The following is a 57,029-nucleotide window of genomic DNA, read 5'->3' on the forward strand; positions in this document are numbered from 1 at the left end:
CGGCGCCCGCGCCATGGACCACAGGATGTTCAGCGTGCTGGCGAACCTCGGCGGCACCACGGAGTTCGGCCCCTCGGCCGGCGGCAGCGGTTTCTGGGGGCCGGACGGGCTCGTCATCCGGCAGGCCGCCGGGACGGGGTCCGAGGTGGTGACCGCGACCCTGCAGTACGGGACCCTGGACCACTACGCCTACGAACGCGGGGCCGGAAGGCGCCGGGAGCCGGCCCCCCGGCCGGACCGCGGGTGAGGCTCCCGGCCCGGATTTGATCTTCATCACGTCGCCGTCATTGTCCGATCACACCGGGGACAGGGTAACGTTTTTCATATGGCTGACTCTCTCACTCGCTCTTCCACGTTCGGATCCCTCGTAACCGCCATGGTCACGCCTTTCACTTCCGACGGTGAAGTCGATTACCAGCAGAACGCGGAGCTGGCCATCAAGCTCGTCGACGACGGCCACGATGCCCTCGTCATTTCCGGCACCACGGGCGAAACCTCCACTCTGGAGGACGATGAGAAAGAAAAGCTCTTCCGCGTGGTCGTGGAAGCCGTGGGGGACCGTGCCAAGGTGATCGCCGGAACCGGCACCAACCACACGTCCCACTCGATCGAGATGGCCAAGCGCGCCGCCAAAGCCGGAGCCCACGGCCAGCTGATTGTCACGCCGTACTACAACAAGCCGAGCCAGGCCGGAATCCAGGCCCACATTGAAGCCGTCGCCGACGCCGCCGACCTTCCCGTGATGGTCTACGACATCCCCGGCCGTGCCTGCGTGCCGATCCTGCCCGAAACCATGATCCGGCTCGCTGATCACCGGAACATTGTTGCGCTCAAGGACGCCAAAGCCGACTTCGCGGCCGTTACCCGGGTCCTCGCAAACACCGACCTTGACGTCTACTCCGGCGATGACGGGCTGACCCTGCCGTGGATGGCAGCCGGGGCCGCCGGACTCGTGAGCGTCTCCGCGCACGTCGCGACGCGGCAGTTCCGCGCCATGATCGATGCCGCACTTGCGGGCGATTTCGCCACCGCCCGCACCATACATTTCGAACTGGACCCCGTGGTCCGTGCAGTGATGACCCATATCCAGGGTGCTGTTGCTGCGAAGCAAGTTCTTAAGTGGCAGGGAGTCCTGCCCAACTCGGTTGTCCGTTTGCCCCTCGTGGAGCCGGACAAAGCTGAGATCGAATCCATCCGCGAGGACTTGGCGGAAGCCGGAATGGTCTTTTCCTGATCAGGTGCTTGATCCTGTTCAGGAATGACCGGGCCGGTACCCGCCTGGAAAGTAGTGCATTATGACCCAAACCGCCCTTCCCGGCCTTGTCACGCCGCCGAAACTGCTCAAGGACACCCTGCGGATCGTCCCGCTCGGCGGCCTGGGGGAGATCGGCCGCAACATGACCGTCTTCGAGATCGACGGCAAGCTGCTCATCGTCGACTGCGGCGTCCTCTTCCCGGAGGAAACCCAGCCCGGCGTCGACCTGATCCTGCCCGATTTCTCCTACATCGAGAACCGCCTCGATGACATCGTCGCCGTCGTCCTGACCCACGGCCACGAGGACCACATCGGCGCCGTCCCGTACCTGCTGCGCCTGCGCGCCGACATTCCCCTGGTGGGTTCCCGGCTGACCCTGGCCCTCATCGAGGCGAAGCTGCAGGAACACCGGATCAAGCCGATCATCCAGACCGTCACCGAGGGCCAGGTCCAGAAGTTCGGCCCGTTCGAATGCGAATTCGTGGCCGTCAACCACTCCATCCCGGACGCCCTTGCCGTGTTCCTCCGCACCGCCGGCGGCACCGTGCTGCACACCGGTGACTTCAAGATGGACCAGCTGCCGCTCGACGGCCGCATTACCGACCTCCGCCACTTCGCCAAGCTCGGCGAAGAAGGCGTGGACCTGTTCATGTCCGACTCCACGAACGCCGACGTGCCGGGCTTCACCACCGCCGAAAAGGAAATCGGACCCGTCCTGGACCGGCTCTTCGGCCAGGCCTCCAAGCGCCTGATCGTCGCGTCCTTCTCCTCGCACATGCACCGCGTCCAGCAGGTGCTCGACGCCGCCGCCAACCACAACCGCAAGGTGGCCTTCGTCGGCCGCTCGATGGTCCGCAACATGACCATCGCGGAGAAGCTCGGCTACCTCGACGTGCCCCCGGGCATCCTGGTCGACATCAAGAACATCGACAACCTGCCGGACAACCGCGTGGTGCTGATGTCCACCGGTTCCCAGGGCGAACCGATGGCAGCACTGTCCCGCATGGCCAACGGTGACCACCGCGTCGTCGTCGGCAAGGGCGACACTGTCATCCTCGCCTCCAGCCTGATCCCGGGCAACGAGAACGCCGTCTTCCGCATCATCAACGGCCTGCTCAAGCTCGGCGCCGACGTCATCCACAAGGGCAACGCCAAGGTGCACGTCTCCGGCCACGCCGCCGCCGGCGAGCTGCTCTACTGCTACAACATCCTCGAGCCGCTGAACGCAATGCCGGTTCACGGCGAAACCCGCCACCTGATCGCTAACGGCAAGATCGCCCTCGACTCCGGTGTCCCCGAAGAGAGCATCCTTCTCGCGGACAACGGCACCGTCGTCGACCTCCGCGACCACCAGGCCGACATCGTCGGCCAGGTCGAAGTCGGCTTCGTCTATGTCGACGGCTCCAGTGTCGGCGAAGTCACCGAAGCTGACCTCAAGGACCGCCAGACCCTCGGCGATGAAGGCTTCATCTCCATCATCACCGTGATTCACCGCGCCACCGGCAAGGTCGTCTCCGGGCCTGAGATCCACGCCCGCGGCGTGGCCGAAGACGATTCCGTCTTCGACGAGATCATCCCCAAGATCAACGCCGCCCTGGAAGAAGCCGTGCTCAACCGCTCGGACCACACCACGCACCAGTTGCAGCAGGTTGTCCGCCGCGTCGTCGGCACCTGGGTCAACCGCAAGCTCCGCCGCAAGCCCCTGATCATCCCGGTGGTCCTGGAGGCCTAAGCGCCGGCGGTAGCGTCAGCGCTCCGCACCACGACGGCCTTCCCGGCCTGCCGCAGGCTCCCGCTTGCGGCGGACCGGGAGGGCCGTTTTTGCGTGTTCGGACGGCAACATGATCCCCGCGGAACCCCGGAAATCCGCGGTTTTCAAGCCCGCGTCGGGTACCGTTGCGGGTATGGCGACACGTACTTCCTCCGCGCCAAGAGGAAACTCCAGCGGTAAATCAGGCAGCTCTTCGACCCGGGGCTCCGGCCCGGCTGCGTCCAAATCCAGCAGGACCGGCAGATCGACCGGCACCGCGCGCACCCGCCAGATGGCCGCCGTCGAACCCAGGCAGCCCTGGCTGGTCCGGGTTGTGGCCGGCGCCTGGCTGGGTGTTGCGCATGTGGTCGGGGCGGGCATCCGCCGGATCGGCTACGACGTCAGCGATCTCGCGCCAGAGGACCGCCGCGACGGCGCAGCCCTGTTCAACCTCGCACTCGGGGTCTTCGTCGCCACTTTCGCCTGGTGGGGTTTCCAGGGCTGGTTCCCGGACATGGTCTACGGGATCGTCAACGGCACCTTCGGCTGGATGGCGCTGCTCCTGCCGCTGATGCTCTTTGTCTGCGCCTTCCGCCTGTTCCGCCAGCCCGTCGACGGCCGCGGCAACAACCGGATCGGGATCGGCTTCCTGATCATGACCTTCGCCGGTTCCGGCCTTGCCCACGTCATTGGCGGGGAACCGACCGTCGCCGACGGTTTCGACGGTCTGCGCCACGCCGGCGGCATGCTCGGTTACCTTGCCGCGGCCCCACTGGCCGCCATCCACTCCGCCGTCCCGCTGGCCGTCTACGGCCTGCTCGCCTTCACGTCCCTGCTGATCATCACCGCCACGCCATTCGGCGCCATCCCCGCCCGGCTGCGCGGCGCCTATGAACACCTCATGGGAATAGACCTGCAGGATCACGACGCCGACGGCGGCGACGGCCACGACCGCAGCTACCTCTACGAAAACGACACCCCGGCCCCGGCGAAGAAGAAGCGCCGCCGCCTCTTCGGCAAGGACCCCGAGGACGAATCCGGGCTCGAAGGCTACGTCGGCGACGAGGCGTTCGAGCGGGCACTCATCGCCGACGAGGAAGCCGAGGCCGCCCGGGCCGCGGGCGGCGCGAAAGCGGGCGCCAAGTCCGTCGCGCCCGGGGTGCGCCGCCCCACCCAGGCCGAGATCGCCGTCGAGAAGATCAAGGCCGCCCAGGGCCTCGGAAGTGCCGCGGCGGGGGAGAACGCCACCGAGGCGATTCCGCTGGTCACCCCGGGGATGATCGCCGCCGGGTCATTGAACCCGGACGCCCCCGCACCCGGCACCGCGGCGGTCGCAGCCGCCGCGAAGGTCCCCTCCAACCCCGTGGCCCCGGCGCCGCTTCCCACGCCGATCCCGCAGCGCACCGAGCAGCTCTCGCTCGCCGGCGACGTGACGTACACGCTGCCGGCGTCGGACGTCCTGACCCCGGGCTCCATCCCCAAGGAACGCACCGAGGCCAACGACGCGATCGTCGCGTCGCTGACCGAAACCCTCAACCAGTTCAACGTGGAAGCGCAGGTCACCGGCTTCAGCCGCGGCCCCACCGTCACCCGGTACGAGATCGAACTGTCCCCGGGCACCAAGGTGGAACGCGTCACGGCACTGTCCAAGAACATCTCCTACGCCGTCGCCAGCTCCGACGTGCGCATCCTGAGCCCCATCCCGGGCAAGTCCGCCATCGGCATCGAGATCCCCAACTCGGACCGCGAGACGGTGTCCCTGGGCGACGTGCTCCGCAGCCAGAACGCCCGGCGCACCGACCACCCGATGGTCATGGGCGTCGGCAAGGACGTCGAGGGCGGCTACGTCGTCGCCAACCTCGCCAAGATGCCGCACCTGCTGGTCGCAGGCGCCACCGGCGCCGGCAAGTCCTCGTTCGTGAACTCGATGATCACCTCCATCCTGATGCGCGCCACGCCCGACGAGGTCCGCATGGTCATGGTGGACCCCAAGCGGGTGGAACTCACCGCCTACGAGGGCGTACCGCACCTCATCACCCCGATCATCACCAACCCCAAGAAGGCCGCCGAGGCCCTGCAGTGGGTGGTCCGCGAAATGGACGCCCGCTACGACGACCTCGCCAACTACGGTTTCAAGCACATCGACGACTTCAACAAGGCCGTCCGTGCCGGCAAGGTCCACCCGCCCGAGGGTTCCAAGCGGGTCATCCGGCCGTACCCCTACCTGCTGGTGATCGTGGACGAACTCGCCGACCTCATGATGGTCGCCCCGCGCGACGTCGAAGACTCGATCGTCCGCATTACCCAGCTGGCCCGCGCGGCCGGCATTCACCTCGTGCTCGCCACGCAGCGGCCCTCCGTCGACGTCGTCACCGGCCTGATCAAGGCCAATGTGCCGTCCCGGATGGCGTTCGCGACCTCCTCGGTCACTGACTCCCGCGTGGTCCTGGACCAGCCGGGCGCCGAGAAGCTGATCGGCCAGGGCGACGCGCTGTTCCTGCCGATGGGCGCCTCCAAGGCCATGCGTGTCCAGGGCGCCTGGGTCACCGAGTCCGAAATCCACAAGGTGGTCGAACACGTCAAGGGCCAGCTCAAGGCCGTGTACCGCGACGACGTCGCTCCCGAGGCGCAGAAGAAGCAGATCGACGACGACATCGGGGACGATCTCGAGGTGCTGCTGCAGGCCACCGAGCTGGTGGTGACCACCCAGTTCGGCTCCACTTCAATGCTGCAGCGCAAGCTGCGCGTCGGGTTCGCGAAGGCCGGCCGCCTGATGGACCTGCTCGAGTCCAGGGGAGTGGTGGGTCCCTCGGAAGGTTCGAAGGCCCGCGACGTCCTGGTGAAGCCGGACGACCTGGCCGCGGTCCTCGCCGCGATGAAGGGCATGGACGTGCCCGCCACCGCCGACTCGCAGACCGCGGCGCTGAGCGACAACGCCAACGCGAACATCGCCCAGGGCGGCTACGCGGAGGACCTCGTCGCGGCGGACCTGGACAACCGCACCCAGGCGATCGAGTACCACGACGGCGCCGACGGCGGCTCCGGGGATGATGAGGATGGCTCCGAGGACGCCTGGTCGCTCACCGGCCGGTAGCAGGCGAAGACGGTAGCCTAGGAAGGTGAATAGCCCAGAAGCAAACAGTGCCGGATCCGCCCCACGGATCTGGAACCTGCCCAACATCCTGACGATGCTGCGGATTGCGATGGTGCCGTTCTTCATCTGGTTCCTGCTGCTCGACGCACCCGGGCTGGTCGCCCAGAACGGCGTCTGGCGCTGGGTTGCCGCGGCGACTTTCGCCCTTGCCATCTACACGGACAAGCTCGACGGCGACATCGCCCGCAGCCGCGGCCTCATCACCGACTTCGGCAAGATCGCCGACCCGATCGCCGACAAGCTGCTGATCGGCTCGGCCCTCGTGATGCTCTCGCTGCTGGGCGAGCTGCCGTGGTGGGTCACCATCCTAATCCTGGTCCGCGAATGGGGCGTCACCGCCCTGCGCTTCTTCGTCATCCGCTACGGGGTGATCCCGGCGTCGCGCGGCGGGAAACTGAAGACCGTCATCCAGACGGTGGCCATCTTCCTGTACATCCTTCCGCTGGCCTCGATCGCGCCGTGGCTCGGGTTCGTAGCCTTCGCCGTCATGATGGTGGCCCTGGCCATTACGGTCTGGACCGGCGTCGAATATGTCATTGAGGCCCTCAAGCTGCGCGCCAGCGGCATCCGGGCACAGCAACAGAAGATCCAGGAGGGCAAGCCATGACCAACCCCCACCACACGATCAACCTGCACCACCTGGCTGAAGAGGCCGTCACCGGCGCGATCGGGCGCGGCCTGACCGTCGCGACTGCCGAATCCCTGACCGCCGGCATGGTCGCCGCCGTGCTGGCCGACACGCCCGGAGCGTCCGGGATGCTGCAGGGCGGCGTTGTGTCCTACCAGAACTCCGTCAAGGCCGATGTGCTGGGAGTGCCCCGGGAACTGCTGGACAGCGTCGGAGCCGTCGACGGGAAGGTCGCCGAAGCCATGGCCGAGGGGGCCCGCAGGATCTGCGGCGCCGACATCGGCGTCTCCACCACCGGCGTCGCCGGCCCCGAGCCGCACGGCGGCAAGGACGTGGGCTCCGTCTACATCGGTGTCGCGACGGCGGGGGGCGCGACGTCGTTCGGGTACAGCTTCGAGGGCAACCGGCCGGAAATCCGCGGCCAGGCCTGCGCCGCGGCCCTGGAACGCCTGCTGGAAACTCTGGCGCCCTAAGGCTACCGGGCGTAAAGTTGCCGGGAACAAAACTCGATTCCTAATAGTTGTTACATTGTGTCGCTTCCGAATACGGGAGGCGCCTAGGATGAAAGCATCATCAGTGTCCGCTTTGACCGGCGGGCTCGACATAAAGAGGGAGCAAGGCGATACAGATGGTAAAGCAGCCCGTATCCGTTAACGGCGTTGTCCGCTGGAAGGATGTGGGCCTCGCCGATCAGGCTAAGAGCGAACAGAAGGAGCGCAAGATGGTTGTACTTCGTCACGAAATCGGTGATGTTCTGCGCGATGTCCGCCAACGCCAAGGCCGTACCCTCCGCGAAGTCTCGCACAGCGCCCGCGTTTCGCTGGGCTACTTGAGTGAAGTGGAACGCGGCCAGAAGGAAGCCTCTTCGGAGCTGCTGTCCTCGATCTGCTCGGCCCTCGATGTTCCGCTCTCCAGCATGCTCCGCGAAGTCAGCGACCGTGTCGCCGTCGCCGAGGGTGTTGCCGTTCCGGACACCGTCCCGCAGGAGTTTGCACAGCGGTACGGCCGTGACCTGGACCGTGAGCTCAACACGGACCTCAACGAAGAGTTGGCCAAGGGCCTTCTTTCCGGGGCGCGCTAGCCCCGGCACCCACTACTCGACAAGAAACCCCGGCGGTGTGCCGGGGTTTCTTGCGTTTCCGGCCCGGACCGCGGGTTACTGCGGTTCGTCGCGGGGGAAACCGTCACGCTCATAGGTGGCGTTGAGCTTGGCGATGTAGCGGGCAAGGGTCTGCAGTTCCTCCGTCGGCCACTCACCCAGCCGTTCGCGGAACACTTCCCGCCGGGCGTCCTGCACCTCGTGCATCTTCTCCTCGCCCACCGGCGTCAATCGGATTATCTGGGCACGGCCGTCCAGCGGGTCGGCTTCCTTGGCCACCAGGCCAAGGCGTTCCAGGAAAGCGATCTGCCGGCTCACCGAGGGCTTCCCGACGCCGATGCTGGACGCCAGTTCGGTCAGCCGGATGGCACCCTGGCGCCGGATCACGGCCAGCAGGCCGTAGGCCGCGGGTTCCATGTCCGGGTGGACCTGGCGGGAGAGGTGATGGGAGATGGAGCGGGCGCGGCGCCAGAGCATGCTCAACTGGTGCTCGACGGCGGTCAGTGCCGCTTCGGTGGAATCGTCAGCGCCGCCCGGGATCCCAGGGCCTTCGGCGGGATTGCTCATGGCAACCATTCTAGAGTCCTCCCGCAGCGTGAGAGACTCGAAGAGTGCGAATCAGTGACTTTTGGCGGCTTATGGATGACGAATTCGGGGCGGGGTACTCCCGCGTCCTCAGCAGCTCGCTGGTCCTGGCGGGAGTCGGCGGCCGGACTGCCGACCAGGCCTTGGGTGCCGGCGTACCGCCACGGCAGGTGTGGCTGGCGTTGTGCGAGGTCCAGGATGTGCCGCCCGAGCGGCGGCTGGGCCGCGACGTCAAACCGCGCTGACCCGGGTGCCGCAGTGTCATCCTGACAGCCTGCGCCTGACACGCCGCACGATTGTTCGAATATCTGTTCGGATGGGACTATGCTTTTTTCAGAGTGTTTTCCACATACGCGGGGCGAACAGGCAACTCTGTCAGTGGGTGCCAGTAGCTTCAGTAATGACAGAAAACTGATCAAGCAGCACTGATCACGAACACAGATCAGGCAGCACTGATCACGAACACTACACAGGGTCCGCAACGGCCCCTCCACAGCGAGAAAGTATCAGAGGTGTGAACCATGGCCGCAGCCCCGGATCGCCAGAAAGCGCTCGACGCAGCGCTTGCCCAGATTGACAAGCAGTTCGGCAAGGGCTCGGTCATGCGCCTCGGCGACGAAGTCCGTGCGCCCATCGAGGTCATCCCGACCGGCTCCATCGCGCTGGACGTCGCCCTGGGAATTGGCGGACTGCCCCGCGGCCGTGTTGTGGAAATCTACGGTCCGGAATCCTCCGGTAAGACCACCGTGGCATTGCATGCCGTCGCCAATGCCCAGCGCCTGGGCGGCATCGCTGCCTTCATCGACGCCGAGCACGCCCTGGACCCGGAGTATGCGGCCAAGCTGGGCGTCGACACCGACGCGCTCCTGGTCTCCCAGCCGGACACCGGCGAGCAGGCCCTGGAAATCATGGACATGCTGATTGGTTCCGGCTCCCTTGACGTCATCGTCATCGACTCCGTTGCGGCCCTCGTTCCCCGTGCGGAAATCGAAGGCGACATGGGCGACAGCCACGTGGGCCTGCAGGCCCGCCTGATGAGCCAGGCCCTCCGTAAGATCACCGGCCGGCTGAGCCAGACCAAAACCACTGCCATCTTCATCAACCAGCTGCGCGAAAAGATCGGCGTCTTCTTCGGCTCCCCGGAAACCACCACCGGTGGTAAGGCGCTGAAGTTCTACGCCTCCATCCGCATCGACGTCCGCCGGATCCAGACCCTCAAGGAGGGCGCGGACTCGGTCGGCAACCGCACCAAGGCCAAAATCGTCAAGAACAAGATGGCCCCGCCCTTCAAGATCGCCGAGTTCGACATCATCTACGGTCAGGGCATTTCCCGTGAAGGCGGCATCATCGACATGGGTGTCGAGCACGGCCTGATCAAGAAGTCCGGCTCCTGGTTCACCTACGATGGCGACCAGCTGGGCCAGGGCATGGAGAACTCCCGGCGCTTCCTGCGCGACAATCCGGAGCTGGCTGCGGAGCTGGAGCGGCTCATCAAGGAGAAGCTTGGCGTCGGCGTAAAGGCCCCCGCCGAGACCGAAGATTCACCGAAGCTGAAGGCCGTTGACGGTTTCTAACGGCCGGCGGCGCAAAGGGGCAGGATTCCCAGCACGGAATTCTGCCCCAGGCTTTGCCGGCGGAGACGGGCCCCGGGAAGGGCCTTCGGGCGCGGATGCTCCTGCCGAACGGGACCGTGACGCGGATCCGGCCGCAGTCGCACGCAACATTGTCCTGCGGCAGCTGACGAACTCGCCCAAAAGCCGGTTGCAGCTCGCCCGCAAGCTGGCAGAGCGCAACATCCCGGACGACGTCGCCGAGGCGGTCCTGGACCGCTTCGAAGAGGTGAAGCTCGTGGACGACGCGGATTTTGCCGACATGTGGGTCCGGTCCCGGTCCCAGAGCCGCAAACTCGCCAAGGGCGCCCTCCGCCGCGAACTCGCCGAGAAGGGCATCGACGAGGACACCGCGACCGGCGCCCTGGAACAGCTCAGCGACGAGGACGAGGAAGCGGCGGCCCGCGAACTCGTCCAGCGCAAGCTCCGCGGCGTGACTGCGTTCGAGGACCGCGCGGAGCGGGACAAGACCACGCGGCGGCTGGCGTCCATGCTTGCCCGCAAGGGATACCAGCCCTCACAGGCGTTCCGGATCGTCGGCGAAGTCCTCGATGACGCCGTGTCCGGGGCCGGCGCGGGGTCCGGACCGGAGTTCTAGGGAAGCCCGGCAGCGCGCCGACCCGGTACCCTTAACAGGTGAGTTTGACCATTCCCTCCCCAGCAGCCGGCCCCACCCCTCCCACGGACGCCTCGTCAACACCTGGCGCCGGGTCCACGTCCGCCACACCGCAGCCCCGTACCTACCAGGTGCGGACATTCGGCTGCCAGATGAACGTGCACGACTCCGAGCGGATGTCCGGGATGCTCGAGGCCGCCGGCTACGTCCCCTCCGCCGGAGAACTGGCCGACGTCGTGGTGTTCAACACCTGCGCGGTTCGGGAAAACGCCGACAACAAGCTCTACGGCAACCTGGGCATCCTGGCGCCGGTCAAGGCCGCCAACCCCGGAATGCAGATCGCCGTCGGAGGCTGCCTCGCGCAGAAGGACCGCGACACCATCCTGAAGAAGGCCCCCTGGGTAGACGCCGTCTTCGGCACCCACAACGTCGGCGCCCTGCCGGCCCTGCTGGAACGCGCCCGGCACAACAACGAAGCGCAGCTCGAGATCCTCGAGTCCCTCGACGTCTTCCCGTCAACGCTGCCCACCAAGCGGGACTCGGTCTATTCCGGCTGGGTGTCGATCTCCGTCGGCTGCAACAACACCTGCACGTTCTGCATCGTCCCGGCCCTGCGCGGCAAGGAAAAGGACCGACGACCCGGCGACATCCTGGCCGAGATCCAGGCCCTCGTCGACGACGGCGCGATCGAAGTAACCCTGCTGGGCCAGAACGTAAACTCCTACGGCGTCGAATTCGGCGACCGGCAGGCGTTCTCGAAGCTCCTGCGCGCCTGCGGCGACATCCCCGGCCTCGAACGCGTCCGGTTCACGAGCCCGCACCCCGCCGCCTTCACCGACGACGTCATCGACGCCATGGCCGAGACCCCGAACGTGATGCCGCAGCTGCACATGCCCCTGCAGTCCGGCTCCGACAAAGTCCTCAAGGACATGAAGCGGTCCTACCGCTCCACCAAGTTCCTCGGCATCCTGGACAAGGTGCGCGAGAAGATCCCGCACGCCGCCATCTCCACGGACATCATCGTCGGCTTCCCCGGCGAGACCGAGGAGGACTTCCAGGCCACGCTCGACGTCGTCGAGAAGTCCCGCTTCGCCACCGCCTTCACCTTCCAGTACTCCAAGCGACCCGGCACACCCGCCGCGGAGCTCCCGGACCAGCTCCCCAAGGCCGTCGTGCAGGAACGCTTCGAACGCCTCACCGCCCTGCAGGACCGCATCGCCGCCGAGGAGAACGCCCGCCAGCTCGGCCGGCGCGTCGAGGTCATGGTCACGGCCCAGTCCGGACGCAAATCCGGAGAGACCCACCGGCTCTCGGGCCGGTCCCAGGACCAGCGCCTGGTCCACTTCTCCGTGCCGGCCGGTGCGCAGACGCCCCGCCCCGGCGACCTGGTCACCGTGACCATCACCGAGGCCGCGTCGTTCCACCTCGTCGCCGACCCGGCGACGTCGGCCGACTACAGCCTCCGACGCTCGCGCGCGGGCGACGCCTGGGACAGGTCCCAGGCGGACTCCTGCGGCGCACCCGCTCCGGGATCCGCGTCCGGTGCCACCGGGGTGTCGCTGGGAATGCCCACCCTTCCCGTCCGCGGCCGCTAGTCCGTGACAGCTCAGCAGGGCCCCGCTGCCGGCAGCGCACACGACGCCGCAGCAGGAACACCACCCGCAGTGAGCGCCCCCGCAGGCACAGCACCGGAAGGCGCAGCGCCGGCCGGCACAGCACCGGACGCCGCCGCACCGAAGGGTGCCGTAGCTGACGGCGCGGCTGCGGGGACAGCGGCGGACGGCGCTCTGCCGGTGATCGCCGTCGTCGGGCCCACCGGCTCCGGCAAGTCCGACCTCGCCGTCTCGCTGGCACGGGAGCTCGACGGCGAAGTCATCAACGCCGATTCCATGCAGTTCTACCGCGGCATGGACATCGGCACCGCCAAGATCACCATGGCCGAACGCAGGGGAGTGCCGCACCATCTCCTGGACATCCTGGATGTGACCGAGGAAGCCAGCGTCTCGGACTTCCAGCAGCAGGCCCGCGAACTCATCGCCGGCATCCACGCCCGCGGCAAACGCGCCATCCTGGCCGGCGGCTCCGGCCTCTACGTCCGAGCCGCCCTCGACGTGCTGGATTTCCCGGGCACCGACCCCGCCATCCGGGGCCGGCTCGAAGCGGAACTGGAAACCGCCGGACCGGCGCCGCTGCGGGCACGGCTGGAAGCCGTGGACCCGGTCTCGGCCGGCCGGCTCGGGGACGCCCGCCGGATCATCCGCGCGCTGGAAGTATTCGAACTGACAGGACGGCCGTTCAGCTCGTTCATGCCCACCCGCGAGTACTTCCAGCCCGCCGTGCAAATCGGGCTCGAGGTAGACCGGGGACAGCTCCGGGAACGGCTCGCCCGCCGGGTCCACACCATGGTGGACAGCGGGCTCCTCGATGAGGTCCGGAGGCTCGACGCCGCCGGACTCCGGCTCGGCAAGACCGCGCCGCGCGCCCTCGGGTACGCCCAATTCCTGAACGTCCTCGACGGCGGATCCGACCCGGCGCAGGCCGCCGAGGAAACGATCGTTGCGACCCGGCAGTTCGCGCGCCGCCAGCTCACCTGGTTCCGCGCCGACCCCCGCATCCACTGGCTTGACTGGCAGGATCCGGAACTGGTGGCCAAGGCGGCTGCCCTCTGCGTCCCCGGCTGACGTTCCGGGCCGGCAGTTCCCTGTCGGCGAGTGGATCGCCAGGGTGGATTCCCGGGGAGGTTGACGGGCGGCCCCGGGTCGAAACGGTAACCTTGGAGCATGGACGAACCCCTGGCCGCGGCCGCCGATCGCAACACCGCCGCTGACCCTGCTGCCCTGAGCGGACTGACGTTTTCCAAGGGCCACGGCACGGGCAACGACTTTGTGCTCCTGGCCGACCCCAACGGCACGCTGTCGGTGACGCCGGAGCAGGTCGCAGCCCTGTGCGACCGCCACCGCGGAATCGGCGGCGACGGACTGATCCGCGCCGTCCCGTCCCGGTTGCTCGCCGAGGGCCAGGAGCTGCTGACCCGGCACCCGGACGCCGAATGGTTCATGGACTACCGCAACGGCGACGGCTCACTCTCCGAGATGTGCGGCAACGGCGTCCGCGTCTTTGTGCACTTCCTGATTGCCGAAGGCCTCGTCGAACTGCCTGCCGGCGAATCACTGACCATCGGCACCCGCGGCGGCGCCAAGACCATCGTCCGCACCGCCTCCGGCTACGCCGTCGACATGGGCCCTTGGGAATTCATCTTCCCGGGCGAGGCCACCGCCCGGGCCATGGATTCACTGGTCAGCGCGGCGGGGCTGGAGGTCGCCCGGCCCGCCCTGTCCGTCAGCATGGGCAACCCGCATACCGTTGTGGCACTGGCAGAACTCGCCGAGCTGGAGGCCACGCAGCTGTTCACCGCACCCCACGTGGACCCCACCCCGCCGCACGGAACCAATGTTGAGTTCGTGGTGCCGTCCGAGCCGCTGGTCCACGAAGGCGTAGGAACCATCACCATGCGCGTTCATGAGCGCGGAGTCGGAGAAACGCAGTCCTGCGGCACTGGCGCCTGCGCGGCCGCCGTCGCGATCCGCCACTGGGCCGGCCAGGGTGCCCCGGATGCGTGGAATGTCCATGTCCCAGGCGGAGTCGTCGGCGTGAAGTTCTTCCTCGGCGCCGCGGGCCACGAGCACGTCGAGCTCAGCGGCCCCGCGGTGATCGTCGCTAGTGGGACGCTTTCCTGACCCGAAGGATCCGGAACGACTTCGAGGTGCTCTCGCGCGTCACCGCGAAGCTGCTGTCCAGCTCTGCTGCGAGCCAGCGCTGCAGCGAATCCGACCCCAGGTTCTTCTGCACCACCAGCCATGCGGAGCCGCCCGGCGCCAGCCGGGGAAGCCACAGGAGCAGCAGGGCGTGGAGCTCGTCCTTGCCGATCCGGATGGGCGGGTTGGACCAGATGGTGTCGAAGCGAAGCTCGGGGTCGACGGCGTCGGGCGTGCTGGCCGTGACGTTGCCCAAGCCCAGCAGTGTGGCGTTTTCGTTGGTTAGGGTCACGCAGCGCTCGTTGACGTCCACGGCGTAGACCCGGGAATGCGGTGCCCGCAGGGCCATGGTCAGCGCGATCGGACCCCAGCCGCAACCAATGTCCAGCAAGTTCCCCTGCGGCGCGGGGGATGGGGCCTCGGCCAGCAGCACAGCCGTGCCTTTGTCGATGCCGTCCGGGCTGAAGATACCGGAGGACGTCTGCAGTTGCCGCGTGGCACCGGCAAGCTCCACGGTCAGTGGCTTGCGGGTGAACGGCCCAGAGGGCTGGGCGCTGAAATAGTGTGCAGACTCCATAACTGGCTAGATTAGTTGGCCGTCGGCCCCTAGAGGAAACCGCGGCGGCCGGCCGGAGCCAGCCGGGCCGTCTGCTAGTGTTAAAAACATGTTCTTGATCTTCAAGTAGCCGGCACGGGCCTTCCGTTCTTCACCGGAGTCCCGTCCCCGCAGCGACGCAGGTAGTTACCTTCCGCTCAGTGCGCCACCCGTGATTGTCCTGAAATGGATTCGCCGCTGGCGCCCGAACTTGGAGTTTGGCAGCGCTCACTGGAGCCCGGCCCGGGCGGAACAACTCCCTCCTCAAGGCAGAACCCATGCCTGTTCCCTCCCCGTTTCCACCGCTCCGGCCCGGAGCCCACCCTGCCCCCGGCACCGCTGCCGCAGGCATCCCAGGAGGCCATGAATGACCAATAGTCGTCAGCCCAGCGCGAATACCGCCCCGCACAGCACCGATCGGCACTATTCTGAAACTGCCGAACCTCTAAAGGAGACCATGACCAGCCAGCCCAACACCGGACCCGATTCAGCATCCCAAGACATGAGTCCTGCGGAAATCCAGGCTGTCATCGACCGGATCCTCGCCAAGGACACTCCTGCCCGGAAGGCAGCCCCGGCCGCCGGTGATCCCGCTTCGGTGCTCGGCAAAGCGCAGGCGATCTCCCGGCTGGACGAGGAGCACAGCACCTACGACGGCGACCAGCAGGACCTCGCGGAACGGCACGCCCTGCGCCGCACCGCCGGGTTGTCCACCGAGCTCGAAGACGTCACCGAAGTCGAATACCGGCAGCTGCGGCTCGAGCGCGTCGTGCTGGCCGGCCTTTGGACGGAAGGGACCCTTGCCGACGCCGAGAACTCCCTCCGGGAACTCGCCGCGCTGGCCGAGACCGCCGGTTCGGAGGTCCTGGACGGTATCGTCCAGCGCCGCCAGAAGCCCGATCCGGGCACCTTCCTCGGCTCCGGCAAGGCGCAGGAACTCAAGGACATCGTGATGTCCACGGGCGCGGACACCGTCGTCGTCGACGCCGAACTGGCGCCGTCCCAGCGCCGCAGCCTGGAAGACATCGTCAAGGTCAAGGTCATCGACCGCACGGCCCTGATCCTGGACATCTTTGCCCAGCACGCCAAGAGCCGCGAGGGCAAGGCCCAGGTGGAACTGGCCCAGCTCGAATACCTGCTCCCGCGCCTGCGCGGCTGGGGTGACTCGATGTCCCGCCAGGCCGGTGGCCAGGTGGGCGGTGCCGGTGCGGGTATGGGTTCGCGCGGTCCGGGTGAAACCAAGATCGAACTGGACCGCCGCCGGATCCGCACCCGGATGGCCAAGCTTCGGCGTGAAATCGCCGCAATGAAGCCGGCCCGGGAGACCAAGCGCGCCAACCGCCGTCGTAATTCCGTGCCGTCCGTGGCGATCGCCGGGTACACCAACGCCGGTAAGTCCTCGCTCCTGAACCGGCTGACCGACGCCGGTGTCCTGGTGGAGAACGCCCTGTTCGCCACCCTGGACCCGACGGTCCGCAAGGCCGAAACCTCAGACGGGCTGGGCTACACCCTTGCCGACACCGTGGGGTTCGTCCGGTCGCTGCCGACCCAGCTTGTGGAGGCGTTCCGCTCCACCCTGGAGGAGGTTGCCGATTCGGACCTGATCCTGCACGTCGTGGACGTCTCGCACCCGGATCCGGAAGGCCAGATCGCTGCCGTCCGCAAGGTGTTCAGCGAAGTCGACGCCCGCAAGGTGCCCGAAATCATCGTCCTGAACAAGGCCGACGCCGCGGATCCCTTCGTGATCGAGCGGCTGAAGCAGCGCGAACCGCGCCACGTGGTGGTGTCGGCGCGCACCGGCGAAGGCATCCCGGAGCTACTCAAGGCCATCAGTGAAGGCATTCCGCGGCCCAGCGTGAAGCTGGAGCTGCTCATCCCCTACAACCGCGGGGACCTGATCAGCAAGCTGCACGAAGCCGACGCCGAGATCCTCAGCCTCGACCACGAGGAAGCGGGAACCCGCGCCGTCGTAATGGTGCGCGAGGGACTGGCCGCTGAACTGGATTCGTTCATCAGCAATGACTGAGGCAGCGGTGACCGGGGCGGACACAGGCACGGGCGACCCGGCGGGGGAGGACGACGCAGGAACCGGGGCTGCAGGAACCGGGGCTGCAGGAACGGACGCCGGAGAACGTCCGGCACGTTCGGGCGGCAGGACCGGCGGGGAGTTCGTTATCGAACTCCTCGACCGGGCCGTGTCCGGGATGGGCGGCCAGAGCCGCGACGGCCAGCACGAAATGGCCCGGCAGGTGGCGCAGGCGATTGACAGCGGCGACCACCTGCTGGTCCAGGCCGGCACCGGCACCGGCAAGTCACTCGCCTACCTGATCCCCCTGATCGCCCATTCGCTCGTCAGCGACAAGCCCACGCTGGTCTCCACGGCCACGCTGGCACTGCAGACCCAGATCGTGGGCCGTGACCTGCCCCGGCTGCTGAAGACCATCACCCCGGCGCTCGACCGGCCCGTCAAAGTCGCCCTCGTCAAGGGCCGGTCCAACTACGTGTGCCGCCACAAGCTCGAAGGCGGCTTCCCCTCCGAAGAACCGTCGGAGGGCCAGCTCTTCTCGCTCGGCGAGGACACCTCCGTGCCGCACTTCGCCGCGGCCATGGGCGGTCCGTCCTCCCAGCTCGGCAAGGAGGTCGTCCGGCTGCGCGAGTGGGCCGAGGACACCGTGACAGGGGACCGCGACGAACTCCTGCCCGGCGTCACGGACCGCGCCTGGCGGCAGGTCTCCGTCACCTCCATGGAGTGCCTCGGCGCGCAGAAATGCCCCCTGGCAGCCGAATGCTTCAGCGAACTGGCCCGGCAAAACGCCGCGGACGCCGACGTCGTGGTCACCAACCACGCGATGCTGGCCGTCAGCGCCTTCGAAGGCCTCGCCGTGCTGCCGGAATACGACGTCGTGGTGGTCGATGAAGCCCACGAGCTCCAGGACCGCGTGACCGGCGCCGTGTCCGGCCAGCTTTCTGTGGCCATGGTGCACGCCGCCGCGTCCGGGGCACGGAAGCACGCCGGCATCACCGTGGACGCGCTGAACAACGCCGCATCCAACCTCGAACTTGCCATTGAGGGCGTCCCCAGCGGGCTTATGCCCAACGGCCTCAACAGCGAACAGCTGGACTGCGTGGACCAGTTGCGGGACGCCTGCCGCGCCGCGCTCTCGGATTCCAAGGGGGACAGCGCGAACACGGCCGACGGCGGCCGCCAGCTCGCGCGCTCCCGGCTCATGGTGATCCTGGAACTCTGTGAACGGCTGCTGGCAGCACGCGAGAACCGCGAAGTGGTCTGGTTTTCCCGCAACAGCACCTTCGACCCGCAGCAGGGCTACTCCCAGCCCGACGAGTCCGCCCCGGCGCTGGTCAATATCGCCCCGCTCAGCGTTGCCGGGCGGCTCCGCGAGGGCCTGTTCGCGGACCACACGGTCATCCTCACCTCGGCCACCCTGGCGATCGGGTCCGCTTTCGAACCTGCTGCCGGCGGCCTGGGCCTGGTGGGTCCAGGCGCCCCGAGCTGGACCGGCGTCGACGTCGGCTCTCCGTTCGAATACCCCAAGCAGGGCATCCTGTACGTTGCCAAGCATCTGCCCAAGCCCGGCCGCGGCACGTCCCCGGAAGCGCTCGACGAACTCGAGAAGCTGATCCGGGCCTCCGGCGGCGGGGCGCTGTGCCTTTTCTCGTCGCGGCGCGCCGCCGAGGACGCTGCCGAGGCCTTGCGGCCACGGCTGGACATGAGCATCCTCTGCCAGGGGGATTCCACCATGACGGCGCTGGTGAAGCAGTTCGCCGACGAGCCGGACACCTGCCTCTTCGGCACCATGTCCCTGTGGCAGGGCGTCGACGTGCCGGGGACCTCCTGCCGCCTCGTAGTGATCGACCGGATCCCGTTCCCGCGGCCCGACGATCCCCTGATGACGGCGCGGTCCCGGGCCGTGGCCCAGGCCGGCGGCAACGGCTTCATGAGTGTTTCCGCGACCCACGCTGCCATCCGTCTGGCCCAGGGCGCGGGCCGACTGATCCGCACGACGACGGACAAGGGTGTGGTGGCTGTGCTGGACTCGCGGCTGTCCACCGAACGCTACGGGGGATTCCTCCGCGCCGCCCTGCCGCCGTTCTGGCCCACCACGGACCCCGCCATCGCCGTCGCGGCTCTGGAGCGGCTCGCGAAGGAATCAGGGCAGCCCGCCACGTAGCCCCGCCGGGTTGGGACCCTGCCGGGACATGTGACCGGGCCGGGATGCGGGTCCCCGCGGCGTCCGCGGATTTTCCGGGACCCTGCCGCCGCCGGGGTGCCAGTAACCGGGAGGAACGCGAAAGGCCCCGTCCGGCGTGAACTGGTCAACGCCGGCGGGGCCGTGTTCGCAGGGACTGGGCAGCTCTGAGCTGCCGGGAGGTTCAGTCCTAGAGGGAGCGCAGCACCGAGACGACTTTGCCCATAATGACGGCATGATCGCCGAGGATGGGCTCGTACTGGGTATTCTGCGGCAGCAGCCAGGTGTGGCCGTCACGCTGGCGGAAGGTCTTCACTGTTGCCTCGTCATCCAGCAGGGCGGCCACAATGTCACCATTGACAGCATCGCCCTGCCTGCGCACCACCACCCAGTCACCGTCGCAGATGGCCGCATCGATCATCGAGTCACCGGCGACCTTGAGCATAAAGAGCTCGCCGTGGCCCACCAGCTGGCGGGGCAGGGGCATAACGTCCTCAACCACCTGGTCGGCCAGGATCGGTCCGCCCGCGGCGATCCGGCCCACCAACGGCACCATGGCGGTATCCGTGGCACTGGCCAGCTCCGAAACAGACAAGCCGCCGACACTGCGCAGGCCGCTGGACTTCTCGACGCCTGAAATTTTCGCGGTTCCCTCATCGAGGGTCAACGGCATCAGCACTTCCATGGCCCGAGGGCGCTTGGGATCACGCCGCAAGTAGCCGAGCTTCTCGAGCTGCGAAAGCTGGTGGGTCACGCTGGAAAGGCTCGCGAGGCCCACCGTGTCGCCGATTTCGCGCATGGACGGCGGGTACCCGTTGTCCGTCACGGAGCGCTGGATGGTCTCCAGAATCTTCTTTTGCCGGACGGTAAGGCTCTTGGGTGGCCGGGCTGCCTGCGGGCTCCGCTGGGTGGCCCTGCCGCCAGTGGCTTGTGCTGCCATGTTCGCCAACGCCTTTCCGTTCCGCCCGGCCGCTGTGGCTGCAGCTGCCGGGAACTTCCGGCCTGAAATGTCAGACCCTGCTGATCAACTGCAGAAGTGGTTGTTCTTTGACTCAAACGTAGGCCAGCCACACAGCTTTTTCAAACATTTGTTCTAGCGAGTCTCGACAATGTTCGTCAATAAGTGCTAAAACAGAACTAGCAAGATTCGAATATGTGTTCTAGTTTGGCGCAGTTCGGTTGGAACAGGTTATTCGTCTCTTTGTTCGAAGGTCAGGCCGGTTGGCGGCGGGTACGTGGAGTACGCCGGGCGGCACAGTATGGTCCAGGAGGGCTCAGTTCATGTCAGCATCAAGCGCGTTTCACGACACTTTCGGCCGCGACTCATTCGGCGACTATGGCCGGCCCGGCACCGGCAGCGGCACAGGTCAGCCCGGCCAGTCCGGCCCCAGCGGTCGTGCCGAACAGGCAAAGCAGGCGCCGCTTAAGCTCACCCGGCGGGGGCGCTTCGTCTTCATTGGGGTGCCGCTCATCCTGCTGGCCGCACTGGTTCTCTCCTTCAGCGGATTCCTCAACGCCCCGGCAAAGGCGGCGGACTCTGCCGCCGAGCTGTCGTTGACACCCACAGTCTCGGTAACGGTGCAGCCCGGCGAATCCTTGTGGGCCATCGCCGAGGCAGTGGCGCCCGAGCGCGATCCCCGCGACGTCGTCGCCGACATCATCCAGCTGAACAACCTCGAGGCCGCCCGCGTCGTGCCGGGCCAGGCGCTCTTCATTCCGTCCAACTAGTTCGTTCCGGCCAGGCAGCTCCATCCAGATAGCTCAGGGGTCCCGTCGCTTGAGGGTCTCGAGGCGTTCCGCAGGGCGCCGACAGCCCCGCAAAGCGTCACAGTTTCCGGGCCCGCCGCGAACTCACTTAAACTGGACAAGTGACTGACCAGTTAGAGCGCCTGAACCGACTTCCCCTCCGGACCAACCTGCGGGGCCTGACCCCCTACGGGGCACCGCAGCTGGACGTCCCCATCCTGCTCAACGTCAACGAGAACACCCACGGCGTCCCGGCCGACGTCCTCGCGGCCATCTCCGACGCCGTCACCATTGCCGCCGCCGGACTGAACCGCTATCCGGACCGCGAATTCACGGAACTGCGGGAGGCGCTGGCCGAATACCTCGGGCACGGACTGGCCGCGGACAACATCTGGGCCGCGAACGGCTCCAACGAGGTTCTCCAGCAGATCCTCCAGGCCTTCGGCGGTCCCGGCCGCACCGCCCTTGGTTTCCCTCCCACATACTCCATGTACCCGCTGCTGGCTTCCGGCACGGACACCGGGTACATCGCCGGGATCCGCGCCGATGACTACGGGCTCAGTGCCGAGTCGGCCGCCCGGCAGGTCCGCGAACTCCAGCCGAACATCGTGTTCCTCTGCTCCCCGAACAACCCCACCGGCACCGGGCTTGGCCTGGACGTCGTCGAGGCTGTCTACGAGGCCGGCGAGGCCAGCCAGACCATCGTTATCGTCGATGAGGCCTACCACGAGTTCGCCCACAACGGCACGCCCAGCGCGCTGACGCTGCTGCCCGGCCGGGAACGGCTGATCGTTTCGCGCACCATGAGCAAGGCCTTCGCCCTGGCCGGAGCCCGTGTCGGCTACATGGCGGCAGCCCCGGAGGTCACCGACGCCCTGCGCCTGGTCCGGCTCCCGTACCACCTCTCGGCCATCACCCAGGCGACAGCCCTGGCCGCCCTGCACCACCGGGTCGCGCTGATGGCCGACGTCGAGGACATCAAGCGGCAGCGCGACAGGATCGTGGCCGAACTGCAGCGGATGGGCCTCAAGCCTGCCGCCTCCGACTCGAACTATGTCTTCTTCGGCGGTCTGGACAACCCGCACGAGGTCTGGCAGGAACTGCTGGATGCCGGGGTGCTCATCCGCGACGTCGGCATTCCCGGGCACCTTCGTGTCACCGCCGGGACTGAGACGGAAACCACAGCCTTCCTCGAAGCCCTCGAGCGGATCCTGGCCGGCCGCGCAGTGCAGCGCGCCTAGACTTAACCCAGGACATCCACCCTGCCCTGTTCGCCGGGCACCGTCGTCATCCAAAGGACACCCACATGAGCACCACCGGAACAACCGCTGCCGAGGGCCGGACCGCACGCATGGAACGGACCACCAGCGAGTCATCGGTGCTGGTCGAGATCAACCTGGACGGCACCGGCGTCTCGGACATCAGCACCTCGGTCCCGTTCTACGACCACATGCTGACGGCGCTGAGCAAGCACTCCCTGATCGACATGACGGTCAAGGCCACCGGCGACACACACATCGACGTCCACCACACGGTCGAGGACGTTGCGATCACCTTCGGCGAGGTCCTGCGCACCGCCCTCGGAAACAAGGCCGGGATCCGCCGCTTCGGCGAAGCCACAGTGCCCCTCGACGAAGCCCTCGCGCACGCCGTCGTCGATGTCTCCGGCCGCCCGTACCTCGTGCACGGCGGAGAACCGGCAGGCCAGGAGTACCACCTGATCGGCGGACACTTCACCGGTTCCCTCACCCGCCACGTCTTCGAGGCGATCACCCTGCACGCCGGCATCTGCCTGCACATGAACGTCACCGCCGGCCGGGACCCGCACCACATCGTCGAGGCCCAGTTCAAGGCCTTCGCCCGCGCCCTGCGCGCCGCCGTCGAACCGGACCCGCGCGTCGAGGGCATTCCCTCCACCAAGGGTGCGCTGTGACCGGCAAAGTGCTGAAGGACGGCGCCATCATCGACCCCGACGCCGGCGCGAAGCCGGCGTCGCCCGAGGGCAAGCCGACCGTCACGGTCCTCGACTACGGCTCCGGCAACGTCCGCTCCGCCGTCCGCGCCCTCGAGCGTGCCGGTGCCGAAGTGATCCTCAGTTCCAAGCCGCAGGACGTGCTCAACGCCGACGGCCTCGTGGTGCCCGGCGTCGGTGCGTTCGAAACGGTGATGCGCGAGCTCAAAGCCGTCGACGGGATCCGCATGATCGGCCGCCGCGTGGCCGGCGGCCGGCCGGTCCTGGCCATCTGCGTCGGCCTCCAGGTCCTGTTCGAGGCCGGCGTCGAGCACGGCACCGAAGCCGAAGGAATGGGGGAGTGGCCCGGGAAGGTCGAACTCCTTCCCGCCGATGTCGTGCCGCACATGGGCTGGAACACCGTATCCGTCCCGGAAGGCTCCAAGCTGTTCGCCGGCGTCGAAGACGAACGCTTCTACTTTGTGCACTCCTACGGGGTCCAGCAGTGGGACTTCGACGTCATCCAGCCGCGGATGGCGGCGCCCCTGGTCACCTGGTCCGAGCACGGTGCCCCGTTCATCGCGGCCGTGGAAAACGGCCCGCTGTGCGCCACACAGTTCCACCCCGAAAAGTCCGGCGACGCCGGGGCGCACCTGCTGCGCAACTGGGTTGAGAGCCTGCGGGACCGCTCCCGGGCCGCGGAATCAGCGGCCCCGGACTCAGTGCGCGCAGAAGCCGTGCCGTCCGACGCCACTCTGTCCGACGCCGCCCCGGAAGCCGGGACCGCCTAGATGTGGTCCATCGTGCTGATGGGCCTCGCCGGGCTGCTCGTCGGCGGAGCGCTGTCCTTCCGCCAGCAGAAGAGCCCGCGCTGGGTCCAGATCGTGTTTTACGTCCTGGCCGGGATGGCGCTGCTGGCCGCCTACCTCCTGACCCTGCCTGCCGCCTGACCACCCGCAGCGCCCCGACCACCTGCCGTCCCTGAAGAGCTGAGGATCCACGATGACCACCGAAACCCCGCTGCCCGTGCTCGAGCTGCTGCCCGCCGTCGACGTCGTCAACGGCCAGGCCGTGCGCCTCGTCCAGGGCGAGGCCGGCAGCGAGACGAGCTACGGCACGCCGCTGGAGGCTGCACTCAACTGGCAGCAGCAGGGCGCCGAATGGGTCCACCTCGTGGACCTCGACGCCGCCTTCGGCAGGGGCTCCAACGCCGAACTGCTGCGCGAAGTGGTCGGCCGGCTGGACATCAAGGTGGAACTGTCCGGCGGCCTGCGCGACGACGAGTCCCTCGAGAAGGCACTGGACCTGGGCGTGGCCCGCGTGAACCTGGGCACCGCGGCACTGGAGAACCCAGAGTGGACCGCCCGGGTGATCGAGCGCTTCGGCGACAAGATCGCCGTCGGGCTGGACGTCCGCGGCACCACGCTGGCCGGCCGCGGCTGGACCAAGGAAGGCGGCGACCTCTGGGAGGTCCTCGGACGCCTCGAGGAGGCCGGTTGCTCCCGCTACGTCGTCACCGACGTCACCAAGGACGGCACCCTCCAGGGCCCTAACGTCGAACTGCTGCGCCAGATGGTGGAAAAGACCGGCAAACCCGTCGTCGCCTCAGGCGGGATCTCCAGCCTCGAGGACCTCAAGGTCCTGCGTTCCCTCGTGCCGCTCGGCGTCGAAGGCGCCATCGTCGGCAAGGCCCTCTACAACGGCAACTTCACGCTGCCCGAGGCCCTCGACGTCGCCGGCCGCCGCTAGGAAAGCCCGCAGCATGGAGCACCGGCCCACGGGCGGCAACGCAGCTGACAACCACGTCCCAACACGCCAGTTGCCCGGACACATCGCCGCAGCCCTGGCGGGCGCCGGGGGAGCGACCGACTCTGCGGGCCAACCGTGGGCGGGGCGCAGTCTGTCCGGCGAGGACGCTACGATCCACAACTTCGAGGACGACGACGGCACCCCCGAGGCCGGCTACCTCGCCGCGCTGGCTGCCCTCGAAGCGGGCGACGGCGATGAGGCTGCGGTGGTGGCATCGCTCGCTACGGCGCGGGTGTTTGTGCCGATCATCGCCACACTCGCCGAAGAAGGCGAAGGTGCCGGCGGCCTGCACTCCGACAAGCAGGCGGACATGGCGCTCGTAACCCTCAAGGCCCCCGACGGCCGGACAGCGATGCCCGTCTTCACCTCTGCGGCTTCACTCGAGGCCTGGCATCCCGAGGCGCGCCCGGTAGCCGTATACGCGGCCCGCGCTGCACTCTCCGCGGTCGCCGAGGGGGCGGAACTGCTCGTGCTCGACCCCGGGTCCGCTATCACCTTTGTGGTGCGCCGGCCCGCGGTGTGGGCCCTTGCCCAGCAGCGGGACTGGACGCCGTCGTACGCTGATCCCGAGCTCGCCCGGAACCTCGGCGAGGCCGCAGTTGGCTTTCCCGCGGTCCGCCGTGTTGAAATTCATCGGGGCGGGGGAGTTGCCGCGGTTACGGCCGAGGGAAGGCAGCTCCCGGGCGGAGGCTCCGGCCCGGAGCTCCGCGTGGTGCTCTACCTTGAAGACGGACTCGACGCCGCCGGCGTCCAGTCCATCGTGTCCGGCCTCAACAACGCCTGGGCACGGAATGAAATATTTGCTGAGCGGGTTGACTCGATCGAGGTCAAATTGCAGCGCGCAGCACAGTAGCTGACGGTCGGCCGGGGACATCCTGGGTGCTGCCGGGGGCAGTACCAGAAGGAAATAGTTTCGTGAACTTCGCGCTTTACCGGGATCTGCTGGCCGTCCGGCCCATCAGGCGGCTCCTGCTGGTCGGGATGGTTGCCCGCATACCGCACTCCGCGGCCGGGGTCCTCCTGACCCTGCACATTGTCCTGACCCTCGGCCAGGGCTACGCCGCCGCCGGCGCCGCCGCCGCCGTGATGACCATCGGCATCGCCGTTGGCGCACCCTGGCGCGGCCGGCGCGTTGACACCGTCGGCCTGCGGCGGGCGCTCATCCCGTCCGTCATCTCCGAAGCCGTCATCTGGTCCGTTGTGCCGCACGTGTCCTACGAGGTCCTGCTGCCGCTGGTCTTCGTGGGCGGCCTGCTGACGCTGCCCATCTTCAGCGTGGTGCGCCAGTCCCTCGGCGTCCTCGCCACAGGTGAGCAGCGGCGCACGGCGTTCGCCCTCGACGCCATCTCCACCGAACTGGTCTTTATGATCGGCCCCGCGGCCGGCGCGCTCGTCGCCACGGCCGGGTTCTCGGTCCTGGGACTGACCATCATTGGCATCGCCACCTCGGTGTCCGGACTCTTCCTGATGTGGTTCAACCCGCCGACCCGCAGCGCCGAGCCTGTCCCTGGGTCTGAACCAGCGTCCGACGCCGAGTCCGATGCGGCGTTTGAGGCAGGCCAGCAGGAGGGCGCCGAAGTCGCCGTCGTCGCCGCTGCCCCGGCCCACCTGCAGGAAGCCGCCGCCGAGCTCGCCCCGCTGGCCGCCGCCGGGGAAAGGCGCCAGCAACGCGCCGGGCTGCGGCAGAAGGTCGTCCACAACTTCGCCTGGTTCACGTCAGCCGTGGCCGCCGTCTTCGCCGTCGCGGCCGGGGCCGGCATGGTCCTCAGCGGCACCGACGTCGGAATTGTGGCCGCCCTCGAATCCGGCGGGCACCAGGCCGAGATCGGGCTGGTGTTCCTCTTCTGGTGCGCGGCCTCGGTGGTCGGCGGCCTCATCTACGGCGCCATGCACCGGCCCATCTCACCGATCCTGCTGCTGCTGGGCATGTCTGCGCTGACCATTCCGATGGCGTTTGCGCAGGACACCTGGACCCTGTGCCTGCTCTCGCTCCTGCCGGGCCTGCTGTGCGCGCCCGTGCTGTCGGCAGCCTCCGAAAAGGTCGCCGAACTCGTCGATGAGCGGCGCCGCGGCGAAGCGATGGGCTGGTACGGCTCGGCCCTCACCGGGGGTGTGGCCCTCGGGGCGCCACTCGCCGGGGTCTTCATCGACGGCGTGGGCCCCTGGGCCGGATTCGTGGCCGTGGGGCTGGGCGGCGTCGTGCTGTGCCTCGTGGGGCTCGCGCTGCAGCACCTACGCCGGCGGCGGCTCGCCGCAGCCTGAGGCAACCGGGGGCCTCGCCGCCGGCACCCGTAACGCCACGGGCGTTAACGACGGCGGCGGCGGACTGACCGAAGTGGTCCGTCCGCCGCCGCGTTGTAGCTTGTGCCGCGTTGTAACTGGGGTTGGGGTCTAGTTGACCGGGCCGGTGTACTTCTCGCCCGGGCCCTTGCCGGGAGCGTCCGGAAGGATGGACTCCTCGCGGAAGGCCAACTGGAGGGACCGCAGTCCGTCGCGCAACGGTCCGGCGTGCTGGGAACCGATCTCGGGAGCCGCGGCAGTGACCAAGCCGGCAAGGGCCGTGATCAGCTTGCGGGCCTCGTCCAGGTCCTTGAGCTCCTCGGCGTTCTCCTCGGCGGCGAGGCCAAGCTTCACGGCGGCGGCGCTCATGAGGTGCACGGCAGCGGTGGTGATGACCTCGATCGCGGGCACCTCGGAGATGTCCCGGATCTGCTGTGAAACGTCGCCCTGGGTGCTGGCGGGCTCGTAAACGTGTGAATTACTGTCTGAAGTGCTCATGCTGGTAAGCTTGTCACAGACCGACTGATTGTCGTTATTTCGTTCCGGATTCAGATCTAGCTTTAGATTGACCGGAGCGTTATGACAGCCGGAACCCGTCTGCAGCCAACATGCTAGCCATGCAGGTGCGCCGGACGGGATTTCTTCTGTAGAATCGACTTTCAGTTTGCAAGCGGAGTTCTCTCCCACCCGCGTCAGCCGCTCTCCTTCGGGAAGCTTCGGAAGAAGCAAGGTTGCCGGGTACCTGGTCGGGCATTCTTCCCGGGCGCCAGCCCTGGCAGGATGCATGCCGCCTCACGCGAGGCAGGTAGTTCCGATCTTCGAGGCCTTCGATTGCTCCGGCAATTGGGGGCCTTCTCTTTTTGCCGGTGGAATACCCCTCACGAACACAGGAGCTTTAACATTAGCGAGCCAAGAATCAATGAGCGTATCCGCGTCCCCGAGGTGCGGCTGGTCGGCCCTGCAGGCGAGCAAGTAGGCGTTGTCCGTATTGAGGATGCCCTGCGTTTGGCTGCCGAGTCCGATCTTGATCTCGTTGAAGTTGCACCGCAGGCCAAGCCTCCGGTGTGCAAGCTGATGGACTTCGGCAAGTACAAGTACGAAGCCGCGGTCAAGGCACGCGAAGCCCGGAAGAACCAGACCAACACGGTTCTGAAGGAAATCCGCTTCCGCCTGAAGATCGACACCCACGACTACGAGACGAAGCGCGGCCACGCGCTCCGCTTTCTCGGTGCCGGTGACAAGGTCAAGGCCATGATCCAGTTCCGCGGCCGTGAGCAGCAGCGCCCCGAGATGGGCATCCGCTTGCTCCAGCGCTTCGCCGAGGACGTCTCCGAAGTCGGCGTCGTGGAGTCCAGCCCGCGCATCGATGGCCGCAACATGGTCATGGTGGTCGGCCCCCTGAAGAACAAGGCCGAAGCCAAGGCAGAGGCCCGCCGCGCATCGCAGCGTGCGGAAGCCAAGGCCGAGAACGAAGCCAAGGCTTCCGGTGGAGGCCGCGTTGACACGTCCGGCCCCGAGGCGCCCCTGACGCAGTCGCTGGCCGACCTGCTGCCGGAGGGCTACCAGGTCCGGACTGAGGCGCCCGAGGCTGAGGTAACCGTAACGGAAGCTCCCGCCGCGGAAGCCGCCGTCGAGGCCTCGGCCGAAACGGTTGAGGCCGATAAGGCTGAAGCCGCGGAGGCCAAGGTCGAGGAAGCCCCGGCTCAGAAGGCTCCCGTCGAGGCAGCGCCGAAGCAGGAGGCCGCCAAGGCTCCGAAGGCCGCTCCGAAGCGCGAAGCCCCCAAGGCCGAGGCTCCGAAGGCCGCTGCCAGGCCGGCAGCAGCCAAGGCGCCCGCAGCGCCCAAGGCCGCCGCCAAGGCTCCGGAAGCCGCGAAGGCTCCCGAGGCTGAAAAGGCCGCTCCGGCGGCAGCACCGAAGCCGGTTGCTGCTCCGAAGCCGGTACCGCGTCCCGCGGCGCCGAAGCCTGCTGCAAGGCCGGCTGCCCCGAAGGCCGCCGCCAAGCCGGCAGCCAAGAAGACCAACTAGTTCAGGGCTGCCGGACAGCAATGTCCGGCAGCAAGCAACCAGCATGCCGCCCGCAGGGGCGGCTGCACGAAAGACTGCAGGCCTTGTCTGCGGATACGTAAGGAGATCGGTTCCCATGCCGAAGATGAAGACCCACAGTGGTGCTAAGAAGCGCTTCAAGCTGACCGGCAGCGGCAAGCTGCGCCGCCAGCAGGCCAACCGCCGCCACTACCTCGAGCACAAGTCCTCCAGGCTGACCCGCCGCCTCGCCGGCGACAAGATCGTCTTCAAGGGCGACGCCAAGGTCATCCGGAAGATGCTCGGCATCTAAGTTCCAAGTTCTCTGACTGTCTGCCACCTGGCGGCAGTCAACTACCAAAAAGGCTTCTCAGGCCAGCCGGTTGATCCGGCAGTAGATGCTTGGGATCAGATTTTCGAAGGAGTACGCACGTGGCACGTGTGAAGAGGGCGGTCAACGCCCACAAGAAGCGCCGGGTTATTCTTGAGCGCGCAAAGGGCTACCGTGGACAGCGTTCACGCCTGTACCGCAAGGCCAAAGAGCAGCTGCTGCACTCGTTTGTGTACAGCTACGGCGACCGCAAGAAGAAGAAGGGCGACTTCCGTCGCCTCTGGATCCAGCGCATCAACGCTGCATCCCGCGCCAACGGCCTGACCTACAACCGTCTGATCCAGGGCCTCAAGGCCGCTGAGGTCGAGGTTGACCGCCGTATGCTGGCCGAGCTTGCCGTTTCCGACGCCAACGCCTTCGCCGCGCTGGTCAAGATCGCCAAGGACTCGCTGCCCGCCGACACGTCCGCTCCGGCCGTCCAGGCTGAGGCTGCACCGGCCGCGAAGAAGCCGGCCGCCAAGAAGGCTCCCGCCAAGAAGCCGGCCGCCAAGAAGGCCGCCGCTGACGAGGCTGCCAAGTAATACCCCGAACCACGTCGTTCAAGAACCGGCCGCGAAAGCTACTAAGGTTCTTATATGAACGAAACCGGGCGCCCGCAAGACTTTGTACTTTCCAATCCTCGAGCTGATCGGGTGAGGAAGGTGGCACAGCTTGCCGGGCGCCCGGCGCGTTTAAAGCGCCGCGAGTTCCTGGCCGAGGGGCCGCAGGCGGTCCGGGAAGCCCTTGTGCTGCACCAGAAGAGGGTTGCCGCGGGGGAGTCCGGCGTCGTCTATGAGGTCTACGCGAGCGAGTCGTGCCTGGACCGGCACCCGGATCTGGAGGCCCTTGCGGAGGGCACCACCGCCTACCTCGCCACCGACGAGGTGCTCGCCGCGATGGCGGACACGGTCACCCCGCAGGGCATTCTCGCCGTCTGCGGCTTCCTGGATGTGAGCCTAGATCAGGTGCTCGACGCCGGTCCTCGGCTGATTGCCGTGCTCTGCCAGGTCCGGGACCCCGGCAATGCCGGCACCGTGCTCCGGGCGGCCGACGCGGCCGGAGCGGACGCCGTCATCCTGACCGCCTCCAGCGTCGACATCTACAACCCCAAGGCCGTCCGCTCGACGGCGGGATCCCTCTTCCACCTGCCCGTGGTGCTCGGCGTCGACGTCGATGAACTGGCGGCCCGGTGCAAGGAACGCGGAATCGGAGTCCTCGCCGCGGACGGCCAGGGCCAGCTGAACCTCGATGCTTTGCAGGACCAGAACGCTGCGCGCCGGCTCGGTGCAGCCTCGACGGGTTCGGAGTACGCCCTGGAGAGCCCCACGGCGTGGCTTTTCGGGAACGAGGCGCAGGGCCTCTCCGAGGAAGAGCTCGCCCTGGCGGACCACCGGGTGGCTGTGCCCGTCTACGGGGCGGCTGAGAGCCTCAACCTGGGCACGGCGGCCACTGTCTGCCTCTATGCCAGCGCCCGCTCGCAGCAGGACGGCGGAGCCCCGCGAGGGTAGATCCGCGCGGGCCGGACCGGTGCAGACGGGCGGGCCGGCAGCCGGACGCGGAAGGGCGCAAAAAAAATACGGCGGGGGTCCACCGAAAGGTGGGCTCCCGCCGTCGTATCCCGGCGGTCAGGTCGTGGTCTTGTTGCGTCCTGTGATGGCGCCGTAGACAAGGGCAACCACGAGGCCGCCGACAATGGCAAGAAGCCAGGAACCGAGGTTCCAGAATTCCATCTTGCCGCCGCCGAACAGCAGGTCGCCGATCCAGCCGCCGACAACTGCGCCGACAACACCGAGCACGAGGCTGGTCACCCAGCCGCCTCCGACCCTGCCAGGCATGACTGCCTTTACTATTGCACCTACTATGAGTCCGAGAATGATCCAGCCTAGAAAGCCCATTGCTCCTCCTACATATTCGTCGGCATCCAAATAGTGGATTCCGATTATGGCTTCAAGCTAACATAGGCCGGTTTGCTTGTCAGCAGGCTCACACCCAATCGTTACTTGCCCGGTGACCTGCGCCGTTGCGGGTGGAAGCCGGGTTCATGCCGGGTCCACGCCGGGCGCTGCCGGGCGCCGCCGGCGTCTGGTGCGGCGCTGGTGCGGTGCTGTTTTTTCGGTCCTCTCTGCTGTGCCGCCGGTGATGAGCTGCGCACTGCTTTGCCGGGGCGATAACGGGTACCGTGTCTCTTGTGGGCACAGGCACGGGCCGGAGCCCACCACCGGCTCGAACCCCTAAGGAGAAGCTCCCTTGGCTGCAAACGGCGGTACTAAGGCGATTGTTGCGGCGCTGGCCGCGAACCTGACGATTGCCGCGCTGAAATTCGTCGCCTACTTCCTGACGCTTTCCTCATCGATGCTGGCCGAAGCGATCCACTCACTCGCGGACTCCGGCAACCAGCTCCTGCTGCTGGTGGGCGGCAAACGGGCGAAGCGGGCGGCGAGCCCGGAGCATCCCTTCGGCTACGGACGCGAGCGCTACATCTACGCCTTTATCGTCTCGATCGTGCTGTTCAGCGTCGGCGGCCTCTTCGCCCTGTATGAAGCGTGGGGAAAGCTCCAAGACCCCCACGCCATCGAGGGGGCGTTCTGGTGGGTCCCGCTCGCCGTACTCATCGGCGCCATCATCGCCGAGTCCTTCTCATTCCGGACCGCGATCACCGAATCCAACCCCATCCGCGGCAAGCAGAGCTGGGTCAAGTTCGTCCGCAGTGCCAAACAGCCGGAGCTGCCGGTCATCCTCCTCGAGGATTTCGGCGCCCTCGTGGGCCTGGCCTTCGCCCTCTTCGGCGTGAGCCTGACGCTCATCACCGGGAACGGCGTCTGGGACGCCCTGGGCACGGCGATGATCGGGTTCCTGCTCGTGGCTATCGCCGCCGTGCTGGCCGTGGAAACGAAGTCCCTGCTGCTCGGCGAATCCGCAACGAAGGACGACGTCGTCAAGATCCGGGCGGCCATCGAGTCCGATGGCACTTCGATCATCCACCTCAAGACCCTGCACCTGGGCCCGGAAGAACTGCTGGTTGCTGCCAAGATCAGCATCGGCCGCTCGGAGACGGGCCAGGAAATCGCCAAGGCGATCGACGACGCCGAGACCCGGATCCGCGAGGCTGTGCCGATCGCCCGGGTCATCTACCTGGAGCCGGATGTTCAGCGCGTCAGTGCGCCATAACCGGAGGCTGGGCCCGCCGTTAGGGCGACCAACAGTTCTGAAGGGGCCGCCGGTCCGGCAGCCGCCACGCGGCTATCGGACCAGCGGCCTCTTGCGTTCCACGAGTCCGCTGATGACGGCGACGCCGAGGCCCAGGAGGGCCAGTACGGCCCCGACGAGGGCGGGCGCGACGTAGCCCCAGCCCCACGCGATGACGAGGCCGCCGAGGAAGGCGCCGAGGGCGTTGGCCACGTTGAGGGCCGCGTGGTTGAGCGAGGAGGCCAGCGAGGGCGCATCCGGTGAAGCATCAAGCAGCCGGGTCTGCAGGGCCGGGACCAGCAGGGAACCGGCGCCGCCGACGACGAAGACCATGACATAGGCGGACCACGGCCAGTGCACAGCCACGGCATAGACCACGAGTGCCACGGCAATGCCGGGCAGCACCCAGTAGATGGTGCCCATCACGGACTTGTCAGCGATCCGGCCGCCGACGATGTTGCCGGCCACCATGCCCAGCCCGTACAGCGCGACGACGAGCGGGAGCCAGGCGGCGGGAATGCCCGCCACGGAGGTCATCGTGTGCGCAATGTACGTGTACGTGGCGAAGAAACCGCCGAAGCCGACGATGCCGATCAGGATTGCCAGCCAGACCTGAAGCCGCTTGAGGGCGCCCAGTTCGCGGCGGAAGCTGGCATCGGCGTGGGGTTTCTGGAACGGGACGAATTTCCAGAGCATCACCAGGGTGAGGAGGCCGATCACGCCTACCAGCAGGAAGAGCAGCCGCCAGCCGTACGTCTGGCCCAGCCAGGTGCCGAACGGGACGCCGATGACGTTGGAGACGGTCAGGCCGGCCATGACCATCGAGATGGCCCAGCCGCGTTTGGTCGGAGCGACCAGTGACGCCGCGATCACGGCCGCGACGCCGAAGAACGCCCCGTGCGGCAGGCCCGCGGCGAAGCGGGACACGAGCATGGTGCCGTAGTCCGGGGCGATGAACGACGTCAGGTTCGCGATGCTGAAGAACAGCATGAGCCCCAGGGCAAGGTACTTGCGCGGCATTTTGGCGCCGACGGCGGCCAGCAGCGGGGCCCCGATCACGACGCCGAGCGCATAGGCGGAGATCAGGTGTCCCGCTTCCGGGGTGCTGATGTTGAGCCCCTGCTCCACCTCCTTGAGCAGGCCCATCATGGTGAACTCCGTGGTGCCGATGCCGAATCCGCCCATGGCGAGGGCAAGGATGGCGAGGGCAAGGTGCCGGGTGCCGGTCTTGGGCGTGGCCGGGGCTTGTGTGGTGGTTGTCATTCGTCTGCTTTTCGGGAACGTTCCCGGCGGGAGCCAGGGGGATGCGGCAAATTAAATCTGATGTGTGGGTTGATTGCTGTAACGGGGCGGACGCGCTCGATATTCCGGGTACTCAGGACGGCGTCGGCCCATTCCATTGTCCCCTAACCCTGGGCCGCCCCTAGACTTGGAGGCGTGACTGGACTCATTGGCGTTGTCGGCGGAGCACTACTGGACTCTTTGGCCGAACCCGGCCGGCTGCTCGTGGCGCGGCGGACGGCGCCTCCTCACTTTGCCGGAATGTGGGAGTTCCCCGGCGGCAAGATCGAGACCGGGGAGACAGCCGAACAGGCCCTGCACCGCGAGCTGCTCGAAGAGCTTGGGGTGAGCGTCCGGCTCGGCGCCGAACTGGACAGCGGGTCCGCCGGCGGCTGGCCGCTGAACGAGCGCGCCGCCATGCGTGTTTGGTTCGCCGAACTCCGTGACGGCGATCCGCACCCGCTGCAGGACCACGATGAGCTGCGCTGGGTCAACCTCCGGAACCGCAACGAGGTGCTGGGCCTGCCCTGGATTCCGGCTGACCTGCCGATCGTCGAGGCGTTGCTGGACAGGCTTTCCGTGGCCGACTCCACGGCCGTGTCCGCGCACTGAACGGCTAGCTTGCGGGCCGCCGCGGCCCCACCTCTCGCCAAAGCGTGAAGCATGGAACTACGCTGAAGCGAATCGAGAGGAGCGGCCCGTGCAGGTCGGTGTCAGGCGGGAACAGTGTGCAGGCGAACGGCGGGTTGCGGCCACACCGGAGACGGTGCAGCAGCTCACCAACCTTGGTTTGAACGTGGCGGTGGAAACCAGCGCGGGCACCGAGGCCGGCTATGGCGACGCCGCTTTCGCAGCGGCCGGAGCATCGGTCGTTCCGGAGTTGAGCCCCGGTTCCCTGGATGTCCTGCTGCACGTCCGGCCGCTGGAACCGGAGACTGCCGCGGGCCTTCGGCCCGGCACCATCACCATCGGGTTCGCCTCCCCGGCGTCGGAACTGCCAACCGTGGACGCCCTCGCCGCTGCGGGTGTGACCTCGTTCGCGCTGGAGCTGGTCCCGCGCATCTCCCGGGCCCAGTCGATGGACGCGCTGAGTTCCCAATCGCTGGTCTCCGGCTACCGCGCCGTTCTGGAAGCGGCCATGCGCTATCCGAGGTTCTTCCCGCTCTACATGACGGCCGCCGGAACCATTCCGCCAGCCCGTGTGCTTGTCCTGGGCGCCGGCGTCGCCGGGTTGCAGGCGATTGGCACCGCGAAGCGCCTGGGGGCGAGGGTCTCCGCCAATGACATCCGGGCGGCCTCCGCCGACGAGGTCGCGTCCATGGGGGGAACCTTCATTCACCTGGACCTCGACACGGCGGCTGCCGCCGCGGAAGGCAGCGGCGGCTACGCCCGTGAGCTCGGCCAGGACCGGGCGCAACGCCAGCGCGCCCTGCTGGCCCCGCACGTCGCGGCGGCGGATGTCCTCATCACGACGGCGGCTATCCCCGGCCGCGCAGCCCCCTTACTCGTGACGACGGAGATGGTGGCTGGAATGCGGGCCGGTTCGGTCGTCGTCGACCTTGCGGCAGAGTCGGGCGGGAACGTGGAGGGCGTTATCGCGGGCCGGGACCTCCAGGTCCCGGTGGAGGGCGGGTCCGTGACCCTGGTGGGCCTGCAGGACGCCGCCTCGGCGATGCCTTCGGACGCGTCCCGGCTGTTCGCCAAGAATGTCGCGAACCTGCTGGCCCTGATGACAGCCGACGGCACGGTTGTTCCGGACTTCGACGACGAGGTTGTCGCCGGCGCCTGCCTCACCCACGGCGGCTGCGTTCTGCATGCCGCTACTGCCGAAGCATTGGAGGCCCTCAAGTGATGGATCCGATCACGCTGCTGACGGTGGTGGTGCTCGCGGTATTCGTGGGCTTCGAAGTCGTCTCCAAAGTGACAAGCAAGCTGCATACTCCGCTCATGTCCGGTGCCAACGCCATCCACGGCATCATCCTGGTGGGCGCCATCATCGTGGCCGGCCAGGCCGGCGACCCATGGTTGTTGACCATCGCCCTCATCGCCGTGGTTCTGGCGACCGCGAACCTGGTCGGCGGATTCGTCGTCACGGACCGGATGCTGGAGATGTTCGGCGGGCGGAAGCCCGCCCGGCCCGCCGCCGGTGCGGGGAAGGACGGCAAATGAACATCCTCGGCCCCTGGTGGACTGCCCTGTTCTACCTCGTGGCTGCGGTCTGCTTCATTCTCGCGCTGAAGGGATTGAGTTCTCCCCGGACAGCCCGGCGGGGCAACGCCATCGGAGCGGCCGGCGCGCTCGTGGCAGTGGTCACCGTGTTCCTCTCGGCCAAACTGGAGAACATCCCGCTGATCATTGCCGCGATCGCGGTTGGTTCCGCGGTGGCCGTCCCGGTGGCCAGGCGCGTGCAGATGACCCAGATGCCGCAACTGGTCGCGCTCTTCAATGGGGTCGGCGGCGGAGCCGCGGCGCTGGTGGCGGTACTGGAACTCGGCCACAGCGAAGACCCCTGGGTGCGGCTGGCCGTGGTGTTCACGATGCTGGTCGGTGCCGTGTCCTTCGCCGGCTCGGCTGTCACGGTGGGCAAGCTGCAGGAGCTGATCAGCACCCGGCCCCTGTTGTTCCCCGGGATGCCAGTGGTGATGGGTGCTGTGGTGCTGGGGGCGGTCGCAGCCGGAGGCTTCGTCGTGGCGACGGGTTCCACCGGCTGGGCAGTGGCGCTCATGGTGCTGGGCCTCGCGGCGGGACTCCTGCTGGTGCTGCCCGTCGGCGGGGCCGACGTGCCGATTGTGATTTCCCTGCTCAACGCGTTCACCGGCCTTGCGGTCGCAGCCTCCGGTATTGTGCTGGGCAATGTGCTCCTGCTGGTCGCCGGCACGCTGGTCGGGGCCAGCGGTACCATCCTGACCAAGGTGATGGCGTCCGCCATGGGCCGCGGTGTCGCCGGCATCATGTTCGGCGCCTTCCGGGGCGGCTCGACGGCGGGATCAACCGTGCAGAGCGACCGGCCGGTGCGCTCCTCCTCGCCCGAGGACGTGGCCGTACAGCTCGGCTATGCGCAGAGGGTGGTAATCGTCCCCGGTTACGGGCTTGCCGTGGCCCAGGGTCAGCACACGATCGCCGAGCTCGCCATTGCCCTGGCCGCCCGCGGCGTTGAGGTGGTCTTCGCCATCCACCCGGTGGCCGGGCGCATGCCGGGCCACATGAACGTGCTCCTCGCGGAGGCCAACGTTCCCTACGAGGCGCTGAAGGAGCTCGAGGAAGCCAACCCGGAGTTCCCGAACACCGACGTGGCGCTGATTGTGGGTGCCAACGACGTGGTCAATCCTGCGGCCAAGTCCACGCCAGGGGCGCCGATATACGGGATGCCGATCCTGGAGGTCGCGCAGGCCGGCCAGGTGGTGTTCCTCAAACGCTCCATGCGGCCGGGCTTCGCCGGGATCGAGAACGAGCTGCTGTTTGATCCCAAGACCACGCTCCTGTTTGGTGACGCCAAGGATTCCCTCACCCGGGTCCTGGGCGCCGTGAAGGCCCTCTAGCTGCAGTGTTGCTTGGCCAACTGCATGGTCCTCGCGTTCAGAACATTGCGTTCAGAACAGGGTGGGCTGCGCTGCCTCCGCGGTGTGGCTCCCGTGCCAGGCGCCGGCGAGGGCGGCCGGCCCGGGGATGCTGCCGGCGGGGTACTGCGCTTCCTCGTCCCTGGGATCGATGCTGTTGGGATCGTAGCTGACGGGGCCGGTGCTGTTGGGATCGTTGCTGCTTGGATCGCCGTCGAGGTCGCGGTGGCTGAAGCCCTGCGAGCCAGTGAAGCCGTGGCGGGCCTTGAAGTACCGGATGCGGCCCGACAGCCAGGCCCGGTACTCCTTGGAGGCGTAGGAACCCGTGCCGTACAGCCGGCGGTACTTTCCGGCGAGCTGGGGATGCTCCTTGGCGATCCACTGCATGAACCACTCCCGGGTTCCGGGCTTGAGGTAAAGGGCTCCCGCGGTCACACCGGTGGCGCCCGCCGCCGCCAGGGAGGCGAACAGGGAATCGAGGGCCTCGTCGCTGTCAGAGAGCCACGGCAGGATGGGCATGGCCATCACCCCGCAGGGCAGCCCCGCCTCCCGGAGCCGCGTGATCAGCTTCAAGCGCGCACGCGGACCGGGGGTGCCGGGCTCCACGGCTTCGGAGAGGCGCTCGTTCGTCATCGCCAGCGAGATGCCCACACCGACAGGCACCTGGGCTGCGGCATGCTTCAGCAACGGAATATCCCGGGCCAGCAGCGTGCCCTTGGTCAGGATCGACAGGGGAGTGCCGGAATCGGCCAGCGCCCCGATGATGCCCGGCATCAGCTGGTAGCGGCCCTCGGCCCGCTGGTAGGGATCCGTGTTGGTGCCCAGGGCCACGTGCTGCCGTCCCCACGACGGTTTGGCCAGTTCCCGGCGCAGGACCTCTGCGGCATTGATCTTCACCACCACCTGGCTGTCAAAGTCCAGCCCGGCGTCAAAGTCGAGGTACGTGTGGCTCTTCCGGGCGAAACAATAGACGCAGGCATGGCTGCAGCCGCGGTAGGGGTTGATGGTCCACTCGAACGGCATCCGGGAACCGGCGACCACTTTGTTGAGCACCGATTTGGCAGTGACCTCATGGAAAGTGACCCCGGCGAACTCGGGGGTGGTTACGGAGCGCACCAGCCCGATCAGGGGCAGCAGGGCATCCGTTGCAGGGGACTGGGCGCGCCCGCTCGTTTCTCCGGGTTCCCCGGCACCCGGGTCCCCGGTACTCGGGCCCTTGCCTGGGCCCTTGTCTCCGGGCGCCGGTTTGAGTGCTTGTGCGTCCCATCTCATGGCTCCATTCGAATATATGTTCGACTTTAAGTCAAGAGCCCGCGCCGCAGCGGAACCGCACGTTTCAGGACTGCGAAATGCCCGTCGGTTCCACAGACGGGCTGCATTGCTAGGCTGGGGCGATGATTCTCCTGACAGGGTTCGAACCGTTCGGCGGCGAGGGCACCAACCCGTCGTGGTCAGCCGCGCGGGAGGCCGCTGTCCGGCTCCGGGCCGAGGGGCTCGACGCGCAGGCTGTGGAGCTGCCCTGCGTCTTTGGCGACGCCATCCGTGTACTGGACGCTGCGCTGGAACGGTACCGCCCGGAGCTGGTGGTCTGCGCGGGCCAGGCCGGCGGGCGGGCCCGGATCTCGCTGGAGCGGATCGCGATCAACTGCGACGACGCGCGGATCCCGGACAATGCCGGCAACTCACCCGTAGACCTGCCCGTGGTCGACGGCGGACCCGCTGCCTACTTCAGCACCCTTCCGATCAAGGCGGCGCTCGCGGCCCTGCTGGCGGCCGGGATCCCGGCCGAGGTATCCCAGACCGCCGGCACCTACGTCTGCAACCACCTCTTCTACGGGCTGATGCACGCCCTGCGGCTTCGGCCCGGAACCCGGGGAGGCTTCGTCCACGTTCCATACGGGCCGGCCCAGCTGCCGCCGGGGAGCACCAGCCCGTCACTTCCGCTGGAGCAGCTGGCGGAGGCGCTCGCCGTCGTCGTCCGCAGTTCCCTGGCGACGACGGCGGACTTCAAGATCGCCGCCGGCGCGACGCACTAGGCCGGCCACGCACCAACCGGCCCTAAGCGCCGGTCCGTGTCTCCTGAGCGCCGCAGCCAGGTCAGGGGCTGAGCAGTGCGCGGCTGCTGGTCCGATTGATTTTTGGAGGGGGCGAAGGAAACCTGTTTTAGTCTTCTGTGGCGGCGGCATGAAGGCGATGATGAGGTTACCGACCTCCGCCGGCTCTCGATTTCGATCGGAGAAGCTCATGCTCAAGGCCCTGCTGTGCAAGCTGAATATTCAGCACGACTGGCATATTGAACACACTGACGATGGCGCCGTATATAAGCGCTGCAAACGTTGCGGGAAAGACGACGACAGCGGAGGCGGCGGTGCCGGTTCTTTTGGTGCCTGGGCAGGTCCGTCCGGGGGCTAGGGTGCCACGGGGCAGTCGCCGTCTCAGCCGAGCAGTTCCCACACGACGCCGACTGTGGCGCTGATGCTGGACTCGCCGGCCTCCACCGTGAGCGACTCCACTGCGGCGGCCCGCTGCATCTTCGCGACCGGGATGGGCGCCGCGTGGCCGGACTGCTGCTCGAGCGAGACCACGTTGCCCAGGGAAGCGCCGGCGAGTGACGCGAAGTGCCCGGCCGTGGTGAGGGCGTCCTGCCAGGCGGCTTCGCGGGCCCGGGCGGCGACGGCGGCAGGATCGGCGAAGCCGAGCTCCAGCCCGTTGAGCCGGACGTCGTTGCCGCCGGCTGCGACCGCGGCGGCGATGACCTCCGACGATGTTCCCAGTTCCCGGAGCCGGACACTCAGCGCGCTGGATGCCAGATAACCGGAGACGACCTGCCCCCGGCCCTCCTGCCAGTTCACCTCGGCGCGGACATTCAGGCCCGACGTCGTGATGTCCGGATTGGCGACGCCGAACCCGCGCAGTGCCGCGGTGATTGCGGCGGAGACCCGGCCCGCCTCGCCGTACGCCGCGCCGACGTCCTCCCGGCGGCACTCGACGCCGATCGAGAGGGTCAACAGGTCCGGGGCGGCTTCCGCGCTGCCGGATCCGGTGACTGAGATTGTCCTGGGGCTGTCGGTCATGTCATGCCTCGTTCCGTTGGGGATGTTCGGATCGTGTGCCGGGATCCCGTGCCCGGCTCCGGGTAGCCGCCGGCCTGCAGTCCGGCCCGGCGTTCGAAGAAATTACGCGAGCCGGGGTTGCCCGTCCGGAGCAGGGACCAGCCGGCGGCGAGGAAATACAACGGCAGGAAGGGCAGGCCCAGGCACCAGGCGTACTGGGTGCTGTGGCGCTCCTCGTGCCCCAGCAGCGCAGGGTTGGCCAGGACTTCCTCCGGCCCTGCGCGGTAGAGCACCACATTGCCCACCGTGAAGGCGGCGGCGTAGGGCAGCCGCCAGCGGTAGCCGGTGGCAATCAGCAGTCCCCGGGGTCCGCGGCTGACGGGTGAGCGGGCGCAGCCGGCCAGCAGCAACCCCAGCGGAGTTGTTGCATTCAGTACATTGGCCAGCTGCCGCAGCCGTTGTCCCGGCGTCATGAGGCCATGCTAGCCGGGCACCCCCGCCCTGCGGGATGGGAAACAGTGCTGGATAACTGGATTGCTGGATAGCTGGGTAGCACGGGAGCCGTGCGTGCGGGCAGGGCCGAAAACCGGGGGAGTGGAGGGTGAACGGGAGGTGGGCTGCGGGGCACCGTCACGTTCGGGCACCTGAGCCCGTTCAACTAGACTGAAAGGGAGTGCCCGCCGGAGCGATTTTTGGCGTGCCCTGTCCTTTGTCAACGCGCTGGTCCCTGAACCATTTCGAGGGTCCTGTGCCGTTGGCATGAACCGACTCGTAGCTAAGAACAGTAGATGACTGAAACTTTGCCGGGCGCCGGCGTCCCGAATCCCCTGGATGAAGCCGCCATCACCGCCGCCGTAGACCAGGCCGTTGCCGCCATCGCCGCCGCCTCCACGCTCGACGAACTCAAGGCCGTGCGCCTCGCGCACACCGGCGAGAAGTCAGCGCTGAGCCTGGCCAACCGTGAAATCGGCAGGCTGCCGAAGGACCAGAAAGCCGCGGCCGGCAAGCTCATGGGCTCCTCCCGCGGACGCGTCAACAAGGCGCTCGCGGACCGCACGGCCGAGCTCGAAGCCGAGAACGACGCCCGCATCCTGGTCGAGGAGACCGTCGACGTCACGGCGGCCCCGCGGCGCCGTCGTGCCGGTGCCCGACACCCGCTGTCCACCCTGCAGGAGCGCGTCGCGGACATCTTCGTCGGCATGGGCTGGGAGATCGCCGAAGGCCCCGAGGTCGAGTCGGAGTGGTTCAACTTCGACGCGCTGAACTTCAAGCCGGACCACCCGGCCCGCGAAATGCAGGACACCTTCTTCGTGGAGCCGCCCGAGGCGCACCTGCTGATGCGCACCCACACCTCGCCGGTGCAGGTCCGCTCCATGCTGGAACGCGATCTGCCCATCTACGTGCTGTGCCCCGGCAAGGTGTTCCGCACCGACGAACTCGACGCCACGCATACCCCGGTGTTCCACCAGTTCGAGGGCCTCGCCATCGACAAGAAGCTCAGCATGGCGGACCTCCGCGGCACCCTGGAGCACTTCGCGCGCCAGATGTTCGGCGACGAGGCCCAGATCCGGCTGCGCCCCAACTACTTCCCGTTCACGGAGCCTTCCGCCGAGCTGGACATCTGGCACCCCGGCGCCAAGGGCGGCCCCAGCTGGATCGAATGGGGCGGCTGCGGCATGGTCAACCCCAACGTGCTCCGCGCCGCCGGCATCGATCCGGACATCTATTCAGGTTTTGCCTTCGGCATGGGCATCGAGCGGACCCTTATGTTCCGCAACGAGGTCGGCGACATGCGCGACATGATCGAAGGCGACGTACGTTTCAGCGAGCACTTCGGGATGGAGATCTAACAGTGCGTATCCCCCTTTCCTGGCTGCGTGAATTCGCGCAGGTACCGGCCGGCGCAACGGCCGAAGACGTCATGGCGGACCTGGTCAAGGTCGGCTTTGAAGAAGAAGCGGTCCACCGGCCCACGGACGCCCTGCAGGGCCCCGTGGTGGTGGGCCAGGTCCTGAGCATCGTCAAGGAACCCCAGACCAACGGCAAGACCATTAACTGGTGCCAGGTCCGCGTGGTCCCCGAAGGACAGCAGCAGAGCCTCACCGGCGAGGGCATCGACCCCTCCGGTGTCCAGGGGATCATCTGCGGCGCCCACAACTTCGTGGAAGGCGACAAGGTGGTGGTCACCCTCCCCGGTGCCGTGCTGCCGGGCGACTTCCACATCTCCGCGCGGAAGACCTACGGGCACCTTTCCGCCGGCATGATCGCGTCCGTGCGCGAGCTCGGCATCGGCGAGGACCACGACGGCATCCTGGTGCTCTCCCGGATCGGGCTGGACCCGGAAATCGGCGCCGACGCCATGGAACTGCTGGATCTCTACGACCAGGCCGCCGAAATCAACGTCACCCCGGACCGCGGCTACGCGTTCTCGATCCGCGGTGTGGCCCGCGAGTACGCCCACGCCACCGGCACCTCCTTCACCGATCCGGCGTCGAAGGTCCAGGCTCCCGCGGCACTGGCCGGCGGCTACGGCGTCAAACTCAACGACGACGCCCCGATCTACGGCAAGCCCGGCTGTGACCGCTTTGTGGCCCGCACCGTCCGCGGCGTCGACGCCACCAAGCCGACGCCGCCGTGGATGTCTTCCCGGCTGCGGCTCGCCGGCATCCGCTCCATCTCCCTGCCGGTGGATATCTCCAACTACGTCATGCTCGAACTCGGGCAGCCCACTCACTGCTACGACCTGGACAAGCTCACGGGCGACATCGTGGTCCGCCGGGCCGTGGCCGGCGAAAAGATCACCACCCTGGACGAGAAGGTCCGGGCGCTCGACGTCGAGGACCTGCTGATCACCGACGGCTCCGGCGCGATCGGCATCGCCGGCGTGATGGGCGGCGCCGCGACCGAGGTCAGCGATTCGACGTCGAACGTCCTCGTTGAGGCGGCGCACTTCGACGAGGTGTCCATCGGACGCTCCCGCCGCCGCCACAAGCTGCCGTCCGAAGCCTCCAAGCGGTTCGAACGCGGAGTGGACTGGCACGTGGCCGGCACCGCCGCGCAGCGCGTCGTTGACCTTCTGGTCGAACTCGCCGGCGGCACCGCGGATGAGGCAGGGACCGACGTCGGGACCGCGCCGGACACCGTCACCGTCGAGCTGCCCGCAGCCTTCGCCGCGGAACGGATCGGCATCGACTTCACCGAGGAACAGATCGTCACCTCGCTTGAGGACCTGGGCGCCGTCGTGGTGAAGAACGACGGAGGCTACAACGTGACGGCCCCGAGCTGGCGCAATGACCTGGAAACCAAGGAGGACCTTTCCGAGGAGATCGCCCGGCTGGTCGGCTACGACCAGATCCCGGCGAGCCTTCCCGTGGCGCCTCCCGGCCGTGGCCTGACCCGGGTCCAGCAGCAGCGCCGGCGCCTGGTCCAGGCCCTGGCCGCCTCCGGACTTACCGAGGTCCTGGCCTACCCGTTCGTGTCCAAGGCCGCCAATGAAACCTTCGGCGTGTCCACGGAAGGAACGCCGCGCAAGGCCCTCAAGCTCGCCAACCCGATCAGCGAGGAGCACGGCTACCTGCGCACCTCGATCCTGCCCGGCCTGATCGACGCCGCCAAGCGCAACCACTCGCGCGGCTTCCGCGACCTGGCGCTGTTTGAGGCCGGCCTCGTGTTCCTGCCCGGCGACACGCTCGGCACCGCGTCGATCCCGCCGCTTGGCGTCAAGCCGGGCGATGAGGTCCTGGACGGCCTGTACGACGGCGTCCCGGACCAGCCGCTGTACGTCGCCGCCGTGCTCACCGGACACGACTCACCGGCCGCCGCAGCGCACACGCCCCGGGCGTGGGACTGGGCCGACGCGCTGGACATCGCCAGGACCGCCGGCGACGTGCTCGGCGTCGAGATCGTGATCAGCCAGGGGCAGCACCAGGCCTTCCACCCGGGACGGACCGCCCAGCTGGCGCTCCGCACCGGCGAGGTCCTGGGCTTCGCCGGCGAGCTGCACCCGAAGCTGCTGGCCGCGCACGACATGCCCGAGCGGTCGGTGGCGATCGAATTCAACGCGGACGCCCTCTTTGAGGCGGCCGCCGACGTGATCGTCGCCCGGCACATCTCCACGTACCCGGTAGCCACCCAGGACGTCGCCCTCGTGGTGCCGCAGGAGGTCCCGGCGGAAGAGGTGCTCGCGGCCCTGCGCGAAGGCGCCGGCGAACTGCTCGAAGACGTCGCACTCTTCGACGTGTACGCGGGCAAGGGCATCGAGGACGGCAAGAAGTCGCTGGCCTTCAGCCTGCGCTTCCGTGCCATGGACCGCACGCTGACCGCGGACGAGGCGTCCGCGGCCCGCGAGGGCGCCGTTGCCGTGGCCCACGAGCGCTTCGGAGCAGTCCAACGCTAAAGCAGCCGGGGCACAGGGGAACCCTCGCCGTCGCCGGAATCACCGTCCGGTCCGTTCGTCTTGCCGACGTCGGACCGGACGGTGAGGTCTTTCTCGGTGCCGCCGAACGCGCACGCGCCGCAGGCATCAAGGACCCGGGCGCCCGGCGGGACTTCCTGGCCGGCAGGATCGCGCTAAGGGAATTCGCCGCCGGAATCCTGGAAGTGCGCCCCGGGGAACTGACTGCCGCCTACACCTGCCCGGAGTGCGGGACGGGGCCGGAGCTTGACCACGGCCGGCCCGGCTACCTGCTTGGTGCTGCCCCCGCCGGTCTGCTTTTGAGCCATTCCCGCAGCCGTGGCTGGGCCCTGCTGGCCGCGGGTCACAGCCGTGCCGCGGGTGCGATCGGCGTCGATCTGGAGCACAGTTCAGGCGTCGTGTTCGAGGGGTTCGACGACGTCGCCCTCACCCCGGCGGAGCGGCAGCTGCTCGCGGCGCTGGCGCCGGAGGAGGCGATGCCTTGGCGGGCAGCCGCCTGGGCGCGCAAGGAAGCCCTGCTGAAGGCGCGCGGCACCGGGCTGCGGGTCGATCCGGCCACGGTTGAGGCCTTCGCGGAGCCCGCCGACGGCACTGCCGTCGTTGATCTGGACACGGTTGCCCTGGGCTTGCCGGCCGGCTTTGCCGCCGCGCTGGCCGTCGTGGGAAGTGTCTAACAGCGGCAAGCGGGCTGGTAGCCCCTCCGGTTAGCGCTTTTCCCGGTCGAGAGCCGGTGCCTGCCGGGGATGTTTTAGGGCACACTGGTGGCGTGAGCGGAATCCGGTGGGTGCTGCACGTCGATCTCGACCAGTTCATCGCGGCGGTCGAAGTGCTCCGGCGCCCGGAGCTTGCGGGCAAACCGATCATTGTCGGCGGTCGGGGCGACCCCACGGAACGAGCCGTCGTGTCGACTGCATCCTACGAGGCCAGGGCGTTTGGCGTGGGCTCCGGCATGCCGTTACGCATCGCGGCGCGGAAAGTGCCGGACGCCGTGATCCTGCCCGTCGACCACGAGGCCTACCTCGCGGCGTCGGAAACGGTGATGGCTACCTTGCGCGCGCAGCCCGGCGCCACCGTGCAGGTGCTGGGTTGGGATGAAGCCTTCGTTGGCATTGAGACAGAGGACCCGGAAGCTTACGCCCGGCAGGTGCAGGCCGCGGTCCTGGAGCAAACTCAGCTGCATTGCAGCGTGGGCATCGGCGACACCCTGGTCCGGGCCAAGGTCGCCACCGGTTTCGGCAAGCCGGCCGGCGTCTTCCGACTCACTGCCGGGAACTGGATCGACGTCATGGGAAGCCGGCCCACCAAGGACCTGTGGGGCGTCGGAACCAAAGTGTCGGGCCGGCTGGCCAAACTCGGCATCAATACCGTCGCCGAACTGGCCGCCTCCGACCCCCGGGACCTGGTCCCAGAATTCGGCCCCAGAATGGGTCCGTGGTACGCGGAGCTGGGCCGCGGTGACGGCACCAGCGTCGTGGACGACACCCCGTGGGTTGCCCGCGGGCACAGCCGGGAGACCACCTTCCAGCGGGACCTGACCGACCCGGCCCAGGTGGACGACGCCGTGCGGGAGCTGACGGCGCATGTCCTCGAAGATGTGGTGGCCGAAGGACGGCCCGTGATTGGACTGACCCTGAAGGTCCGCTACGCGCCGTTCCTCACCAAGACCCACGCGCGGAAGATCCCCGAGACCTTCGACCGGAACGAAATCCTCACGCGGGCCTTGGACCTCGCAGCCGGAATCGAAGCGGGCCGTCCCATCCGGCTCCTGGGCCTGCGGGCCGAGATGACAATGCCCGACGATGCCCGACAAGGACATACGCCGACGCGCGGCGGTTGGTGACGGCGTCGTTCGTCTGAAAAGTCGTCTCCGTCCCGTTTGGGAAACCTCAAAATGGGCGGCCGCGGGGATGATCTGTTCGAGTAGCCGTGCGGGTGTCAGTTCTTCTTCAGTTCCTCGGCGAGCATCACGATGATGCCGCTGGGGCCGCGGACGTAGGTGAGCTTGTAGACGTCCTTATAGGTCGCCACGCCGCGTAGCGGATAGCAGCCGTGCTTCGCAGCTACCTCAAGGGCTTTGTCTAGGTCGTCGACCGAGAAAGCCACGCGGTGCATACCGATCTCGTTGGGACGGGTGGGTTCCGATTCGATCGCTTCGGGGTGGATGTACTCGAAGAGTTCAAGCTGCCCGTGACCGTCCGGCGTTTGGAGCATCGCTATGTTGGCGTGGTTTCCATCAAGGCCGACGGCAGTGTCGGTCCACTCGCCACTGACCGTGTCACGGCCAACGACCGTGAGCCCGAGGTCGGTGAAAAAGGAAATCGTTGCTTCGAGGTCGCGAACCGCGATACCGACGTTCTCAAGTTTGATGGCCATGCGTTGAACCTACCAAGGCGGATCGGTTAGCTCCAGAGGCGGCAAGGCTGGCGCCCCTCGTCGGCGGCTTCCTCGAAGACCTCCTGCTCCTCAGCAGGTGGCCGGCCAAGCGTGGCTGCAGTTCAGCCGGCCGCCGGCAGCGGCGGCAGGGCCTCCTGGTACAGCCAAGGGTGCAGCAGCGACTCGGTATCGAGCCCGGTCGCGTGGTCCGCGGTGAGAATGAACTGCTGAGTAGAGACCGAGCCGTGACGGTTCTGGCTTGCCCAGTCGTGCAGCAGCGAGAAGAACGCCAGGTCTCCGCAGCGCAGGCGCAGGGCGTGCAGCGCCAGGGCGCCGCGCTTGTAGACCCGGTCGTCGAACATCAGCTCGGGGCCGGGGTCGCCCACGAGCAGGTCCTGTTTGCCGGCGGCGAGCTTCCGCCAGGCAGCGGCGGCCCGCCGGGCCACCGTCAGGACACCGGCCTCTTCGGACCAGATCCACTCGGCGTAGCAGGCAAATCCCTCGTGCAGCCAGATGTCCTTCCACGAGGCGGCCGTCAGTGAGTTCCCGAACCACTGGTGGGACAGCTCGTGCGCGATGAGCCGCTGCGACTCCCAGTCCTGCCCCAGATGGTTGGGGCCGAAGATCGACAGGCTCTGCGCCTCCAGCGGGATCTCCAGTTCATCCCCGGCCACCACGACGGTGTACTCGGCGAACGGATACGGGCCGAAACAATCGATGAAGGTGCGCATCATCTCGGGCTGCCTTGCCAGGCCCCTGCGGGCCGCCTCTGCCAGCTCCGCCGGAACAGCCGCATACTGGGGCACCTGGACCGCCGGGCGGACGGGGTTGAGCGCCAGGAGTTCGTAGCGGCCGATCTGGACCGTGGCAAGGTACGTGGCCATCGGCTCCGACTGCTCGTAGACCCAGGTCTCGCGGCTGGACCTGGTGGTGCGCGAGACCAGGATCCCGTTGCACACAGCCCGGTAGTTCGCGTCCGTTGTCACCGAGATCCGGTAGCTCGCCTTGTCCTTCGGATGATCGTTGCAGGGGAACCAGGACGGTGCGCCGTTCGGCTGGCCGGCCACCAGCACCCCGTCGGTGAGCTCCTCCCAGCCGACCTCGCCCCACAGCCCGCGGCGAGGAGAGGGATTGCCCACGTAACGGATGTCCAGCGTAAATTCCTCACCGGGCAGCAGGGCGGCTTCGGGGACGACGACGAGCTGGTCGGCGCGGTGGCTGAACCTCCGGACCCTCCGCCCGGAGAGCTGGACCTTGGTGGCACGGAGCCCGGTCAGATCCAGCACGATGGCCGACGTCGGGCGTTGCGTCACGGCGTGCACCACCGCGCGCCCGTTCAGGCGGTTGCTGCTGAGCTTGTAGTCCAGATCGAGTTCGTAGCGGGTGACACGGTAGGCATCCGTGCCGTGGCCCGGCAGATAAGGATCGGGGGAGCCGGCAGTATCGTCCGAGGGCAGGCCGCTTCCGCTGCCTGGTGCGACAGTGGAACTCGGTGGCGTGGAACTCATCAACCGTCTTTCGGGATTGCAGGGGCGGGAGGACGGGGCGGGGCTACTTCAGTTTGGGGACGGGCGCGGCCGGGCCGCCCCAGGGGCTCACGGGATTGCCCATCCAGTACGTCCCGGCGGGCACCGTTTCACCCCGCATCACGAGGGACGCAGGGCCCACCGTGCCGCCTGTGCCGATCCGGGCCTGCGGGAGGATGACTCCATGCGGTCCCATCGTTGCCCCGTCATCGAGCGTAACAGTGTCGATGCTCATGACCCGATCGTGGAAGAGATGGGTCTGGACCACGCAGCCGCGGTTCACCGTGGAGTTCCGGCCCAGCGTGACGAGGTCAGCTTCGGGCAGCCAGTAGCTTTCGCACCACGTGCCCGCGCCGATCTTGGCACCCAGGGCCCGGAGCCACCAGACCAGGGCCGGGGTGCCGCTGGCAGAGCGGGCGAACCAGGGGGCGCTGACCATTTCGATGAAGGTGTCCACCACCTCGTTGCGCCAGATGAAGGAGCTCCACAGCGGATGCTCGCCGGGCTTGATGCGCCCGACCAGCAGCCACTTCGCCACGACGGCGCTGCCCGCCGCCACGGCGCCGGCGAGGAGGATTACGACGCCGCCCAGCAGGGCAGCGACGCCGTAGTTGAAAACTGTTGCCAGCCAGTCGAAGGCGAGGAAGACCCCGGCGGCGATCGCGACCGTTGTCATTACCGGGACAAAACGGCACAGCTCCCACAACGCCCGGGCAACCTTGAGCTTCAGCGGCGGCTGGTAGGTTCTTGTGTCGTCGGAAGCGATGGCAGTGCGCCGGAGCCGGACCGGCGGGCTGCCCAGCCAGGAGGTCCCGGATTTCGCCTTGGCCGGAGTCGCCGAGAGCACGGCCACGAGGGAGTTCTTGGGCACGTTGCGTCCTGCGGCGGTCATGCCGGAGTTGCCAAGGAAGGAGCGTTTGCCGATTTTGGCCGGCGCGATCCGCAGCCAGCCGCCGTCGAGCTCGTAGGACGCCACCATCGTGTCGTCGGCCAGGAAGGCGCCTTCGCCGACCGTGGTCATTTTGGGGATCAGCAGAACAGTGGAGGCCTCCACGTTTTTGCCGATCCTGGCGCCGAGCAGGCGCAGCCAGGCCGGGGTGAACAGGCTGGCGTAAATCGGGAAGAGCAGGTCGCGGGCCAGGTCCAGGACCCGCTCCGTGGCCCAGACCTGCCAGCCGATCCTGCTCCGGACCCGGTAGTACCCTTCGGCCAGGCCGATGCCGAGGAGCCGGGTGGTCAGGAGTATCAGCACAAGGTTGGTCAGGAACCAGACCAAAGCGGCCGGCGGCAGCGACAGCAGGAGCTGCGGGAGTGCGGCGCCCAGCGATTCGCTGCCGCGAATGAAGCCAAAGACCACCAGCGCCGCGGCCGCAGCGGAGACGTAGGGAATCAGGGCCAGGACGGCCGAGGCGGCCGCGAAGCCGGTGAACCAGAGCCGGCCGATCAGCGGGTGGTGCGGGGGAGCGTCCGGCCAGGAGGGCTTGGCTTTGCCGCGGCGCTCGGCCGGGGAACCGGCGACAAGTTGCCCGGATTTCACCTTGCCCAGGACGGCCGAACCGGGTTCCACCTTCGCCCCGGCTCCGATCGTGGCGCCCGGCATGAGGGTACTGCGTGCCCCGACCGTGGCGCCGGGTCCGATGCGGATGGCCCCGATGTGGACGACGTCGCCGTCGATCCACCAGCCGGACAAGTCGACCTCGGGTTCGACGTTGCAGCCGTTGCCGAGCGAGAGCAGTCCGGTGACGGGCGGCAACGAGTGCAGCTGGACATTGTTGCCGATTTTCGCTCCGAGCGCCCGGGCGTAGTACGGCACCCAGGGGGCGCTGGCCAGGCTGATGGCGCTGGCCAGGTCCTGGATCTGTTCGGCCAGCCAGAGGCGCAGGTGGACCCGGCCGGAGCGCGGGTACGTCCCCGGCACCACCTTGCGGAGCAGCAGGCGGGCCGCAGCGACGGAGATCAGCATCCGGCCCGCCGGGCTAACGAAGATGAGCCACGACGCGCCCACCCACCACCAGGACACCGTGGGGGCCGCCGTGAAACCGGCGAAGGAGGCGAGCAGATTGTTCGCCGCCATCAGGTACGTCAGCCAGCGCATGCCCACGAGGATGTGCAGCGGAACGCCCATCAGGGTCTGGAAGGCCTGCGACTTGCGGGCCGTCGGCCGGACCGTGCGCTCCGGTGCCGGGCCGGCGCCGCCGTCGGGCAGGGACTGGCGCGCGACGTCGATGAGCGCCCCGATCCGGGGAGTGGCGTAGATGTCAGCCACCGTGATGGTGGGGTAGCGGACGCGAAGGGCCGAGACCAGCTGCGCGGCGGCGAGGGAGCCGCCTCCATAGGCGAAGAAATCGGCGTCGAGGTTGGACACGGCGCTGCCCAGCACGGCACCCCACTGCTCCACGATCCAGGTTGCGTCGTCCGGCAGGTTCAGCGGGGCCGCTGCGGTGTCGGCGGCTCCGGCGCCCGCCAGGGGCCACGGCAGCGCGTGCCGGTCCACCTTGCCGCTGGTCTTGGTGGGCAGCGAATCAACCACGGTCAGCAGCGGGATCAGCGGCGCCGGCAGGCTGTCGCCGAGCAGCTCCCGGGCGGCGGCCAGATCGAGATCCCGGCCCCCGGCCGGGGCTAGGTAACCGACGAGGATCTGGTTGCCGGCCGCCGTCGTCTGCACCGCGGCCGCCGCGCCCGCGACATCCGGCAGCGACTGCAGGGCGGCGTCGATTTCGCCGAGTTCGATCCGGCGCCCGCCGAGCTTGACCTGTTCGTCGGCGCGGCCCTGGAAGATCAGCCCCGCGGCCTCGTAGCGGACCAGATCGCCCGAGCGGTAGGCGCGCGCCCAGCCCAGCGACGGCATCGGGGCGTACTTCTCGGCGTCCTTCGCGGGGTCCAGGTACCGGGCCAGGCCGACGCCGCCGATGATCAATTCGCCGACTTCACCCTCCCCGACCGGCAGGGAATTGGCGTCCACGACGGCGAGGTCCCAGCCGTCCAGCGGCAGGCCGATCCGTACCGGACCGGGACCGCCCAGCGGTGCCGCGCAGGCGACGACGGTGGCCTCGGTGGGCCCGTAGGTGTTCCAGACCTCGCGGCCTTCGACGGCGAGCCGTTCGGCGAGGTCCGGCGGGCACGCTTCGCCGCCGAAGATCAGCAGGCGGACGCTTTCGAGGGACTCCACCGGCCACAGCGCGGCGAGGGTGGGCACCGTGGAAACTACCGTGATGCCGTGGCTGATCAGCCACGGGCCAAGGTCCATGCCGGTCCGGACCAGGGCCCGGGGCGCCGGGACGAGGCAGGCGCCGTGCCGCCACGCGAGCCACATTTCCTCGCAGGAGGCGTCGAAGGCGACAGAGAGCCCGGCCAGGACACGGTCCTGCGCCCCGACCGGATCGTCCTGCTGGAAGATCCGGGCTTCGGCGTCGACGAAGGCCGCCGCAGAGCGGTGCTGCACCGCCACGCCTTTGGGGGTCCCGGTGGAACCCGAGGTGAAGATGACCCAGGCGTCGTCGTCCGGGCCGGGAAGCCGCGGAGCGGGGAACGGGCGGGGCCGCTGGCCCTCCGTCATAATCTCCCCGGCTCCGCGTAATATGCCGGCGACCCGGGCCTCGCCGAACACGAGCCGGGCCCGCTCCTCCGGGTCGTCGGCGTCCACCGGGACGTACGCGGCCCCGACCATCAGGATGGCCAGGATCGAGACGTAGAGCAGGTTGGTGCCGGAGGGAATCCGGACCCCGATTTTGTCGCCGGCGCCGAGGCCGGCGAGGTGCAGCTCCTTCGCCCTGGCCCGGACCGCAGCCAGGAGCTGGGCGTAACTGAGCGATTCGTGGCCGTCGTCGAGGGCGGAGGCATCCGGGAAGCGCGCGGCGGTGTCCTGCAGGATGTCGACCAGGGTCCGCTCCGGCGGTGCCGCCAGGGACCCCGGAAGCTGCGGCCGGAACGCCGGGCTCACGGTGGCGAGGGCCTGCGGAGGGCCGCTGTGTTGCGCTTGCTGATCAGTCACAGGGGGATCGTCTCCGGCCTAGGTGAACGGAAGGTGTCCGGGTTCGCTTTATGTTAATACTCCGCCACTGTTCCTGCGATGGCACGTTGTTTCCCTGATCAGTTCCTGAGCCCTGGGTGCGGGGCACAGGAACAAGTTCTGCGGACCGATCCCTAGGGAACCAGGATCACTTTGCCGGTGGTGCGCCGCTGCTCGAGGTCATCGTGGGCCTGGGCGGCCTCTGCCAGGTCGTAGCGGGCGCCGACCCGCACCTTGAGGCTTCCATCGGCCACCGCAGCGAAGAGCTCGTTGGAGCGCCAGCGGCGTTCCTCGGCATTGCGCAGGAAATGCGCGATCGTCGGCCGGGTGAGGTACAGGGAGCCCCCGGAGTTGAGCCGTTGCGGATCGAAGGGCGGAACAGGGCCGGAAGCGGCGCCGAAGAGCACCAGGGTGCCGCGGATACGCAGAGCCTCGAGGGACCCGTCGAAGGTGTCCTTGCCGACGCCGTCATACACGACGTCCGCGCCGGTCCCGTCCGTGAGTTCGCGGACCTTGGCGGCGAAGCCGTCATAGCGCAGCACATGGTCGGCGCCTGCGTCGCGGGCCAGCTGCTCCTTGTCGTCCGTGGAAACGGTGGTGATCACGCGCGCGCCCCGGGCCTTGAGCAGCTGGATCAGCAGGAGGCCGACGCCGCCCGCTCCGGCGTGCAGCAGGACGGTATGGCCCGGCTCCACCTTGAAGGAGGAATTGATCAGGTAGTGCGCGGTGATGCCCTGCAGCGGTAGGGCAGCGGCCGTGAAGTCGTCCACGCCGGAGGGGACCGGCAGCGCCTTGTCTTCATCGATCAGGGCGTAGCCGGCGTAGCAGTTGATGCCTTCCGCGGTGGCCACACGGTCGCCGGTGGAGAACCCGGTGACGCCGTCGCCGAGTTCCTCCACGGTGCCCGAGGCCTCGGAGCCGGGAGTGAACGGATACGGAACCTTGTACGTTCCGCTGCGCTTGTAGGTGTCGATGAAGTTCACGCCGACGGCGGCGACCTTGACCAGCAACTGGCCGGGGCCCGGAACCGGGCGGTCCACCTCGGTCAATGTGAGGACCTCGGGGCCCCCGGCCTCGCTGGCGACGATTGCATGCATCATGGAACTCCTTGGCTGGGCTGAATTTCCAGGGCTGATATTCCAGGAGCTGGCGTTCCTGGACCTGATCTGATCCTGCACCCATCCTAGGGACACCGGCGCCAACGACGAAGTGACGGCCGGTATCCGGCCGTCACTTCAGGTCAAACAGTAAAGTCGGTGCCCTCGAGGGGGCGGCAGGGCCACCAGGGCGCCTGCGCGGCTGCGGAGCCCCGCCGCTTAGTAGCGGCGGGTGACCGTGGCCATCGGGCACTCGAAGTGGCGTCCGGCGGAGAGTCCGACGTCGTTGAGGTAGCGGACGATGATGCCGTAGGACTGCAGCAGCGTGGTTTCCGTGTAGGGGACCTGGTGCTTCGCGCAGAACTCGCGGACGATCACGGCGGCCTTGTCGAGCTGCGGGCGGGCCATGTCCGGGAAAAGGTGGTGCTCGGCCTGGCGGTTGAGGCCGCCGAGCAGGATGTCCATGAAGCGGCCGCCGGAGATGTTCCGGGACGTCAGGACCTGGCGGCTGAAGAAGTCCACCCGGCTGTCGGCCGGCAGGACCGGCATGCCCTTGTGGTTCGGCGCGAAGGAAGCGCCCATGTAGAAACCGAAGACGGCGAGCTGGACCGCGATGAATGCAAGCGCCATGCCCCACGGCAGGAAGGTGAAAGCGAGTACCGGCAGCACGCTGAGGCGGGCAAGGAGGATCGGGATTTCGACCCAGCGGTGTGTGACCTTGGCGCGCTGGAAGATGAACTTGATCGAATCGATCTGCAGGCCCAGGCCGACGAGGAACAGCAGCGGGAAGAAGAGCCAGCCCTGTTTGCGGGTCAGGTAGGAAAAGCGTCCCTGCCGGGTCGCCGCGGCTTTGGGGTAGAACGCGATTGCGCCGGTCGCGATGTCCGGGTCCTTGGAAATGACGTTCGGGTGGTTGTGGTGCGCGCCGTGCTTCTGCTCCCACCAGGAGTAGCTGATCCCGGCGACCGAGGTAGCCAGCAGCCGTGCGGCCCAGTCATTGGCGCGGCGCGAGGCGAAGATCTGCCGGTGCCCGGCCTCGTGGGCCAGGAAGCTCAGCTGGGTGCAGAGGATGCCGACGGCCGCGGCGATGAGGAGCTGGAACCAGCTGTCGCCGATCAGGGCGAAGCCGAACCAGGTGGCGGTCATCAGGAGCACGAGCACGGAAAACACGGTGATGTAGAAGCCGACGCGGCGTTCCAGCAGGCCTGCGGCCTTGACGGTTTTGAGGAGTTCCGAGTAGCTCAGGACGACGGCGTTCGGCTGCCGGATCCGGGATTTGGGGCCGCCGGGTTTCGCGGCAGGGGCGGAGAGGGTGGAGGTCATGGGAAAGCGCGCCTCGATGCTGTAACGGGCAACGCTGCATCCGACACTCGGACTGCACGGTCTGGATCACCCTCTACCAAGCATACGCTGGCAGCAGGACGCGGCCCTCCCGGATTCGAGCGGAACAGCTGCGGCACCAGGGGCCGGGGCGCGTGGCAGTCCATGCATAAATATCGGCATCTATGCATACTCTTGCTGTATAGTCCTTGCTATGACTATTTCTGTTGCCGTCTCCGGCGCAAGCGGTTATGCCGGCGGCGAGGTGCTGCGGCTCCTCGCCGGCCACCCCGACGTCACCATCGGCGCCATCACGGCCCACAGCAACGCCGGTTCCAGACTAGGGGAATTGCAGCCCCATCTCCACGGCCTGGCCAGCCGTATCCTCGAAGACACCACAGTGGAGAACCTGGCCGGACACGACGTCGTGTTCCTGGCCCTGCCGCACGGCGCCTCCGCGGACATCGCGGCGCAGCTGCCCGCCGGCACCGTGGTGATCGACGCCGGCGCCGACCACCGGCTGGAGGACCCGGCGGCGTGGGAGAAGTTCTACGGCTCGCCGCACGCCGGCACCTGGCCCTACGGCCTGCCGGAGCTTCCCGGCCAGCGCGAGGCGCTCCGCGGCGCCAAGCGGATCGCCGTGCCCGGCTGCTATCCGACGTCGGCCCTGCTCGCCCTCACCCCGGGCTTCAGCAACCACCTGCTGGAGGCGGACGACGTCGTCATCGTCTCCGCCTCCGGCACATCCGGAGCGGGCAAGGCCGCGAAGGTCAACCTGATCGGCGCCGAGGTCATGGGTTCGATGAGCCCCTACGGCGTCGGCGGCGGACACCGGCACACACCCGAAATCGAACAGGGACTGTCCAAGGCCCTGAACGCTCCGGTCACCGTCTCCTTCACCCCCACCCTGGCCCCCATGAGCCGGGGCATCCTCACCACCGCGACGGCCAAGGTCCGGCCCGGTGTGACCGTGGAGGAGCTGCGCCGTGCCTGGTCCGAGGCCTACGACGACGAGCCCTTCGTGCACCTGTTGCCGGAGGGCCGCTGGCCTTCCACCAAGTCCGTGCAGGGATCCAACCACGCCGTCATGCAGCTGGCGCTCGACAGCCACACCGGCCGCGTGATCGTCACCTGTGCCATCGACAACCTGACCAAGGGGACCGCCGGCGGGGCCGTGCAGGCCATGAACATCGCCCTCGGCCTGGCGGAAACCGCCGGCCTCGAACTGCAGGGAGTCGCACCGTGAGCATCACCGCCCCCCAGGGATTCCGCGCCGCCGGCGTCACGGCCGGCCTGAAGGCCTCCGGCAACCCGGACCTCGCCCTCGTGGTCAACGACGGCCCCGCCAAGGCTGCCGCGGCCGTGTTCACGTCCAACCGGGTGGCCGCAGCCCCCGTGCACTGGTCCCGCGAGGTGGTCAAGGACGGCCGCGTTGACGCCGTCATCCTCAACTCCGGCGGAGCCAACGCCTGCACCGGCCCGCAGGGCTTCCAGAACACGCACACCACCGCCGAGAAGACCGCCGAGGCGCTGGGCGTTTCGGCCACCGACGTCTTTGTCTGCTCCACGGGCCTGATCGGCGAGCAGCTTCCGATGGAGAAGATCCTCGCCGGGATCGGCACCGCCACGGCGGGGCTCAGCAGCGACGGCGGGTCCGACGCCGCCACCGCGATCATGACCACGGATTCCGTGTCGAAGCAGGCGGTCTTCACCGGCACCGACGCCGACGGCAACGAATTCACCATCGGCGGCATGGCCAAGGGCGCCGGCATGCTCGCCC

53 protein-coding genes (2 of these 53 only partly in view) are annotated in these 57,029 nt (G+C 67.9%); 39 read left to right on the top strand and 14 right to left on the bottom strand.

The genetic code is table 11. The features are described from left to right. The 7 genes from AC1DC5_RS10540 to AC1DC5_RS10570 all read left to right on the top strand — a co-directional run. Window positions 1–247, top strand: partial view of a carbon-nitrogen hydrolase family protein gene (locus tag AC1DC5_RS10540; protein WP_476865088.1) — the end only. The gene continues 554 nt to the left of window position 1, outside the view; 247 of the gene's 801 nt are visible here — the last part of the coding sequence; the start codon falls outside the window, past its left edge; the stop codon is at window positions 245–247. A gap of 78 nt (window positions 248–325) precedes the next feature. Beyond that, the gene (gene dapA, locus AC1DC5_RS10545; protein ID WP_476865089.1) at window positions 326–1,234 is read left to right on the top strand and encodes a 4-hydroxy-tetrahydrodipicolinate synthase; all 909 of its coding nucleotides are present in this window, start codon (window positions 326–328) and stop codon (window positions 1,232–1,234) included. A 61-nt stretch (window positions 1,235–1,295) separates the two neighbouring features. After that, entirely contained in the window at window positions 1,296–2,987 is a 1,692-nt protein-coding gene (locus AC1DC5_RS10550; RefSeq protein ID WP_441405451.1) for a ribonuclease J, read from the top strand. A gap of 172 nt (window positions 2,988–3,159) precedes the next feature. Then, a complete protein-coding gene (locus AC1DC5_RS10555) occupies window positions 3,160–6,099 on the top strand; it encodes an FtsK/SpoIIIE family DNA translocase (RefSeq protein ID WP_441405450.1) in 2,940 nt (979 codons plus the stop codon). Window positions 6,100–6,124: 25 nt separating this feature from the next. After that, window positions 6,125–6,766: a CDP-diacylglycerol--glycerol-3-phosphate 3-phosphatidyltransferase gene (gene pgsA, locus AC1DC5_RS10560; RefSeq protein WP_441405449.1), complete on the top strand. Its 642-nt coding sequence runs from the start codon at window positions 6,125–6,127 to the stop codon at window positions 6,764–6,766. Further along, window positions 6,763–7,260 carry a CinA family protein gene (locus tag AC1DC5_RS10565; protein ID WP_441405448.1) on the top strand — a complete coding sequence of 166 codons (498 nt, stop codon included), beginning with the start codon at window positions 6,763–6,765 and terminating at the stop codon, window positions 7,258–7,260. Before pgsA ends, AC1DC5_RS10565 begins: the two co-directional genes overlap by 4 nt. A gap of 155 nt (window positions 7,261–7,415) precedes the next feature. Then, window positions 7,416–7,868 (top strand): helix-turn-helix domain-containing protein, encoded by a 453-nt coding sequence (locus AC1DC5_RS10570; protein WP_056432397.1) that lies wholly within the window; start codon window positions 7,416–7,418, stop codon window positions 7,866–7,868. Window positions 7,869–7,943: 75 nt separating this feature from the next. On the opposite strand, the gene AC1DC5_RS10575 is transcribed toward AC1DC5_RS10570, so the two are convergent. Then, window positions 7,944–8,453 carry a MarR family winged helix-turn-helix transcriptional regulator gene (locus tag AC1DC5_RS10575; protein WP_441405447.1) on the bottom strand — a complete coding sequence of 170 codons (510 nt, stop codon included), beginning with the start codon at window positions 8,451–8,453 and terminating at the stop codon, window positions 7,944–7,946. Between the two features lie 44 nt (window positions 8,454–8,497). On the opposite strand from AC1DC5_RS10575, the gene AC1DC5_RS10580 reads away from it, so the two are divergent. From AC1DC5_RS10580 to dapF, 6 genes are all read left to right on the top strand, one after another. Continuing rightward, complete coding sequence (locus AC1DC5_RS10580) at window positions 8,498–8,716, top strand: DUF3046 domain-containing protein (RefSeq protein ID WP_160666697.1); 219 nt, start codon at window positions 8,498–8,500, stop codon at window positions 8,714–8,716. Between the two features lie 276 nt (window positions 8,717–8,992). Next, on the top strand, window positions 8,993–10,045 hold the full coding sequence (gene recA, locus AC1DC5_RS10585; RefSeq protein ID WP_441405446.1) for a recombinase RecA: 1,053 nt from the start codon (window positions 8,993–8,995) through the stop codon (window positions 10,043–10,045). A gap of 148 nt (window positions 10,046–10,193) precedes the next feature. Further along, window positions 10,194–10,679, top strand: coding sequence for a regulatory protein RecX (locus AC1DC5_RS10590; protein WP_441405603.1), 486 nt, complete (start codon window positions 10,194–10,196; stop codon window positions 10,677–10,679). Between the two features lie 38 nt (window positions 10,680–10,717). After that, complete coding sequence (gene miaB, locus AC1DC5_RS10595; protein ID WP_441405445.1) at window positions 10,718–12,292, top strand: tRNA (N6-isopentenyl adenosine(37)-C2)-methylthiotransferase MiaB; 1,575 nt, start codon at window positions 10,718–10,720, stop codon at window positions 12,290–12,292. Window positions 12,293–12,484: 192 nt separating this feature from the next. Next, on the top strand, window positions 12,485–13,378 hold the full coding sequence (miaA, locus tag AC1DC5_RS10600; RefSeq protein WP_441405602.1) for a tRNA (adenosine(37)-N6)-dimethylallyltransferase MiaA: 894 nt from the start codon (window positions 12,485–12,487) through the stop codon (window positions 13,376–13,378). A gap of 99 nt (window positions 13,379–13,477) precedes the next feature. Further along, window positions 13,478–14,434: a diaminopimelate epimerase gene (dapF, locus tag AC1DC5_RS10605; protein WP_441405444.1), complete on the top strand. Its 957-nt coding sequence runs from the start codon at window positions 13,478–13,480 to the stop codon at window positions 14,432–14,434. Here the strand turns inward: dapF and AC1DC5_RS10610 are convergent. Further along, window positions 14,415–15,029 carry a class I SAM-dependent methyltransferase gene (locus tag AC1DC5_RS10610; RefSeq protein WP_441405443.1) on the bottom strand — a complete coding sequence of 205 codons (615 nt, stop codon included), beginning with the start codon at window positions 15,027–15,029 and terminating at the stop codon, window positions 14,415–14,417. The genes dapF and AC1DC5_RS10610 overlap by 20 nt on opposite strands. Before the next feature lie 475 nt (window positions 15,030–15,504). Between AC1DC5_RS10610 and hflX the strand changes: the two genes are divergently transcribed. Both hflX and AC1DC5_RS10620 read left to right on the top strand, forming a co-directional pair. After that, on the top strand, window positions 15,505–17,073 hold the full coding sequence (hflX, locus tag AC1DC5_RS10615) for a GTPase HflX (protein ID WP_441405442.1): 1,569 nt from the start codon (window positions 15,505–15,507) through the stop codon (window positions 17,071–17,073). Further along, window positions 17,066–19,237, top strand: a complete 2,172-nt coding sequence (locus tag AC1DC5_RS10620) for an ATP-dependent DNA helicase (RefSeq protein WP_441405441.1) — start codon at window positions 17,066–17,068, stop codon at window positions 19,235–19,237. The genes hflX and AC1DC5_RS10620 overlap by 8 nt, the downstream gene beginning before the upstream one ends. Window positions 19,238–19,445: 208 nt before the next feature. On the opposite strand, the gene lexA is transcribed toward AC1DC5_RS10620, so the two are convergent. Continuing rightward, window positions 19,446–20,195 carry a transcriptional repressor LexA gene (lexA, locus tag AC1DC5_RS10625; RefSeq protein ID WP_441405440.1) on the bottom strand — a complete coding sequence of 250 codons (750 nt, stop codon included), beginning with the start codon at window positions 20,193–20,195 and terminating at the stop codon, window positions 19,446–19,448. Window positions 20,196–20,536: 341 nt separating this feature from the next. Between lexA and AC1DC5_RS10630 the strand changes: the two genes are divergently transcribed. The 8 genes from AC1DC5_RS10630 (at window position 20,537) to AC1DC5_RS10665 (ending at window position 27,023) form a co-directional block, all read left to right on the top strand. Beyond that, the gene (locus tag AC1DC5_RS10630) at window positions 20,537–20,983 is read left to right on the top strand and encodes a LysM peptidoglycan-binding domain-containing protein (RefSeq protein ID WP_476865090.1); all 447 of its coding nucleotides are present in this window, start codon (window positions 20,537–20,539) and stop codon (window positions 20,981–20,983) included. 140 nt (window positions 20,984–21,123) lie between these two features. Further along, a complete protein-coding gene (locus AC1DC5_RS10635; RefSeq protein ID WP_441405438.1) occupies window positions 21,124–22,242 on the top strand; it encodes a histidinol-phosphate transaminase in 1,119 nt (372 codons plus the stop codon). A 65-nt stretch (window positions 22,243–22,307) separates the two neighbouring features. Next, entirely contained in the window at window positions 22,308–22,934 is a 627-nt protein-coding gene (hisB, locus tag AC1DC5_RS10640; protein WP_441405437.1) for an imidazoleglycerol-phosphate dehydratase HisB, read from the top strand. Next, window positions 22,931–23,743 carry an imidazole glycerol phosphate synthase subunit HisH gene (gene hisH, locus AC1DC5_RS10645; protein WP_441405436.1) on the top strand — a complete coding sequence of 271 codons (813 nt, stop codon included), beginning with the start codon at window positions 22,931–22,933 and terminating at the stop codon, window positions 23,741–23,743. Before hisB ends, hisH begins: the two co-directional genes overlap by 4 nt. Then, window positions 23,744–23,902 carry a hypothetical protein gene (locus AC1DC5_RS10650; protein WP_186329225.1) on the top strand — a complete coding sequence of 53 codons (159 nt, stop codon included), beginning with the start codon at window positions 23,744–23,746 and terminating at the stop codon, window positions 23,900–23,902. Between the two features lie 52 nt (window positions 23,903–23,954). After that, window positions 23,955–24,701, top strand: a complete 747-nt coding sequence (priA, locus tag AC1DC5_RS10655) for a bifunctional 1-(5-phosphoribosyl)-5-((5-phosphoribosylamino)methylideneamino)imidazole-4-carboxamide isomerase/phosphoribosylanthranilate isomerase PriA (RefSeq protein WP_441405435.1) — start codon at window positions 23,955–23,957, stop codon at window positions 24,699–24,701. A gap of 13 nt (window positions 24,702–24,714) precedes the next feature. Beyond that, window positions 24,715–25,614, top strand: coding sequence for an SseB family protein (locus AC1DC5_RS10660; RefSeq protein ID WP_441405434.1), 900 nt, complete (start codon window positions 24,715–24,717; stop codon window positions 25,612–25,614). Window positions 25,615–25,676: 62 nt separating this feature from the next. After that, window positions 25,677–27,023 (top strand): MFS transporter, encoded by a 1,347-nt coding sequence (locus tag AC1DC5_RS10665; RefSeq protein WP_441405433.1) that lies wholly within the window; start codon window positions 25,677–25,679, stop codon window positions 27,021–27,023. Between the two features lie 129 nt (window positions 27,024–27,152). Here the strand turns inward: AC1DC5_RS10665 and AC1DC5_RS10670 are convergent, their stop codons facing one another. Then, window positions 27,153–27,539, bottom strand: coding sequence for a DUF1844 domain-containing protein (locus AC1DC5_RS10670; RefSeq protein WP_476865091.1), 387 nt, complete (start codon window positions 27,537–27,539; stop codon window positions 27,153–27,155). 444 nt (window positions 27,540–27,983) lie between these two features. Between AC1DC5_RS10670 and infC the strand changes: the two genes are divergently transcribed. The 4 genes from infC (at window position 27,984) to AC1DC5_RS10690 (ending at window position 30,941) form a co-directional block, all read left to right on the top strand. Beyond that, a complete protein-coding gene (infC, locus tag AC1DC5_RS10675) occupies window positions 27,984–29,066 on the top strand; it encodes a translation initiation factor IF-3 (protein ID WP_476865092.1) in 1,083 nt (360 codons plus the stop codon). A gap of 115 nt (window positions 29,067–29,181) precedes the next feature. After that, on the top strand, window positions 29,182–29,376 hold the full coding sequence (rpmI, locus tag AC1DC5_RS10680; RefSeq protein WP_009358635.1) for a 50S ribosomal protein L35: 195 nt from the start codon (window positions 29,182–29,184) through the stop codon (window positions 29,374–29,376). A gap of 119 nt (window positions 29,377–29,495) precedes the next feature. Next, window positions 29,496–29,975, top strand: a complete 480-nt coding sequence (rplT, locus tag AC1DC5_RS10685; RefSeq protein WP_441405430.1) for a 50S ribosomal protein L20 — start codon at window positions 29,496–29,498, stop codon at window positions 29,973–29,975. A gap of 54 nt (window positions 29,976–30,029) precedes the next feature. After that, the gene (locus tag AC1DC5_RS10690; protein WP_476865093.1) at window positions 30,030–30,941 is read left to right on the top strand and encodes a TrmH family RNA methyltransferase; all 912 of its coding nucleotides are present in this window, start codon (window positions 30,030–30,032) and stop codon (window positions 30,939–30,941) included. Window positions 30,942–31,058: 117 nt separating this feature from the next. Here AC1DC5_RS10690 and AC1DC5_RS10695 read toward each other — a convergent pair whose 3' ends face one another. Further along, complete coding sequence (locus AC1DC5_RS10695; protein ID WP_223985465.1) at window positions 31,059–31,328, bottom strand: GlsB/YeaQ/YmgE family stress response membrane protein; 270 nt, start codon at window positions 31,326–31,328, stop codon at window positions 31,059–31,061. 352 nt (window positions 31,329–31,680) lie between these two features. Here AC1DC5_RS10695 and AC1DC5_RS10700 point away from each other — a divergent pair, with 352 nt between their 5' ends. Then, window positions 31,681–32,601, top strand: a complete 921-nt coding sequence (locus tag AC1DC5_RS10700; RefSeq protein ID WP_476865094.1) for a cation diffusion facilitator family transporter — start codon at window positions 31,681–31,683, stop codon at window positions 32,599–32,601. Between the two features lie 72 nt (window positions 32,602–32,673). On the opposite strand, the gene AC1DC5_RS10705 is transcribed toward AC1DC5_RS10700, so the two are convergent. Further along, window positions 32,674–33,882: an MFS transporter gene (locus tag AC1DC5_RS10705; protein WP_476865095.1), complete on the bottom strand. Its 1,209-nt coding sequence runs from the start codon at window positions 33,880–33,882 to the stop codon at window positions 32,674–32,676. Between the two features lie 174 nt (window positions 33,883–34,056). On the opposite strand from AC1DC5_RS10705, the gene AC1DC5_RS10710 reads away from it, so the two are divergent. The 4 genes from AC1DC5_RS10710 (at window position 34,057) to AC1DC5_RS10725 (ending at window position 37,439) form a co-directional block, all read left to right on the top strand. Next, window positions 34,057–34,512, top strand: coding sequence for a (deoxy)nucleoside triphosphate pyrophosphohydrolase (locus tag AC1DC5_RS10710; protein WP_476865096.1), 456 nt, complete (start codon window positions 34,057–34,059; stop codon window positions 34,510–34,512). An 88-nt stretch (window positions 34,513–34,600) separates the two neighbouring features. Further along, a complete protein-coding gene (locus tag AC1DC5_RS10715) occupies window positions 34,601–35,752 on the top strand; it encodes a Re/Si-specific NAD(P)(+) transhydrogenase subunit alpha (protein WP_476865097.1) in 1,152 nt (383 codons plus the stop codon). Then, window positions 35,752–36,069 carry an NAD(P) transhydrogenase subunit alpha part 2 gene (locus AC1DC5_RS10720; protein ID WP_224049695.1) on the top strand — a complete coding sequence of 106 codons (318 nt, stop codon included), beginning with the start codon at window positions 35,752–35,754 and terminating at the stop codon, window positions 36,067–36,069. Before AC1DC5_RS10715 ends, AC1DC5_RS10720 begins: the two co-directional genes overlap by 1 nt. Next, on the top strand, window positions 36,066–37,439 hold the full coding sequence (locus tag AC1DC5_RS10725; RefSeq protein WP_476865098.1) for an NAD(P)(+) transhydrogenase (Re/Si-specific) subunit beta: 1,374 nt from the start codon (window positions 36,066–36,068) through the stop codon (window positions 37,437–37,439). The genes AC1DC5_RS10720 and AC1DC5_RS10725 overlap by 4 nt, the downstream gene beginning before the upstream one ends. A gap of 51 nt (window positions 37,440–37,490) precedes the next feature. On the opposite strand, the gene AC1DC5_RS10730 is transcribed toward AC1DC5_RS10725, so the two are convergent. Then, on the bottom strand, window positions 37,491–38,729 hold the full coding sequence (locus AC1DC5_RS10730) for an Rv2578c family radical SAM protein (protein ID WP_476865099.1): 1,239 nt from the start codon (window positions 38,727–38,729) through the stop codon (window positions 37,491–37,493). Between the two features lie 122 nt (window positions 38,730–38,851). On the opposite strand from AC1DC5_RS10730, the gene pcp reads away from it, so the two are divergent. Next, entirely contained in the window at window positions 38,852–39,493 is a 642-nt protein-coding gene (gene pcp, locus AC1DC5_RS10735; protein ID WP_476865100.1) for a pyroglutamyl-peptidase I, read from the top strand. Window positions 39,494–39,892: 399 nt separating this feature from the next. Here the strand turns inward: pcp and AC1DC5_RS10740 are convergent, their stop codons facing one another. After that, on the bottom strand, window positions 39,893–40,531 hold the full coding sequence (locus tag AC1DC5_RS10740) for an SIMPL domain-containing protein (protein WP_476865101.1): 639 nt from the start codon (window positions 40,529–40,531) through the stop codon (window positions 39,893–39,895). Continuing rightward, window positions 40,528–40,983, bottom strand: coding sequence for a hypothetical protein (locus tag AC1DC5_RS10745; protein WP_476865102.1), 456 nt, complete (start codon window positions 40,981–40,983; stop codon window positions 40,528–40,530). The genes AC1DC5_RS10740 and AC1DC5_RS10745 overlap by 4 nt, the downstream gene beginning before the upstream one ends. Before the next feature lie 315 nt (window positions 40,984–41,298). Between AC1DC5_RS10745 and pheS the strand changes: the two genes are divergently transcribed. The 4 genes from pheS (at window position 41,299) to AC1DC5_RS10765 (ending at window position 46,764) form a co-directional block, all read left to right on the top strand. Further along, entirely contained in the window at window positions 41,299–42,360 is a 1,062-nt protein-coding gene (gene pheS, locus AC1DC5_RS10750) for a phenylalanine--tRNA ligase subunit alpha (RefSeq protein WP_441405419.1), read from the top strand. A gap of 2 nt (window positions 42,361–42,362) precedes the next feature. Beyond that, entirely contained in the window at window positions 42,363–44,906 is a 2,544-nt protein-coding gene (pheT, locus tag AC1DC5_RS10755; protein WP_476865103.1) for a phenylalanine--tRNA ligase subunit beta, read from the top strand. 203 nt (window positions 44,907–45,109) lie between these two features. Then, window positions 45,110–45,598 carry a 4'-phosphopantetheinyl transferase family protein gene (locus tag AC1DC5_RS10760; RefSeq protein ID WP_476865104.1) on the top strand — a complete coding sequence of 163 codons (489 nt, stop codon included), beginning with the start codon at window positions 45,110–45,112 and terminating at the stop codon, window positions 45,596–45,598. A 92-nt stretch (window positions 45,599–45,690) separates the two neighbouring features. After that, window positions 45,691–46,764 (top strand): DNA polymerase IV, encoded by a 1,074-nt coding sequence (locus tag AC1DC5_RS10765; RefSeq protein ID WP_441405416.1) that lies wholly within the window; start codon window positions 45,691–45,693, stop codon window positions 46,762–46,764. A 95-nt stretch (window positions 46,765–46,859) separates the two neighbouring features. Here AC1DC5_RS10765 and AC1DC5_RS10770 read toward each other — a convergent pair whose 3' ends face one another. The 5 genes from AC1DC5_RS10770 to AC1DC5_RS10790 form a co-directional block, all read right to left on the bottom strand. Next, window positions 46,860–47,297, bottom strand: coding sequence for a VOC family protein (locus tag AC1DC5_RS10770; RefSeq protein WP_476865105.1), 438 nt, complete (start codon window positions 47,295–47,297; stop codon window positions 46,860–46,862). 122 nt (window positions 47,298–47,419) lie between these two features. Continuing rightward, window positions 47,420–48,805: a M1 family metallopeptidase gene (locus tag AC1DC5_RS10775; RefSeq protein WP_476865106.1), complete on the bottom strand. Its 1,386-nt coding sequence runs from the start codon at window positions 48,803–48,805 to the stop codon at window positions 47,420–47,422. Window positions 48,806–48,848: 43 nt separating this feature from the next. Continuing rightward, window positions 48,849–52,763 (bottom strand): Pls/PosA family non-ribosomal peptide synthetase, encoded by a 3,915-nt coding sequence (locus AC1DC5_RS10780; RefSeq protein WP_476865127.1) that lies wholly within the window; start codon window positions 52,761–52,763, stop codon window positions 48,849–48,851. 203 nt (window positions 52,764–52,966) lie between these two features. Continuing rightward, a complete protein-coding gene (locus AC1DC5_RS10785; protein ID WP_476865107.1) occupies window positions 52,967–53,932 on the bottom strand; it encodes a quinone oxidoreductase family protein in 966 nt (321 codons plus the stop codon). Between the two features lie 216 nt (window positions 53,933–54,148). Continuing rightward, entirely contained in the window at window positions 54,149–55,252 is a 1,104-nt protein-coding gene (locus AC1DC5_RS10790; RefSeq protein WP_476865108.1) for a fatty acid desaturase family protein, read from the bottom strand. A gap of 211 nt (window positions 55,253–55,463) precedes the next feature. Here AC1DC5_RS10790 and argC point away from each other — a divergent pair, with 211 nt between their 5' ends. Both argC and argJ read left to right on the top strand, forming a co-directional pair. Further along, the gene (gene argC, locus AC1DC5_RS10795) at window positions 55,464–56,495 is read left to right on the top strand and encodes an N-acetyl-gamma-glutamyl-phosphate reductase (RefSeq protein WP_441405411.1); all 1,032 of its coding nucleotides are present in this window, start codon (window positions 55,464–55,466) and stop codon (window positions 56,493–56,495) included. Beyond that, window positions 56,492–57,029 carry the start of a bifunctional glutamate N-acetyltransferase/amino-acid acetyltransferase ArgJ gene (gene argJ / locus AC1DC5_RS10800; RefSeq protein WP_476865109.1) on the top strand. The gene runs 629 nt beyond the window's last position, so only the first 538 of its 1,167 coding nucleotides appear in the window; the start codon lies at window positions 56,492–56,494; its stop codon lies off the right edge, out of view. Before argC ends, argJ begins: the two co-directional genes overlap by 4 nt.

Source organism: Arthrobacter sp. 10L424, from assembly GCF_056395325.1.

Bases quoted from the DNA above. Each gene is read 5' to 3' on its own strand.
- AC1DC5_RS10555 (WP_441405450.1), top strand. From the start codon at position 3,160: ATGGCGACACGTACTTCCTCCGCGCCAAGAGGAAACTCCAGCGGTAAA.
- AC1DC5_RS10575 (WP_441405447.1), bottom strand. From the start codon at position 8,453: ATGAGCAATCCCGCCGAAGGCCCTGGGATCCCGGGCGGCGCTGACGAT.
- hflX (WP_441405442.1), top strand. From the start codon at position 15,505: ATGACCAGCCAGCCCAACACCGGACCCGATTCAGCATCCCAAGACATG.
- priA (WP_441405435.1), top strand. From the start codon at position 23,955: ATGACCACCGAAACCCCGCTGCCCGTGCTCGAGCTGCTGCCCGCCGTC.
- AC1DC5_RS10620 (WP_441405441.1), top strand. From the start codon at position 17,066: ATGACTGAGGCAGCGGTGACCGGGGCGGACACAGGCACGGGCGACCCG.
- AC1DC5_RS10610 (WP_441405443.1), bottom strand. From the start codon at position 15,029: ATGGAGTCTGCACACTATTTCAGCGCCCAGCCCTCTGGGCCGTTCACC.
- AC1DC5_RS10790 (WP_476865108.1), bottom strand. From the start codon at position 55,252: ATGACCTCCACCCTCTCCGCCCCTGCCGCGAAACCCGGCGGCCCCAAA.
- AC1DC5_RS10660 (WP_441405434.1), top strand. From the start codon at position 24,715: ATGGAGCACCGGCCCACGGGCGGCAACGCAGCTGACAACCACGTCCCA.
- AC1DC5_RS10565 (WP_441405448.1), top strand. From the start codon at position 6,763: ATGACCAACCCCCACCACACGATCAACCTGCACCACCTGGCTGAAGAG.
- AC1DC5_RS10770 (WP_476865105.1), bottom strand. From the start codon at position 47,297: ATGGCCATCAAACTTGAGAACGTCGGTATCGCGGTTCGCGACCTCGAA.
- rpmI (WP_009358635.1), top strand. From the start codon at position 29,182: ATGCCGAAGATGAAGACCCACAGTGGTGCTAAGAAGCGCTTCAAGCTG.
- AC1DC5_RS10730 (WP_476865099.1), bottom strand. From the start codon at position 38,729: ATGAGATGGGACGCACAAGCACTCAAACCGGCGCCCGGAGACAAGGGC.
- AC1DC5_RS10785 (WP_476865107.1), bottom strand. From the start codon at position 53,932: ATGATGCATGCAATCGTCGCCAGCGAGGCCGGGGGCCCCGAGGTCCTC.
- recA (WP_441405446.1), top strand. From the start codon at position 8,993: ATGGCCGCAGCCCCGGATCGCCAGAAAGCGCTCGACGCAGCGCTTGCC.
- AC1DC5_RS10720 (WP_224049695.1), top strand. From the start codon at position 35,752: ATGGATCCGATCACGCTGCTGACGGTGGTGGTGCTCGCGGTATTCGTG.
- dapA (WP_476865089.1), top strand. From the start codon at position 326: ATGGCTGACTCTCTCACTCGCTCTTCCACGTTCGGATCCCTCGTAACC.
- AC1DC5_RS10650 (WP_186329225.1), top strand. From the start codon at position 23,744: ATGTGGTCCATCGTGCTGATGGGCCTCGCCGGGCTGCTCGTCGGCGGA.
- AC1DC5_RS10550 (WP_441405451.1), top strand. From the start codon at position 1,296: ATGACCCAAACCGCCCTTCCCGGCCTTGTCACGCCGCCGAAACTGCTC.
- lexA (WP_441405440.1), bottom strand. From the start codon at position 20,195: ATGGCAGCACAAGCCACTGGCGGCAGGGCCACCCAGCGGAGCCCGCAG.
- AC1DC5_RS10690 (WP_476865093.1), top strand. From the start codon at position 30,030: ATGAACGAAACCGGGCGCCCGCAAGACTTTGTACTTTCCAATCCTCGA.
- pcp (WP_476865100.1), top strand. From the start codon at position 38,852: ATGATTCTCCTGACAGGGTTCGAACCGTTCGGCGGCGAGGGCACCAAC.
- AC1DC5_RS10775 (WP_476865106.1), bottom strand. From the start codon at position 48,805: ATGAGTTCCACGCCACCGAGTTCCACTGTCGCACCAGGCAGCGGAAGC.
- AC1DC5_RS10695 (WP_223985465.1), bottom strand. From the start codon at position 31,328: ATGGGCTTTCTAGGCTGGATCATTCTCGGACTCATAGTAGGTGCAATA.
- pheS (WP_441405419.1), top strand. From the start codon at position 41,299: ATGACTGAAACTTTGCCGGGCGCCGGCGTCCCGAATCCCCTGGATGAA.
- hisB (WP_441405437.1), top strand. From the start codon at position 22,308: ATGAGCACCACCGGAACAACCGCTGCCGAGGGCCGGACCGCACGCATG.
- AC1DC5_RS10570 (WP_056432397.1), top strand. From the start codon at position 7,416: ATGGTAAAGCAGCCCGTATCCGTTAACGGCGTTGTCCGCTGGAAGGAT.
- AC1DC5_RS10670 (WP_476865091.1), bottom strand. From the start codon at position 27,539: ATGAGCACTTCAGACAGTAATTCACACGTTTACGAGCCCGCCAGCACC.
- AC1DC5_RS10745 (WP_476865102.1), bottom strand. From the start codon at position 40,983: ATGACGCCGGGACAACGGCTGCGGCAGCTGGCCAATGTACTGAATGCA.
- argC (WP_441405411.1), top strand. From the start codon at position 55,464: ATGACTATTTCTGTTGCCGTCTCCGGCGCAAGCGGTTATGCCGGCGGC.
- AC1DC5_RS10705 (WP_476865095.1), bottom strand. From the start codon at position 33,882: ATGACAACCACCACACAAGCCCCGGCCACGCCCAAGACCGGCACCCGG.
- AC1DC5_RS10740 (WP_476865101.1), bottom strand. From the start codon at position 40,531: ATGACCGACAGCCCCAGGACAATCTCAGTCACCGGATCCGGCAGCGCG.
- AC1DC5_RS10725 (WP_476865098.1), top strand. From the start codon at position 36,066: ATGAACATCCTCGGCCCCTGGTGGACTGCCCTGTTCTACCTCGTGGCT.
- dapF (WP_441405444.1), top strand. From the start codon at position 13,478: ATGGACGAACCCCTGGCCGCGGCCGCCGATCGCAACACCGCCGCTGAC.
- AC1DC5_RS10630 (WP_476865090.1), top strand. From the start codon at position 20,537: ATGTCAGCATCAAGCGCGTTTCACGACACTTTCGGCCGCGACTCATTC.